Source organism: Bacillus sp. SJZ110 (genome assembly GCF_006715455.1).
In the GTDB taxonomy this organism is placed as follows: domain Bacteria; phylum Bacillota; class Bacilli; order Bacillales; family Bacillaceae; genus Bacillus; species Bacillus subtilis.
Genome location: NZ_VFNF01000003.1, coordinates 344,835 through 402,505, shown reverse-complemented (window position 1 = coordinate 402,505; position 57,671 = coordinate 344,835). Strand labels below are relative to the sequence as shown.

Here is a 57,671-nt window from a genome sequence, read left to right as displayed (position 1 = left end):
AATGGCAAGCTGCTCAGCGGTGTTTTGCTTATATTTGGAATTGCCAGTTTGGTTGGATCGAAGTTTGGGGGATATAGCACCGATAAATGGGGAGTGTCCTTTACACTCGTTGGCGGGATGACGTTGCATATCGTCACACTGATTCTGCTGTCATTTGTTACTCATTCCTATATCGGAGTGTTGGTGATTCTTATATTATGGTCGTTTGCCGCATGGTCTACAGGTCCGACACAGCAATTTCACCTGGCTACCATAGAACCGGAAATGTCAGGTGTTTTGCTTAGCATGAATCAGTCAATGATGCAATTCGCCATGGCGGTCGGCGCAGGTATAGGAGGGGTTTTTGTGGAAAACGTATCATTGGCCTCGATTACCTGGGTTGGTGCGTTAGGGGTTATGATTGCCATTATTGCATCATTGCTGATTTTCAATTCGCAACCGAAACAAGCGCTAAAAGATATCAATCAATAATTTCGAAAGATCTAACATCCGCTCGTTATACAAGCGGGTGTTTTTTTAAAAAGCTCAAGTAGAAGGCACACTGAAGCTGAAAGGGATTTTTGCCGACGGAGAGCTGAAGCACAGCAAGTTATAATATACTAGGAAGGGAAATAACGGTATGGCGGAAGGGTTCTAGCGCTTCTCGCCTGTAAGATCATTACTTTGAGGATGTGTCATCGTGAATCAAAAGACGTACATTGAAATGAGCAGGACATCGCAGTACATCAACAAAATGAGAGAGTATTCAGTGCTAATTGATGGGGCTGAGATGGGAACTATCAAAGATGGAGGAAGGCTGCGAATTGATTTACTGCCTGGTGAGCATGTTATTCAAGTGAAGATTGCTTGGTGTACAAGCCCAACTTTGAGGTTTACTTTAGCGGAAGGAGAAGTGTTGAAGTTTAGATGCGGAAGTCCGCTTCGAGGTTGGAAGTTGCTTTTGGCACTTTTTTCTGTTTTGGCCCGTCCTGAAAATTATCTGTTTATCGAGCAGGAAGAAGAGAAAAAAGCTTTGTGGTGACTTTGTTGTGTGAATAAATAGGAATAAATAGATTAAATACCCCTGAATTATGTTTTGTGAAAGATTGATATAAGCGGTAGCCTTCTCAATGTCGTTCTCGGTTGGAGAAGGCTGCGTATAAGAAATTCTCGGACTTTGCGGATAGACCTTCCGATTTCAGGATTAATGTCTTCTGGGTGGATGAGTCCGATTTCATCATGGTATCGCAATGTTTTTGTTGATACTTTGCATATCTTCGAAAATTCACCGATCGATAGCAAGCGATCACCTCCATGCTCCAAATGTACACCTTTCCGTAAGGGCAAAGTCAAATGTGAAAATAAAACTGTGCCAAAGTTAATCAGAAATTTATTTTCATATTGTATCCTTTCAGTATCAAGTGAAAGGAGCATCATATGAAAACATTATGGAAAGTCCTAAAAATTGTTTTTGTCAGCTTGGCTGCTTTGGTTTTGCTTGTATCCGTCTCGGTCTTTATCTACCACCATTACCAACTAAATAAGGAAGCAGCACTCCTTAAAGAAAAAGGCACATTAGTCGATGTTGACGGTAAAAAGATGAATGTGTATCAAGAGGGAAGCGGGAAGGATACGTTTGTGTTTATGTCCGGTTCGGGGATTGCTGCGCCTGCTTATGAAATGAAGGGGCTGTACAGCAAGTTTTCAAAAGAAAATAAGATTGCTGTTGTAGATCGGGCAGGTTATGGATACAGTGAAGTGTCTCACGATGACAGAGATATTGATACGGTATTGGAACAGACGAGGAAAGCGCTTATGAAAAGCGGAAATAAGCCTCCTTATATTTTAATGCCTCATTCGATATCCGGGATTGAAGCGATGTATTGGGCACAGAAATATCCTAAGGAAATCAAGGCCATTATTGCGATGGATATTGGATTGCCCCAGCAGTACATCACGTATAAATTGAGCGGAGTTGACAGATTGAAAGTGAGAGGGTTCCACCTGTTAACCTCGATTGGTTTTCATCGGTTTATGCCTTCCGCTGTATATAATCCTGAGGTGATTCGGCAGTCGTTTTTAACTGATGAAGAAAAAGAAATCTATAAAGCCATTAACTTTAAGCAATTTTTTAATGCAGATATGGAGCATGAGCTTTTACAGTCTTACCAAAACGGCAGCAAATCTGTGAATCTGCCGGCGCCAAAGGAAACTCCCGTCTTGATTTTAGATGCGGTCTCAGACCAAAATAGACATTCAAAGTATGCTATACAAAACCGAAAAGACTATGAAGCGTTTGCGGCTCAATTCAATACTGCCGATATAAAGGAACTGAGGGGAACACACAGTATTTATTTATATCAGCCTGATCAAATATATAAACTGTCCATGGAGTTTATGAGAAAGGTTCGCTAGGATGAAGGGTTATCATATTTTAATCGTTGAAGACGATGTGATGATTGGTGATTTGCTGCAAAAGATTTTGCAGCGTGAGGGATATCGTGTGATATGGAAAACAGATGGAGCGGATGTGCTTTCGGTGATTCAGAAGGTGGATTTGGTCATTATGGATGTGATGCTGCCGGGTGAAGACGGGTATCAAATGTCTGCAAAAATCAAAAAGCTGGGGCTGGGCATTCCGGTTATTTTTCTCTCGGCCCGTAATGATATGGACAGCAAGCTTCAAGGTTTGCAGATCGGCGAGGATTATATGGTAAAGCCCTTTGATCCGAGAGAGCTGCTATTAAGAATGCGGAATATGCTTGAGCATCATTATGGCACCTTTACGCAAATCAAACATTTGTATATTGATGCGGTAACGAAAAAAGTGTTCAATGAAAGCCTGCATGATGAGGTATTGTTTACTGCGATTGAGCGGAAAATTTTCTTTTATTTATATGAAAATAGAGATAGTATCCTGACAAAAGAACATTTCTTTGAATATCTATGGCAGCTCGAAGATAGAAACCCGAATATTGTCAATGTGCATATTAAAAAAATCAGAGCTAAAATCAATGATCAAGCGGGTGAGATGATTGAAAATATATATGGAGAAGGGTATCGGCTGAATACCGTTGTGAAGAGATGAAGCTCAAGACAAAATATCAGTTGTTATTGTTTACGGCCGTCATTAGTGTTCCGATGCTATTGCTGGCGGTCAGTGTTTTGATGTCTGTGATTTATGACAGCATGTTTAAAACGATGAATCATGGTATGCCCTTTCACAGGTCGTTTGCGTACCCGGCAATGATCGTTGTATTTTTGATATCGCTCTTATTGTTAGCTTTTTTATTTTCAAAGTCGATTCATTCTCTGTTGCATAAAATCAATCTATTAAATCAAACCATTCGGCATTTGGCGAGTGATCAAAGGGTGCCCGATAAAATTGAAGTGAAGCGTGCTGATGAAATCGGGGAACTGATCAAGTCGGTCAATTTGTTAATTGAACGGACGACATATCGTGAACTGGAGCTGAGACAGCAAGAGGAAATCAAAAAGGAGCTTTTGCAAAAACTGCGGCATGACATTAATACACCTTTAACGGCTCTCAGGCTGCAGTTATTTTATTTGGAAGACCAATGTCATGGTCAGGCTGTATTCGAATCATTGTATCAGCAAATCGAATATATCTCGGAATTAACCAATGAATTCAATCTATATTCCGCTGAGACGCTGGAAAGCTCTTATATTGTAAATGAAGAAGTGCGTCTAAACGAGCTATTAGAAACAGCGGTAAAAAAGTGGGATTATTTATACAGTATGAGTGGGATTGAGCTGCACTATAAGCCGGCAGATCAAGATGTGATATGGATGAGCAACGCGTTATGGATGCAAAGGCTGTTTGATAATATTTTTCAAAATACGTTAAAGCATTCAAAAGCTGAAAAGATGGAAGTCACGATTGAACATGGCGATGTTTTTATTCGTGATGACGGTATTGGATTTGATCGGAATGAGAGCAGTGAGGGACTTGGGTTAAAGATTATTGAGGATACATGCAGGCTGCTTGCGATTACTTATGAGCTGCATACAAATGATAACGGAACGGGGTTCTTGTTTTCAAAAGAGTGACCCCGCTGATGTTTTTCTTTCTCCTATAAAATTTATATAATAGGGAGAAAGAAATGGGGTGAACATCATATGTTTAAAAAAATCATCAAAACGATTAAGTACCTCTCAAGCAGTTCTAGTGACCGATATCGCAGACATCGGCATTACAGCAGCAGCCGGCGCAGACATTATCGCAGCTACAGCAGCAGCTCGGGCAAAAGAAGACACTACGACCGTTATGGCGGCAGTCATCGTTACAAACGCCGGAGCTACAGCAGCAGTTAATCCAAAAAAGTTCTTGTTCCGCTTTTGGGACAAGGGTTTTTTTATGTGACCGATTGAATGGCCCGGTTTAGATCCTCGCGAATGGAAGCGGTGTGCTGATACTCTTCCTCAATGCCCAATAATCTTTTCAGCAGCAAGGTTACTTCCTTTGTCAGTGTTAATTCCTCCAGCCAAGTGCCGTTTTTCTTCTTTTTTCCTTTATATTGAGAGTACAGCAGGAATAACAGCGTTTCTCCGAGATCGAAGAAGTCATCCTGTTTTCGTACCTTTATTTCCTCCATTTCTTCAGGAGTCAATTGTTTGGCAAGGCCGAAATCGATGAGGCAGAGCCTGCCGTCATTGATGATGATATTAGGCGTTCTGATGTCGCTGTGGAAGATAAGGCGATCATGCAGGTATTCTATAATCTCAAGCAGGTGCGAAATCAGTTGTAACGCCATAAGCTCTGTGAACGGCTGTTTTCGAAAAAATAATAATTCTTCTATATTTTCTCCCTCAATGAACTGCATGACATAATAAGCCTGTCCGTCTATGATGAACTCATCTATGAAGCCCGGAATTTGCGGGTGGTGAATGCTTTTGAGCAGTTTTATTTCCTGCTGGAACCGGACTCTCTCTTTTTCCTTTTTCGCTTTTGTCGGCCGAAGCTGTTTTAAGACATAAGGTGTTTGAGTTAGGATATCGGTGCACAAATAAACCAAACCGTAGCCTCCCATACCGAGACACTCTTCGATTTTGTATTGATGATTTAAGATAACGCCGTTCTTTAGAGGGCGGTCAAATAGCAGTTTTTTTAGAAGTTTTAATGCCATGTCTGCACTTCCCTTGGTTGTACTGACTATAGTTTACCTTCTAGACTGAGAATAAAAAAGAGCCGGATAACCGGCTCGGTATAAGTTAAAACTGCTTTGTCACGTCGTATTCATAGTCTATTTTTGCTTTTACGTTGCTCATCGTCGATCTGGCTGTCGCTAATGTATTATATTTAAAACTCCATACCTTTGCCACACTGAGTTGATCTGACAAAGAGATATCATAAGACCCTGAAGTCGAGCTGTTTACAAGAGCACGGCGCCATTCGTTGTTTTCGCTCGTCATGATCAGGTGGCGTGTATTTCCCTGGCTTGGTGTTTGAGTGGCGGTTGTCTGAACTCTGGTTACAATGGCATCACGCGGTATCCCGGATTGGTTTGTTAAATCAACCTTGATCACGCTGGAATCAGAACCTGAGGGGCTAAGGCTTGTATTTCCTTTATTTTCAGCAACGCCGCTGAATTGGAATGTTCCGCTGCCTGATTTGATTCGTTCTTCAATTGAAAGTGTAAAATACATGTTTCCGGTATAGGTGCCTCGTGACACTTTCACATAAAAGGTATCTGTCGTGTTTTGGGCGTCTGCATTTGCATAAATAAAAGAAGAAAACGTATTAGGGTTAATGACTTCTGTCCCTTGAGAAACAGGTATTCTATTCTTATCATAAATTTCAATTTTCATCCCTGTATACGCGCTCTGGTATGTACTCCTCACGTATACTTTTTCTCCCTTATTAGCCGTAAAAGTGAAATAGGCTTCATCTTGTCCAGCTTCCAGTATTGTTGTATCGATATTTTTATATTTCCAATAACCGATCGGCATTGCGGTATCAAATGAATTGTTTTCTGTGATAGCAGTGACTCCGACAGCTGATGCCGAATACGTAAAGGTGAATAAGACAGACAGCATAACAGCGAATGGAATAAGCCATTTTTTCACCACGCAAACAACCTCCTTTTATTTCCATCATACATAATAACGATTTAGGTGTAAATAAATGTTTTTTGAGGTTAATATATACATTATATTTGCCGATAAAAAAGAATAAGAGAGAATACTCGGGAGGGAATTCAATGCGTCTGAATCGGCAATTTATCCGCACTCAGCTGATGGCACAGAACATATTGAGCAAGAATGCGCCTGCCAAACGGGAGAATGCGACTGAAAATCCAGCGGCAGTTCTGGAAAAGGCATACAGCAGGCTTAAGTCACAATCTTCAACTGGGGGAATCAATCAGTTCAATTATTCTAAAACCAGCGTGTCGGGAAACAGCGGGACGTTCAGCAAAGTGTATCAATCAGCGAATGATCGAACAGTGACAGACACAGGGGAAGAAACAGTGATTCAATGCCAAAACCCCTATGAATCTGAGAGTGATATCAGAATCAAAATACTAGATGAAAAATACAGCAGGATGAATGCGATTAACAAATCAAAGCCTGATCCCTTAGGCTATATTAAGGATAAGTACCAAAATTCAAAGTCTCCTTATTTCAGAAGTGATCTGTCAGCTGCAGAAAGACAGGCCGCATACGATAATGAAACAGAATGGCTATTCAAAGGCAAGGCCCAAAACTATAACCTCCAGGATGCTGCGTTTCGGAATGTCACATTTCATGGGGAAGTGGAAGCTGAGAATGAAAAGGTGTATCAGCGGGGACAGGTTAACCAGCAGCTGCAAGTGCTGTTGAATCGAAACCATATTCATATTCCAGAGGGGACAGAGCTGACGTTTACAATCACACCGATTGACTATCAGGTGCGGGTGAGCGGGACAGACGATCAGGATCTGATCAAGCAAATTGAGCAAGTGCTGCAATCTGGAGACAACAGCAAAGAGCTATTTTTGCACATCATGAAAAGCCAAAGCAGTGATTCAACACAATTTTCCGAAGAGGCCTATCAAAAGTATCAGGCTGCTCGTGAGATGTATGAAGTTACAGGCTACCATTTGAAGGATTTAGAAGTGATTGATGGGCGGTATGTCACGCCTGATGGACGTGACTTATTAGACGTCTATAAAGAAGAACTTGAAAAAGATCCAGTGCAGAAACAAACGGCTTCTTATGCTATATCTTACTATCGTTCAGAGCTCAGTAAAATCGCGGAAGCCGGGTATAATGCCATTCCGGATTTCATCCTATCAATTGATTACAGCAATGGATCTCTGAGAGATGTGGGACAAAGCAAGAGCTATGGGACCGGAGATACCGGGTGGCTTGAAGCATTAAAGCGTCAAACGGGTGTGAATTATTAGGTAAGCTGTTCATGTAGAACAGCTTATTTTTTATGAGAATCTAAGGGGTGTATTAATTTAAATATTCAAATAATTTTATTATTTTTATATAAAAGATTTTAAAAGAAGTGAACGATTCAAAACTCTGAACAAAGGTGTTTACCTGAAAAAAACAATTGTATTTTCCAGAGAAATTTATTATGATGAAATAAGTAATTTAGGAGATTATATAACAATTTTAAGTTTGAATTTTCTGATTGTTATCACTGATTCATGTGAAGGCAAGCAGGTCTGCTGTTTTCTCATTTATGAGTATTTTGTTAGGAGGAGGAAGAGGAGTGGCAAATAAAGAATTAAAGAGGGGCCTGGGCGCGCGCCATATTCAGATGATCGCCTTGGGCGGTACAATCGGTGTTGGCTTGTTTATGGGTTCTGCCAGCACGATTTCATGGACTGGCCCATCTGTCCTTCTGGCTTATGCAATATGCGGAATTTTTATCTTTTTTATTATGCGTGCGATGGGTGAAATGCTGTATGTCGAGCCGAGCACAGGCTCTTTTGCGACGTTCGGCCATCAATATATTCATCCGATGGCAGGTTATATAACAGCATGGAGCAACTGGTTCCAGTGGATTATCGTCGGCATGTCAGAAATTATCGCTGTCGGTTCTTATATGAAGTATTGGTTCCCGGATTTGCCTGCTTGGATACCTGGTATCGTGGCAATGGTGATTCTTGGTGCGGCGAATTTAATTTCTGTTAAGTCGTTTGGGGAATTTGAGTTTTGGTTTGCGATGATTAAAATCGTGACGATTATCTTGATGATTATTGCGGGAATCGGAATTATTTTCTTCGGTTTTGGCAATGGCGGAGATGCGATCGGTTTGTCGAACCTGTGGTCTCACGGGGGCTTCTTTGCAGGAGGTTTCTCAGGTTTCTTCTTTGCACTGTCTCTTGTCATTGCGGCCTATCAAGGAGTTGAGCTGATCGGGATTACAGCGGGTGAAGCAAAGGATCCGCAAAACACGCTAAGAAATGCGATTCAAAGTATTATCTGGCGTATTTTGATTTTCTACATTGGCGCTATTTTTGTGATCGTGACGGTGTATCCTTGGGATGAGCTCAACTCACTCGGAAGTCCGTTTGTGTCTACGTTCTCGAAAATCGGGATTACGGCAGCGGCCGGCATTATTAACTTTGTCGTGATTACTGCGGCAATGTCCGGCTGTAACAGCGGTATTTTCAGCGCGGGCCGCATGCTGTATACACTGGGTGTCAATGGACAAGCACCGAAATTCTTTAAGAAGATTTCACGCAATGGTGTGCCGCTGTATGGCACAATTGCGGTGCTGATCGGTTTGGCTGTCGGTGTTGTACTGAACTATATCGCGCCGCCGAAGATCTTTGTCTATGTATACAGCGCAAGCGTGCTCCCAGGGATGATTCCTTGGTTTATCATTTTGATCAGCCATATCGGATTCAGAAAAGCGAAGGGTGCTGCATTAGATAAACATCCATTCAAAATGCCGTTTGCTCCTTTTACTAACTATTTGACGATTGCTTTCTTGCTGATGGTTCTGGTTGGCATGTGGTTTAACGATGATACTCGTATCTCTCTGATTGTAGGCGTAATTTTCTTAGCGCTTGTGGTCATTAGTTATTATGTGTTTGGGATTGGCAAACGCACGCAGGCCAATTTGACAAAAAGCGAACAAGCAGCTGAATAACGATAAAAAAGAGACATTCACGGATGTCTCTTTTTTTATTTTTCGCGTATGGATTTTCCCTATTTTAGCAAGCTATAGGGTAAAGATAGCAGAAGGAAAGGTGTTCATGAAATGGATGTTACACTCGGTTATTTGCGCGAATCACTCTCGAATCATCTAGAAAATGAAGTCTGCCAGCGTATTTGCAAGAAGATGCTGGCGAAGCGTTATGCAAATGAAGAGGAATTTGTAAAAGACTTAGATGATAATGAAATGTCTTTTTTGAACCATGTATTAGAAAAAGAAATTAAGTATGCCCAGAATGAACAGGATCAAAAACGGGCCAAGGAATTAAACGAGGTGTATGAATTACTGCTTTGAGAAAGGCGGGTAAGAAATGGGAGCAATTGAACGAAGCGGATATACATTTCAGCCGGAGTTTAGCGTTGTCCGTCAAAACGGAGCCATCCATGTGTACCATCAAGGAGAGTTTGTGGAAGAAATCGAATTTGAATTTAACGGGGAATATCCCGATCATGATTTGATTGAAGAGCTTGTGAATCATTATTGTTTTGAGCATGAGATTTAGAGCCCTGCCGTGCAGGGCTCTTTTATTTAGGATGTGATCAGGCCATACTTTTTCAGGATATCCACGGTGATGTTTTTGGCTTTTGTGCCGGAATCATCGACATTGGTGACAAAGACATAAGAGCCATGCTCTGTTTTGATGAATCCGACAAACCATCCTAATCCCATATCAGTCAGGCGAGTTCCGGTTTTCCCGTAGAGCGTGAAATGATCGCCTTCCTCTTGAATCATCATGCGCTTGACGATTTTCATCACCGGCTTGTCAAATGGAAGCTCCTCTTTAGCCAGTTTCTCCAAAAAAGTTTCTTGTTCCAGCGGAGATATTGTGAGCGAGCTTTGCAGCCAAAACTGGTCGATTCCCCCGCTGATATCCTCGTTGCCGTAAGATAGTGTATGAAGCCATGATTTCATCCTTTCCTCGCCGATATCTCTCGCTAATGCCTGATAATACCAGATTGCGGATTCGCGCATGGCCGAGCCAAGCGTATGGTCGCGGTTCCATGATTCGAATTCACGCTTGACCCCGTCCCATCGTTTAACATCGTATTCATCTCTTACAGCTTTGACCTGCAAACCGATTAAAGCGTTCACGACTTTAAAGGTGGATTGCGGAGTTTGTCTTTGATTTGCCCGTTTTCTGTTATAGACAAATGTCTGCTCCTTTTGTAAATCGTGAAGAATGAAGGTTCCATCCGTATCCTTGAATTCATCATCGACATTCATTCTGCTGACATTCAAGTGTTTTTCATGAGCAGATGACGCTGCGTGGACGGAGAAGCCGCCGATTCCTGCAATACTCAGCACAGCACAACATATATCCATTTTTTCATTTTGTTCTCCCCTTTGTTTTGATTAACTACCTTTTCTCTCTTTCGTTTGTTCTTCCTTTAAAAAATAATCAAAAAGCGCTTAAATTTGGTTTTGCAAACAAATACTGTTACTGGGTTTATAGTCGGAAGATAACGTGAAAATAGAGGGTAAAAAGGAAGGCAGGGTAAGCGGATGAATGAGCAGATTCCACATGACAAAAGTCTCGATAACAGTCTGACACTGCTGAAGGAAGGGTATTTATTTATTAAAAACAGAACAGAGCGCTACAATTCAGATCTGTTTCAGGCCCGTTTGTTGGGAAAAAACTTTATTTGCATGACTGGCGCTGAGGCGGCGAAGGTGTTTTATGATACGGATCGATTCCAGCGGCAGAACGCTTTGCCTAAGAGGGTGCAGAAATCGCTGTTTGGTGTTAATGCGATTCAGGGAATGGATGGCAGCGCGCATATCCATCGGAAGATGCTTTTTCTGTCATTGATGACACCGCCGCATCAAAAACGTTTGGCTGAGTTGATGACAGAGGAGTGGAAAGCAGCAGTCACAAGATGGGAGAAGGCAGATGAGGTTGTGTTATTTGAAGAAGCAAAAGAAATCCTGTGCCGGGTAGCGTGCTATTGGGCAGGTGTTCCGTTGAAGGAAACGGAAGTCAAAGAGAGAGCGGATGACTTCATTGACATGGTCGACGCGTTCGGTGCTGTGGGACCGCGGCATTGGAAGGGAAGAAGAGCAAGGCCACGTGCGGAAGAGTGGATTGAAGTCATGATTGAAGATGCTCGTGCCGGCTTGCTGAAAACGACTCCCGGAACAGCGCTGCATGAAATGGCTTTTCACACACAAGAAGATGGAAGCCAGCTGGATTCCCGCATGGCAGCCATTGAGCTGATTAATGTACTCCGGCCTATTGTCGCAATTTCTTACTTTCTTGTGTTTTCAGCTTTGGCGCTTCATGAGCATCCGAAGTACAAGGAATGGCTGCGGTCTGGAAACAGCCGGGAAAGAGAAATGTTTGTGCAGGAGGTCCGCAGATATTATCCGTTCGGCCCGTTTTTAGGGGCGCTTGTCAAAAAAGATTTTGTATGGAATAACTGTGAGTTTAAGAAGGGCACATCGGTGCTGCTTGATGTATATGGAACGAACCACGACCCTCGTCTATGGGATCATCCCGATGAATTCCGGCCGGAACGATTTGCGGAGCGGGAAGAAAATCCGTTTGATATGATTCCTCAAGGCGGGGGACACGCCGAAAAAGGCCACCGCTGTCCAGGGGAAGGCATTACAATTGAAGTCATGAAAGCGAGCCTGGATTTCCTCGTCCATCAGATTGAATACGATGTTCCGGAACAATCACTGCATTACAGTCTCGCCAGAATGCCGTCATTGCCTGAAAGCGGCTTCGTAATGAGTGGAATCAGACGAAAAAGTTAAATCAAAAAGCTCTCTTCCTTTATCGAAGAGAGCTTTTTGATTACTTCTTTTTTTCATCGTAGTATTGGACGGGATACATGGAGCCTTCTGATACCATTTTGTTATCCTCGATATCTTGCGGGTCCGGGTGGCCGGCTTTATCAACTGGGAACGTTTCCATATCGGGCTGTTTTGTTATTTTCATCTTCATGCTGTGAATGAATTCTCTTGCCTTTTGGCGATTTGACGGGTCTTTTAATAGATAAGAAGTGATGCCGACAGTTGAAACAGCGAGACCTGAAAGTAACAGCTTTTGTTTCATGGTGATACTCCTTTCTATTTTAAGAATAGTGTTTCCTGTATCATTCCCGTTTTGGAAATTGCTAAACCTGTTGTGTTTTTATCATTGTTATTAACAGTAAATTCCATTTAAGAAGAAACTAGTGACTTCATTCCTGTATTGGAAGGTAATATACATTGACTTATTATAGATTTCAGTCAAAATTCGATAAATATTGACAAAGTAAAGTAATCAGAATAATAATATAATTAGCAAGAGAATGTCATCATACATGAAAGGTGTTTACGATATGAATCAATTGCATCGAAGAATGGGAACGTTTTCCCTCATGATGGTCGGGCTCGGGTCGATGATCGGTTCAGGCTGGCTGTTCGGGGCTTGGCGTGCGGCTCAAATAGCAGGACCAGCTGCTATTATTTCATGGGTTATTGGAATGGTCGTCATTTTATTTATTGCTCTTTCTTATAGTGAACTAGGTTCTATGTTCCCTGAAGCGGGGGGAATGGTCAAATACACGCAATATTCACACGGTTCGTTTATCGGTTTTATTGCGGGCTGGGCCAACTGGATTGCGATTGTGTCCGTCATTCCGGTTGAAGCGGTGGCCTCCGTTCAATATATGAGTTCTTGGCCTTGGGAATGGGCGAAATGGACAAGCGGTTTGGTGAAGAATGGAACGCTGACTGGGGAAGGACTAGCGTTTGCCTCTGTATTGCTTCTCATTTATTTTCTGCTGAACTACTGGACAGTCAATCTATTTTCGAAAGCGAATTCATTAATTACGATTTTTAAAATTATTATTCCGGGTCTTACGATTGGAGCTTTGCTGTTTGTCGGATTCCACGGAGAAAACTTTACTGGCGGTCAAAGCATTGCGCCGAATGGCTGGGCAAGTGTGCTGACGGCGGTTGCCACTTCAGGTATCGTTTTTGCGTTTAATGGTTTCCAAAGCCCGATTAATATGGCGGGTGAAGCAAAAAACCCGGGGAAATCAATCCCGATTGCGGTTGTTGGCTCTCTTTTCGTTGCGACAGTGATTTATGTCCTGCTGCAGATCGCCTTCATTGGAGCTGTGAATCCTTCTGATATTGCTCACGGCTGGAGCCATCTGAATTTTAATTCTCCTTTTGCTGATCTGGCGATTGCGCTGAATATTAACTGGCTAGTTATTGTGTTATATGCGGATGCATTTGTATCACCGTCTGGAACAGGGATTACGTATACGGCGACAACGTCCCGAATGATTTACGGAATGGAAAAAAACAAATATATGCCAAGTATATTCGGGAAGCTTCATCCGATTTACGGCGTTCCGCGACAAGCAATGTTCTTTAACTTGATTGTTTCGTTCATCTTTTTGTTCCTGTTCAGAGGGTGGGGCGTATTAGCGGAAATTATTTCCGTTGCTACGTTAATTTCTTATATCACCGGCCCGATCACAGTCATGACATTGAGACGGACGGGGAAAGACCTGTACAGGCCTCTTCGTTTAAAAGGCTTGAACGTGATTGCCCCGCTTGGATTTATCTTTGCGTCACTGGTGCTGTATTGGGCGCGCTGGCCGTTAACAGGACAGGTTCTGTTTATTATCCTGATCGGTCTTCCGATTTATTTCTATTATCAGGCGAAGGCGAAATGGAAAGGGTTTGGCCGAAACTTCAAAGCCGGCGTCTGGATGGTGTTTTATCTGCTGGCCATGATGGTCATTTCTTATTTGGGCAGTGATAAATTCGGCGGCCTGAATGTCATTCATTATGGCTGGGATATGGTTCTGATTGCGATGGTATCACTTGTATTCTATGTGTGGGCGCTGAAGAGCGGCTACCAGACAGAATACTTAAAGGATGCGAAAGAGATAAATTCTCAGCTGCTTAATGGACAGTCAGAAGCTGCTGCCGGAAAAGAATAAAATATGAAGAAAACCTTGCGATAGTTGTCGCAAGGTTTTTTGCTTTTAATAACCCTTTTTTACTTTGTGGAAAAGACCAGGATAGTTGGTGAACACTCCTGTTACGCCCCAATCAAGCAGGCGATGCATATCAGCTTCATTATTGACTGTGTAAGGATGAAGCAAGAGGCCGTGGCTGCGGATCATACGGACGTTTTCTTGATTTAAAGCTTTATAATCCGGGCCCGCACCGACAGCGTATGTTTTGATTTCTTCCAGGGCAGCATCTGTCATTGACGCCATTTGTTTGGCTTCCAGCAATTGAACGGTCGGCAGGTTTGGCTGTAATTGATGGATTTTTACCAGGCTTTCTTTGCTGAACGATTGAATGATCACCTGACCTGGCTTAGAATGCTTCCCCAGTAATTTATGTTTCTGCAAAGAAGCGATCAGTTTTTCTTCCATACCTGGGTAGGTGTCAGGCGATTTTGTTTCAATGTAGTAGTTCGCGTGCTTTCCGAAACGGTCTAATACCTCTTCTAATGTAGGAACTTTAAGGCCGACGTACTGCGGCTTTGCTTTTTCCGGATAGGCTTCATTAAACCAAGAACCGGCGTCAAGCTTCTTAATGTCTGCGAGCGTATGGTCTTTCACCCAGCCCGTTCCGTTTGTGGTGCGGTCCAGTTTTTCGTCATGCATGACAATCAATTTCCCGTCTTTTGTCATTTGCAGATCCAATTCAATATAATCAGTTTTCATTTTCTGAGCGGTTTCGTAAGACAGAATCGTGTGCTCAGGCACATATCCAGAAGCCCCTCTGTGCGCGACGGTCAGGATACGGTCAGGTGACAGCAGGTTTCCTTTTGACGCTGCCGACACTGGCGTTACCATAAATGAGAGTAAGCCCAGCGACAGAACAAACAAGGCCAGTATTCTATTTTTTCTCATGATTTCTCCTCCTTATAGATAAGCAATACCTGTCTTTCATATTAAAAAACGGATGTAAACGGCGTGTTGGAAAACTATTAATCTTTTATGTGTCTTTCTTAAACATGCTCTGCCCGTTTTCCTGTATTCCACGTCAAAGCCAAGAAGACGATGGCAAGAATGCAGGAAGAGATCAGCATGATAAAGCCGCCGTTCCAGTTAAAACGGTCCACGATAAAGCCCATAATGGCGTTTGCGAAGGCGGATCCGCCGATGTATCCGAAAAATCCGGTCAAACCGGCTGCAGTTCCGGCTGCTTTTTTCGGTGCTAGATCAATTGCTTGAAGGCCGATCAGCATAACAGGTCCGTAGATTAAGAAGCCAATGCTGATCAGGGCGATATTGTCCACGAGCGGATTGCCGGCCGGATTCAGCCAGTACACCAATACGGCAATGAAAACACCCGCCATAAACAAAACGCCTGCAGGTGCCCGGCGGCTTTTGAAGAATCGGTCACTGATCCAGCCGCACAAGATTGTTCCCGGTATGCCTGCGTATTCGTAAAGAAAATACGACCAGCGCGAGTCTTCAGGAGAAAAGCCTTTGGCTTCTGTTAAGTAAGTAGGCGCCCAGTCAACCACGCCGTATCGCACGAAATAAACAAATACATTGGCAAAAGCGATGTACCAAAGAAATTTGTTGTTCAGCACATATTGAAAAAGAATTTCTTTTGTTGTTAATTCTTTTTCCTGATTTTTAAAAGCGTGTTTTGGATAGTCATTCCGATACTCTTCAATTGGCGGGAGTCCGCAGGATTGAGGCGTATCACGAACCAATAAAACAATTAAAAATGAAATGATAATGGCGATGATGGCAGGGAAGAAAAACACGCTTTTCCAAGTGACGAACATCGCGATCCCAAGAGTGACAAGCGGAGCAAGAATACCGCCGCCTATGTTATGGGCGACATTCCAGATCGACATTTTTGTGCCGCGTTCACTTATGGAGAACCAATGGGCCATTGTCCTGCCGCATGGCGGCCAGCCCATTCCTTGAAACCATCCGTTGATAAACATAAAAATAAACATGATGGTGACGCTCGAAGTCACCCAAGGCATTGAAACGAATAGAATATTAACGATTGCTGATAAAAATAGGCCTGTCGCCAGAAAATATCTCGGATTACAGCGGTCAGACACCATCCCCATGATGAATTTGCTGAAGCCGTACGCAATGGACACAGCGGCCAGCACCAAACCCAGTTCTGTTTTCGAAAATCCCTGTTCCTGCAGATAAGGAATGGCAAAGGCAAAGTTTTTCCGTAGCAGGTAGTAGCCTGCGTAGCCAATGAAAATACCAATGAATACTTGCAGTCTGAGCCGTTTGTATGCCGCATCCATCTTTGAATCATCCAGTCTCTCAATATGAGGAGCCGGTTTAAATATATTAAGCATTAATAATTATCCCCCTTTGCTGTTTGTGCTGGATGTGTGGCGTGCCTCCTTTCCCGAAAAACAAAAAGAGCCAGAAAACACCCCTTGTCAAAAGGGGTTGGATTCCTGGCTCTCCTCATCTCCATCCAAGATATTAACTTATCATGATAGCGCTTTCTTAAATTATCATAGTCCGGAGCGAATGTAAACGGGTAATTTTCAAATTGGGCCTTAGGGAAGTAAATATTATCCTTTTACTAAATGCAATTATATTTTTTTACTAGTAACATAAAAATCTGGAGGGAGGCTGTTTAAAGGTGGATGAATTAGATATCGCATTCTTTATTTTACCGTTAGGAATTATGCTGCTATCAATTGTCGGGACCTGTATTTGTAAAAACCCGTATCTGATGCCAATGCTTAGTTTGGTGATTTCTCTTGTGCTCACCTTTACCATTTTTAATGAATCATTTTTGGGATGGGCTGTTGTCTATAGCTTGGTTTCTCTGGCTTTATCCTATATCACATTGATTGTGGTAAGGAAAAGGAAGGAATCAGGAAATTAAAAAGACCTCACTTTCTAACATATCGTTGACTAAAGCAACTATATATGATTATAATTGCCTTAGTCAACAATATTAGAAAGTGGGTATTGATTTGAAAACAAGAGAATCATCTGTCGGGTTAAAATTCAGAAAGTTCAATCGATTTTATACAAACGTCCTTGGTTTCCTTAATGAGCACATTTACGACAGCCCGTTTTCCTTAACAGAAACACGGATTTTATTTGAGATTTATAATACGCCTAATTGTACGGCAAAAGCTCTTCAGGATAAACTGGGGCTTGACCGGGGATATATCAGCAGGATTGTGAAGCAGTTTGAAAAAGAAGATTTGATCTATAAACAGAGGAGCAAAGATGACGCTCGCCACCATTATATTTTTGTCACAGAAACAGGAAAAACGATTTATAAAAAGCTGGAGGAGAAAGCCAACGAACAAGTAGAACTGATGCTGAAGGAAATCAACCAAAAGGAGCAGCACAGGCTTGCCGAGGCGATGGCAGAGATTGAAGCGATCCTTTCACAGTCGCTTTCTGCCAGAACATCAGAGATATCGATTAGAGATTATTTTCTTTCGGAGGATCTTCAACTCCTTATTGAGAAACAAAGACAATTTTACGCGGAGGCTCACGGTTGGGATGACACGTTTTTAGCTTATCTTCAGGAGACATTTGACGCTGACATCGAAAAAATATGGATTGCGGAAAGCGGCGGGAAATTTGCTGGCTCTGTCGGGTTGGTCAAGCATGATGAAAAGACAGTCCAGCTCAGATGGTTTCTGGTTGATGCGGATTTTCGGGGCAGGGGGCTCGGCACGCAATTGCTGGAGCATCTGGTTGCATACTGCCAAGACATGAAGTTTGACCGCATTTTCCTTTGGACGGTGAGCAACATGGCTGAGGCTCGTCCGCTCTATAAAAAATTTGGATTCAAGATAAGTGAAGTGAAACAAGAAGCGCCATTATGGGGACAGCAGCTGACAGAAGAACGGTGGGATTTGGAGCTGTCATGAAAAGACTGCATTATGCTTGGATCATCGTCTCCGTCACCTTTTTGATCTTATTGGCGGTTCAGGGGGTGCGGCTGTCATTTGGTGCGTTTGTGGAGCCGTGGGAACGGCAGTTTTCAATGGATAGAAGCACCATCTCGCTGATTTCGACGGTGAGTTTTATTGTTTATGGCATATCACAGCCTGTGATCGGTCGGCTTGTGGACAAATGGGGTGCCCGGGCTGTTTTGGCATGGAGTGCGTTACTGACAGGAGTCAGCATTTTCTTAACATACCTTGTGACTTCGCCTTGGCAGCTGTTTTTGCTTTATGGGCTGGGTGTCTCGCTTGGAGTGGGCGGAGCATCGAATGTGGCGGCAAGTGTATTGGTCGTCAATTGGTTCAGCAAAAAGCGGGGACTAGCCTTTGGGATCATGGAAGCAGGCTTTGGCGCGGGGCAAATGCTTCTCGTTCCCGGCTCACTCATGTTGATCCATTGGTTTAGCTGGAAGCTGACGGTTGTGGTGTTGGGACTGCTGTTAATCTTGATTGTCTTTCCGGCTGCGCTGCTGATGCTGCGGAACAATCCTTCAGAAAAGAATACAGAGCCGATAGGCGGACTGGCTGCATCAGAAAAAGAAACAGCACCCAAAACAACAGCTCTTTCAGTGGCCGGGATGTTTCGTATGAGGCAATTCTGGTTCTTGATTTTTCCGTTTTTGATCTGTGGATTTACGACCGTGGGGCTGATGGATACCCATTTGATTCCGTTTTCTCATGATCATGGCTTTTCAACGACAGTCACGAGTGCTGCTGTCAGTCTGCTGGCAGGCTTTAATATTGCTGGCATCTTGCTGTCCGGAATTGTAGCGGACCGGTGGAGCAGCCGGAAAATCCTGTGCTTTTTATATGCGGTGCGGGCGCTGTCGATCGTGATTCTTATTTACAGCCACGAGCCCTACTTGCTTTTAGCCTTTGCGATTCTGTTTGGATTAGTGGACTTTGCAACGGTAGCACCGACTCAAATCCTCGCCACCCAGTACTTTCAAAACTACTCGATCGGCCTCATGATTGGCTGGCTGTCACTCGCCCATCAGATCGGATCGGCACTAGGTGCGTATGTGCCCGGCGTCATCTATACGGTAACGGGTGAGTATACACTGGCTTTTTATTTGTCGATTGGAATGCTCGTGCTTGCGAGCGTAATGAATGTGATGCTGAGGGAGCCAGCTGCGGTCACGCGTGACAGTGCGGCTGTGGTAGACAAGTGATGAGGACAAAGGGAAAGCATCTCTGATTTCGAGATTATTCAGAGATGCTTTTTTTGTATTTTTGTTCTAATACGAAGTCGATCATACCGACTATGCGGGCGTTTTCGGATTTTTGTTTGAAGCGTTCAGAAATTTGAACTTTTCTTGAAAATGGGGAAACACCAAATACCCATATTAGGCCAATTAACACAAAAAACATTTGTACACCCATTTCTATTAAATCATTATAATGAGAACTGAAAAAATAAATATATAACGTTATTAATGTTACTGTAAATACGATTTTGACAGTGTGTTTGAATGTGAGCTGTGGTTCAATTAAACACACTTTCATTTGGTTGAGTGTGAAAGAGTCTTGTTTCATTAGGTACAAAAGTAAATCATTATCGTTTTGACTGATAGGGTACAAGTCAGTTTCTATTTTTTTTGTGATCTCCTGATATTTATGTATATTACTTTTCATATAGAATCCTCCCTTAAGAATAACTCCATGAGTCCTCTAAAAGGACCCATGGAGATCAAGACTATTAATAATGTACGGAAGAGTACTGCAACTGCTCCTGCTTCAGGGCCTTTTTTAAATGTAATCGAAGTTTTAAGTCCAGAAGTAGCGTTGTTATATATTGTAACGTCAAAAAGGTACAAATTAAGTATTCAATGTTTGAGTTATTGAATTACATAAAGTTCAGTCGGTAAGCAAAGACTGTTAGATAGATTTTGATAAACTCGATTTGGAACACAGTGAGCGCCGTTTGTGTCTGCCCATACACCCCGTGTATAGATGCCGTTAAACATCCATTTTACATCCATTCTCCATCAGCTTCGCTTTCGGTTTCATCTCCGAAATGTAGAGGCCTAAAAGCGTAAGGGCGCCTCCTAGAAGAGCGATCCATGTCATGTTTTCATGCAGGATCAGGACGGAAGCGGCGATTGTGATAACCGGGACCATGTATATATACGCACTGGATTTGACGGCTCCGAGCACGCCAACTGAATAATTCCAAGTGGCGAAGCACAGGGCCGAAGCGCCAATCCCTAAGAAAAGCATGTTGAGTATATTTGAAGCAGATGAAAATCGGCTTAGGTCAAAATGGAAGTCGAACAAAAATAAAGCGGGAACCATAAACAATAAACCATACAAAAATACTCTCTGTGTCAGCTCGATGATGTGGTATTCGTAAGCGCTTAATTTTTTCATGAATATCGAGTATCCGCCAAACACGAGAGCAGCCCCGGCTGCCATGATGTCTCCGAGCGGATTTAGACGAAGTACTACATTGCCGTTAAACGTAATCAATAAAAGCCCGATCAGTGCCGAGACAAATCCAATCAAAAAAGTCAGACGCAGTTTTTCGCCTTCGAGCAGAAAATGGGCCAAAACCGCAGTGATCATCGGTATAATGGACACGATCATGCCGACATTGGATGCGTATGTATAGGTGAGAGCTATATTTTCTAATAGAAAGTATAAGGTTACGCCAAATAAACCAGCCCCGGCAAACAACAGCTCCTGCCGCCAATTTCTGAACGGAATCATGTTGGGACGGACGAGGATAAGAGCGATAAAGCCCATCAAAAACCGATAAAATAATATTTCCATTGGAGAGAAGTCAGCCAGCAGAACTTTTGTCGAAATAAAGGTCGTCCCCCAAATCAGAATGGTCACAATGGCTGCGATATGCCCCGAAGTTTCTCTTTGTATGTTCATCTGTGAAGCTCCTTTTCAAAAATCTTCATGTATTGCTTCGGCGTCAGCCCCACCTGCCGTTTAAAAAACTTCGTCATATGACTCTGATCGCTGAATCCTGTCTGAAATGCCGCATCAATCGGTCTTACTCCTTGTTCAAGGAGTTTTTTGGCTTGATTAATCCTGATTGTTTCCATGTAGCTATTAGGGGTAATGCCTTTTTGTTTTGTAAATGAACGCAATAAATGATACTTGCTCCAGCCTGTTAATTCACTCAAATCATTGAGTGTGACATTTTCGGCATAATGCTCTTCTAAAAATTCACAAACCATTTTGACTTCGTCTGATGGTTCTGGAACGCTGCTAAGGAACGTGACATCTGAATAATGGCGGATCAGCTCCTCTAATAGATGAAGAAACAGCTCCTCCTTACGCAAAGCTTGTTTTTCCTCGGATATCAAAATATGCAATTCCTGCAGGCTGGCTGTCAGCTCATGGCGGAATAACACATGCTGGGAGAAATAAGGGAGATGCCCGGAGCCAGTAATCTCTTTCACCGCCTTCTCCATGATATCCGGCATGACATTGATACACCGATAATCAAGCGTCCGGCCGTCAATCTGTTCACAGCTATGCGTGTCACGAGGGTTAAAGAGGAGAAGATCACCTGGATTGATGATATATTCTTGATCCTGACAGGCCAGATACCGTTGCCCTTTTTCAATAAATCCAATCACATAATAATCGTGAAAGTGGTTCGGGAACTTTTGCATAATTCCCTTGAAACGGTAGGCTTCTATATGAAGGTGTGGGTCAAGCTGCAGTGTGCGGGTTTCATTTTGCATGGGATGCCTCCTGTCGGTGTGGTGGTCTTGGATTAAGTGTAGCATGATTTTGGGAGATTTCTTGTATGATGTTGCTGTTTAGGAATAGAGAAAGCAGACCGTTATTGGTCTGCTTTCGTTTAAGAATTTAAAAGATTTTAACCCCCAATAATAATTTTATCTTTTTTAATAAAAATTTATTTTTCAAATATTTCAGTTATAATGGTTTGGAACAGATAGGAGGGGCAAAGATGTATCAATCAAAGAAGGTTTTATTGTTAGGTTCAGGTGAATTAGGTAAAGAGGTAGTGATTGAAGCCCAGCGTCTTGGGGTACAGACGGTGGCAGTTGACAGTTACGAGCATGCTCCGGCGATGCAGGTCGCGCATAACAGTTATGTCGTTGATATGCTGGACCCAGAGCAGATCAGAACCATTATTGAGAAAGAAAAGCCGGATTTGATTGTGCCTGAGGTTGAGGCGATCGCGACGGATGAATTGCTGAAGCTTGAAGAGGAAGGATTTCACGTCATCCCGAATGCCCGTGCGGCCAAGCTGACGATGGATCGGGAAGGCATCAGACGGCTTGCGGCGGAAACGCTTGGACTTGCGACGGCTGGCTATGAATTTGCGAATACATATGATGAATTTATACAAGCGGCAGCACAGATCGGTTTTCCTTGTGTCGTTAAACCATTGATGAGTTCTTCTGGAAAAGGCCAAAGCATCTGCCGCTCTGAAGCGGATTTAGAGAGCTGCTGGGAGACGGCGATGGAAGGCGGACGGGTGAAAAACGGCCGCGTGATCGTTGAGGAGTTTATCCCATTCGAATCAGAAATCACACTCTTAACCGTACGTGCGGTTAACGGTACGGCATTTTGCGAGCCGATCGGTCATGTGCAAAAGGACGGGGATTATATCGAATCATGGCAGCCGCATGATATGACAGAGCAGCAAATAGAAGAAGCGAAGCATATTGCGAAAACGATCACGGATGAGCTTGGCGGATACGGCCTGTTTGGTGTTGAGCTGTTCCTTGCGAAAGATAGGGTATATTTCAGTGAGGTATCTCCTCGTCCGCATGATACGGGTCTTGTCACGCTGGTGACGCAAAATTTGTCAGAATTTGCGCTGCATGTCCGGGCGATTCTCGGCTTTCCGATTACAGAAATCACACAGCTTTCTCCTGGCGCCAGCAGGCCCCTCAAAGCGCCGGAAGAATTAGCGGATTACACTGTTGAAGGATTGGAAAACGCACTGGCAGTCCCAAAGACTCAAATGCGCGTCTTTGGAAAGCCGATAACGAAAGCCGGACGTCGTATGGCAGTTGCGCTCTCTGCTGCTGATTCAGTTGAAACGGCAAGAGAGAATGCAAAGAAAGCGTTGGAACAGCTAACGATAAAATAGAGTTTGAGCAGGTCTTGTCATGGTACAAGGCCTGTTTTTTTCTTTCTCCGTAAAAGTTTTATCATAAGAATCAGAAACCCGATTATAATGTAAAAGTCTTCCATCAATACGGGTGGTTGACACTAAAGGAGGGAGATGACAAAATGAAATTAGTTCCAAGATTCAGAAAACAATGGTTCGCTTACTTAACGGTTTTGTGTTTGGCTTTGGCAGCAGCGGTATCTTTTGGCGTACCGGCAAAAGCGGCAGAGAACCCGCAAACTTCTGTATCGAATACTGGTAAAGAAGCTGATGCTACGAAAAACCAAACGTCAAAAGCAGAACAGGTTTCTGCCCCTTATGAGGGAACCGGAAAAACAAGTAAATCGTTATACGGCGGCCAAACGGAACTGGAGAAAAATATTCAAACCTTACAGCCTTCGAGCATTATCGGAACTGATGAACGCACCAGAATCTCCAGCACGACATCTTTTCCATATAGAGCAACCGTTCAATTGTCAATCAAGTATCCCAACACTTCAAGCACTTATGGATGTACCGGATTTTTAGTCAATCCAAATACAGTCGTCACGGCTGGACATTGTGTGTACAGCCAGGATCATGGATGGGCTTCGACGATAACCGCCGCGCCGGGCCGCAATGGTTCGTCATATCCGTACGGTACTTATTCAGGCACGATGTTTTACTCCGTCAAAGGATGGACGGAAAGCAAAGACACCAATTATGATTACGGAGCTATTAAATTAAACGGTTCTCCTGGAAACACGGTTGGCTGGTACGGCTACCGGACTACAAACAGCAGCAGTCCCGTGGGCCTTTCCTCGTCAGTGACAGGATTCCCGTGTGACAAAACCTTTGGCACGATGTGGTCTGATACAAAGCCGATTCGCTCCGCTGAAACGTATAAGCTGACCTATACAACCGATACGTACGGCTGCCAAAGCGGCTCGCCTGTTTATCGAAACTACAGTGATACAGGGCAGACAGCTATTGCCATTCACACGAACGGAGGATCGTCATATAACTTGGGAACAAGGGTGACGAACGATGTATTCAACAATATTCAATATTGGGCAAATCAATAAATACAGCAAACTAGCCATATTCATGTCTATTTTGTTTTTATGCGGGTGCAGTTCGCAGACGCATTCTTCTCCAAAAGAAACGACTATTCCTGTCACTCTTCATGTGGAGGATGCTAAGGGGCTGCCGGTCGAAGGGGTTCAAGTGACGATTGTCAAAGCGCCCTCTTCAGATGAGGAGCCGAGTACAGAGATTGGCGAGATACTCGGTAAAACAGACAAAAACGGAGATATCAAATGGGATACCGGCAGAAAAGGCGATTACTCAGTCGCGTTGACGAAGGGTGAAACATCAGTAACCCATCACATCTCGTTAACAGAGGATAAAAAAGATCATGCCATTCCATTAGTCTTCAAAGAATAGCAGTTTCCTTGATTTTAAGGGAACTGCCTTTTTTATTTATTGCAGGAAACCAAACTATATACTGGAAATTTATTATGTGAGATAATAAGAAATAGGTATTTTTTCTTACGAGACAAAAGGGGCGTTATCCTTTATTTTATATTAATCAAACCCGGAGGAAAAAGAAGAAGATGATACAAGATTCAATGCAGTTTGCCGCGGTTGAAAGTGGTCTGCGCTTTTACCAGGCATATGATCAAAGCCTTTCTTTGTGGCCGATTGAGTCGGAAGCATTCTATGTTTCTACTCGTTTTGGAAAAACACATATCATTGCAAGTGGGCCAAAGGACGCACCTTCGCTCATTTTGCTTCACGGGGGCCTTTTCAGCTCTGCGATGTGGTATCCGAATATCGCAGCGTGGAGCAGTCAATTTCGTACATATGCGGTCGATATAATAGGAGACAAAAATAAAAGTATACCATCAGCAGCCATGGAAACGAGAGCTGATTTTGCAGAATGGATGAAAGATGTCTTTGATTCTCTTGGACTTGAGACGGCACACCTGGCCGGCCTTTCGCTTGGCGGGTCCCATATCGTGAATTTCTTACTCCGCGCGCCTGAAAGAGTAGAGCGGGCGGTTGTTATGAGTCCCGCTGAAGCGTTTATTTCATTTCATCCGGATGTCTATAAATACGCTGCAGAGCTTACAGGGGCAAGAGGAGCTGAATCATATATCAAGTGGATCACAGGCGACAGTTATGATCTGCATCCTTTACTGCAAAGACAAATTGTGGCGGGCGTGGAATGGCAGGATGAGCAAAGGAGCCTGAAGCCGACAGAAAACGGCTTTCCGTACGTGTTCACAGACCAGGAATTGAAATCAATACAAGTCCCGGTACTGCTGATGTTCGGTGAGCACGAGGTCATGTACCATCAGCAAATGGCCTTTGAGCGGGCTTCGGTATTGGTGCCGGGAATTCAGGCTGAAATCGTAAAGAACGCCGGACATCTGTTATCTCTGGAGCAGCAAGAGTACGTCAATCAACGCGTCTTGTCCTTTTTATGCGGGGGGATAAAATAGTAAGGAACATGAAAAGATTGGCATTCATTTTTCAAAAGGTAACAAATGTTGTATAATAATAGAATTTGAATGCTGCTTTTTTTGGGAGCATTCTATGTTATCATGCTTATTGGAGAAAAATTTTTCCTGTAACGCTATTCGATCACTATCGTCAAATAATATAGATGGTTTTACAATTGGAGGTTTGGTTACACTGTGAATTACATCCCCTGTATGATTACGATAGGAAACTTCATTTGCGGATTGCTGGCGATTCATTCCTTGCTATATCACAACATTCATTCAGCAGTGCTTTTTATTTTTACAGGCATGTTCCTTGATTTCTTTGACGGGATGGCTGCTCGTAAGCTGAATGCCGTTTCTGATATGGGGAGAGAACTGGATTCGTTTGCCGATCTGGTTACGTTTGGGGTGGCTCCTGCTATGCTTGCTTACAGTGTCGCGTTGTATACCCTGCCATTTATCGGGATCTTATGCGCATTGACGTACAGCATTTGCGGAATGCTTCGCCTCTCTAAATTTAACATTGAACAAAGCAAGCTCCCGACGTTTATCGGTATGCCGATTCCGTTTGCGGGCATGTGTCTCGTTATTTTAAGCTTTACCTATAACCCGATCCTTCTGGCAATCGGCACTTGCGGACTTTCATATTTGATGGTGAGTAAAATAAAATTCCCTCATTTTAAAAAACATGCGGCAGAAAACCTGGAGTCTGGGAGATGGAATTAGTTCAGCAGCTCATAGCGGATTACGGTTATCTCGCTATTTTTTTGATGCTGGTATTAGGAATTGTAGGATTGCCGATTCCAGATGAAGTGATGATGACCGTTGTTGGCTATTTCACGCATACCGATGTATTGAATTATGAGCTTTCGATATTGATTAGTTTTGTCGGGGCTTTGTTAGGTATGCTGATCAGCTACATGATTGGCAGAAAAGCCGGACGCCCGTTTATCGACAAGTACGGCAAGTGGGTCGGCTTAAAAGAAAAAAGAATGATGAAAGTGGAAAAATGGATGAAGAAATACGGTCCATATTCTCTTATTTTAGGTTATTTTATTCCCGGCGTCAGACATGTGACGTGCTACTTTTCGGGGATCGGCAAAATGGATCTGAAAACGTATGTTGCGTTTGCGGCAATCGGCGCCTTTTTATGGTGCTTTGTTTTTATTACAATCGGAAGGGTTATAGGGATTATTCATGTTTAATACGGCTGTAAAGATTCTGTATCGATCATTGATAGAGCTGACGAATCATCGTCTGTCATCCTATCTGATTAAAGGATTTTGCGAGTCAAAAATCAGCAAACCGGTCATTCCGCTTTTCTCAAAACATTTTCGGCTGAATTGGGATGATGTGGACGGTACGGCTGCTGATTACGGATCGCTGTCTGAATTGTTTATTCGACAAATAAATCTGGAGCGGCGCCCTGTGTCAAAAGAGGCGCATGCGGTGGTCAGCCCTGTTGACGGTGTGGTTCAGACGGTAGGAATCATCAACCCGAATCAAACCTTTACGGTGAAGGGAAAAGATTACTCATTCGCTGAACTCACCGGCTGTAAAAGCGCAGACCATCAATACAACGGCGGATACTTCGTCGTGCTGTATCTAAGCCCGAGGCATTATCACCGTTTCCATTCTCCGATCAGCTGCAGGTATCAAAAGCTGGCCGAGCTCGGAAATCGCTCATACCCGGTAAATCAACTAGGCTTAAAATACGGGAAAGATGTGCTGTCGAAAAATTATCGGTTTGTGTACGAGCTGAATAGCGGCAGCCGAAATGTCCTGATGATTCCTGTCGGCGCGATGAATATTAATTCTATCGTGCAGACGAGCACCCGTGCTGAATTGGAGATCGGCGAAGAGCTGGGATACTTTTCATTTGGCTCAACCGTCATTTTGATTTTTGAAAAAGACGCGTTCCAGCCGTCCGCCCATTTAGCAGAAGGCCAAGAAGTCCAAGTCGGAGAACTGATAGGTTACGAAGAGTAAGAAGAGGAGCTTGCATAAACGCAGCGCCTCTTTTTTTGAAGAAAGGTGAGATTCATGGAGAAACAAATCATCAGCTGGATTACAGATTATCAGAACACCGGAGATGAAGCCGTCCTGCGGCAAGTGCGAGAAGTATGCTGGCCGATCGTTGAAGCGGTTTTGCAAGAGAAGGCAATAGATGATGAACAAGCGAACAATTTGCGCGAAAAAGGAATCGAGCGGTTTCCATTCATCATCAGCAAATACCAAGCGGATGTGCAGCTTCCGGTTGAGACATTTTTACGAAATACGTATCGGTTTTACTTTCATCAGGTGATGAGAGAATCCAGCTAAAGCTTCTTTCAACAGAGAAGCTTTTTTTGTTGGCAGGAAAAGGAAACTTTTTCTATATCTATCTCGTAATGACTAGAGAACCTAGCAGAAAAGGAGAGATAGAATTGAAACGAATGATAGTGAGAATGACCCTGCCGCTGCTGATCGTTTGTCTGGCGTTTTCTTCTTTTTCAGCCTCTGCCCGTGCTGCTTCTGAAGAAAAATATTGGGGTTCATGGATTGAACGACATGCACAGCCGCTGGATGCTTCCAATGCTTCAAACAAAGACCTTCGCTTTCTGAAGAAGGTGCTGAAGGGAAAACGAATCGTTCAGTTAGGAGAAACCACACACGGCGCTGGTGAAATCAACGCCACAAAGGTCAGAATGATCAAATATCTCCACGAAGAGCTGGGATACGATGTATTGGCATTTGAGTCCGGTTTTCCTGATACAAATGCATCCTACCTTAATATGGACCAATTAACCCCTAAAAGCACGATGAAAAACTCCATTTACGCTGTATGGCACACAGAAGATGTCGTTGAATTGTTTGATTACATGAAAGAGCAAAAAGAGAAAGGCGATCCGCTGATCCTTACCGGTTTTGATATTCAAAGCATGAAGAATTCATTCAATGATGCTGTGACTCAATGGGTAAAAGCGGTGGACCCTGAGAAAGCAGAGTTGCTCTCCCAATCAGAAAATAATTTTTCAACATTAGTGACAGACAGCAATACGTTTGATGAATTTTCGCAAAAGAAGGAAAAGCTTGTGAAAAACTATCAGAAGCTGATCAAGTTCGCTGAAACACATGCTTCAGAGCTAAAAGAAAACCTTCCAAAAGAGCCGAAAGCTTATGAGATGTTTATGCATTCTCTTCAGCTGAGAATTGACGTAATGGAAACGTATATGCTGGAAGAAATGAAAGAAAAACTAGAGGAGTATCCGGAGAATATTGAGGATTTTTCATTCTTTATGAGAGACCGCATGATGGCTGAGCAATTTCAGTGGGTAGCCGACACCCTTTATCCGAAAAAGAAAATCATTGTCTGGGGCCACAATTACCATCTACGCAAACAGAATACGAAGATGATAAAGGACTGGGTACAGCTAAACGGCCCTAACATGGGTGATTATTTGCCGGAGCGGCTGAAAAAACAAACATATACGATTGGCATTTATGCTTACTCAGGTGCAAGTCTGGATAGTTCTGATAATAAGACGGTTATGCCGGTTACAAGCCCGCCGCCGTCTGGAAGTCTTGAAGCTTTGCTGAAAGCTGCGGATCATCCAGTTGTTTTTGTTGATTTTCTCCATACAAAAAACAAGAAAGGCACTTCGTGGATGTATACCCCGCGGACTGCGCTCTATTGGGGGTACATGGAAGAGCAGATGATCCTTAAGGAACAATATGACGGTGTCATTTGGCTGGAGCATATCACGCCCTCTGTCATTATCAAGTGAGCGGTGTCCCCTGTGCTATAACAGGTGGAGTGTACCTTTTGTTTGATAGTTTTCAGATAACTACATTGATTAGTAAATGAATGGAAAATACTTGTCTACTGTGAGAAACCCTTGTGCCGCTTAGGTTTGTAAGAGCTTGGATATTTTTATCAGTCTGGGCGGATCTGTTCATCTTTGCGGCATTTTCCTGTATGATATAGTAAGAGTGTGCATAGCAACTAACTATAATTGAACAGGGTGTTTAAAACATGGAAAAACAATACAGAGTATTACTTTACTATAAATATGTTCCGATTGAAGATCCAGAGGCGTTTAGAGAGCAGCATCTGGCTTTTTGTAAGGAGCTTGGTTTGTTAGGCCGTATCCTTGTTTCTTCTGAAGGAATTAACGGTACGGTATCAGGTACGGTTGAACAGACTGAAAAATATATGGAAACAATGAAAGCTGATCCTCGTTTTGCGGACATGGTATTTAAAATTGATGAAGCAGAAGGCCATGCCTTCAAAAAAATCTTCGTCCGCCATAAAAAAGAGCTTGTAACGCTTCGTCTTGAAGATGATGTCGATCCGAACGAAACAACAGGCCAGCATTTGAAGCCTGCAGAATTTTATGAGAAGATGCAGGATCCAAACACAATTGTCATCGACGCGCGTAACGATTACGAGTATGACCTTGGCCATTTCAGAGGTGCGGTCCGTCCTGACATCGAAGCCTTCCGTGAATTACCTGAATGGATCGAAGAACACAAGGATATGCTTGAAGGCAAAAAGATTTTAACGTACTGTACAGGCGGCGTGCGCTGTGAAAAGTTCTCGGGATGGCTGGTGAAGCAAGGCTTTGAAGATGTAGCACAGCTTGACGGCGGAATCGTGACATACGGAAAAGATCCTGAGGTGCAAGGCAAGCTTTGGGACGGCCAGTGCTACGTATTTGATGAAAGAATCAGCGTGCCTGTCAACCGTGTCGAGCACGTGATTGTCGGTAAGGACTACTTTACAGGAGAACCGTGTGAGCGTTATGTGAACTGCGCAAATCCATCTTGCAATAAAAAAATGATATGCACACCGGAAAATGAGTATAAATATATGCGCAGCTGCAGCCACGAATGCCGCACGAACCCAAGAAACCTGTATGTGAAAGAGCATAATATGACAGAAGAAGAAGTAAACGCAAGACTGGCAGCGATTGAAACAGAAGATCACGCTGCTGCTGAATAAAAAAAGAACACCTCGGATTGAGGTGTTCTTTTTTCTATATGCTTTCGGTTTGGCTGTTTGCGGAAACCCATTCTTTTTGGCGGAAGGCCTTTTCCCATTTTGATACCACGATACAGGCGATCGCATGTCCCGGTACGTTCACGCCTGTTCTCGCCATGTCCATGACGCGGTCAACACCCGCGATAATGGCAACGCCTTCAGCCGGCAGTCCTACAGCATTGGCAGTCGCCAGAAGAACTACAAGCGATCCTGAGGGTACAGCTGCAATGCCTTTACTGGTCATCACAAGCACAAGCATCATGAGCAGCTGCTGGGACAATGTCATGTCTACTTGAAAGGCCTGTGCGAGAAAGATACAAGAAACCGATAAATATAAGCTGGAGCCGTCACAGTTCAATGACAAGCCGGAGGGAACGACAAATGATACCACTCGTTTGGGACAGCCGTATTTCTCCATTCTATCCATCAGCTGAGGGAGAATGGTTTCAGTGCTGGTGGTGGAAAATGCAATTAAAAACAGATCCCATATCATTTTCAATACTTCGAAATACTTAATCTGAAAGATGAGACCGACAAGCGGAAAGAGGACAAAGAGGATCAGGAACAGGCCAAGGAATACGGTGCCAACCAGCTTAAACATAGGGAGGAGGAGTTCAATGCCATATTGGCCTACAGAAGCAGCCATCAGGGCTAACACGCCGATAGGAGCAGTGACCATGACGATTTGCGTGAGCTTGAACATAATCTGAGCTGTAGATTCAAAAAACTTCATTACTGGTTCAGAAGCTTTGCCGATACCAGCTGCGGCGACACCAAATAAAATGGCGAAGAAAATAACGGCAAGCAAATCATTTCTGGCCATGACATCAATAATGTTTGTAGGGATAATATCCAGGACCATTTGCTTGAAATCAACAACTTTGTCTGTGTAGCCGGAAAGTTCATGAATATCTTTTTTTGCCAAATGGGAGAGGTCAAGCCCGACACCTGGTTTTAAGACATTCGCTAATAAAAGTCCAAGCCCTAATACCAACGTTGTAATCACTTCGAACCAAATGATCGTCTTGATGCCGAGACTGCCCATTTTTTTCATGCTTCCGCTTCCTGCGGCTCCAATGACAATGGTAGAAAACACAATCGGCACAACAATCATTTTAATCAGGCGGATAAATCCATCTCCGACAGGCCTCAGTGCCATCCCGAAATCAGGAAAAAAGTGGCCGATCACCGCGCCGACAGCCAAAGCGATTAAAATTTGAAACGCGATTAATTTTTTCAAATGAATCCCCCTTTAGAACGATAGAATGTAGGCATATTCATATCATTCGTGATTCAAATGCAAACACCTTTTTTCAAGTTATTTTATTTTGACAGCGCTTTCATTATGTTGGCGAAAAAGTCCCCCGCAGCAGGGGGGACTTTTTTACTTCATTTGAATGTGCTTTAGATCTTCTTCAGAGGTATTTGTGAAAATAACCGGTGTTATGGCTGAAGCGGCATGCTGCTTGATGTAATTGAGATCAAAGGTGAGAAGCAGTTCGCCTTGTTTGACGGCTTGTCCGCTTGTGACATGTGCTTCAAAGCCTTCCCCATTCAGTTTGACGGTATCAACGCCGACATGAATCAGGATTTCAGTGCCGCCGGCGCTCATAAAGCCGATGGCGTGTTTTGTCGGAAAAATCGAGACGATCTCGCCGTCCGCAGGTGCAACGACTTTTCCTTCTGATGGTATAATCGCAAATCCCTCGCCCATCATTTTTTCTGAAAAGACTTGATCAGGCACATCCCCTAAAGAGACTGTTTCTCCTTTAATCGGATAAATAAAGGTCTCACCGGAATCGGGCTTCAGCGGTTTGTCAGTTACCGTGTCCAGCGCGGCGGCGGTGGCAGGGACGTCTCCGGCCATGATTGTTTTGATGTCGTCTTTTAAGGCATCGGACTTGGTTCCGAATATTGCCTGGAAGTTGTTGTTGACCTCCAGCACACCTACTGCACCAAGCCGTTTTAATTCATCCTTGCTGACTTGGCTTGGCTGATGAACGGTCACACGAAGCCTTGTGATACATGCATCCAGGTTAGCGATATTTTGCTGTCCGCCCAAGGCCTGCAGCACGTGAAAGGCAAGCTGGTCTTTTGCAACTGGAGCTTTCTCCTCATTCTGACCGTCTTCATCTGTCTCACGGCCGGGCGTTTTCAAATTCCATTTCAGAATCGCAAATCGGAACAAATAATAATAAATGAAAGCAAACACGATCCCGACAGGAATGACAACCCAGCCATTTGTAGACAGTCCGTAGTTCAAGACGTAGTCAATTCCCCCGCCTGAGAACGTATAGCCGTGGCGGACATGGAATAAATCACAAACGACAAAGATGACGCCGGCAAGAATAGAGTTAATCAAATAGAGCACGGGCGCAACGAACAAGAAAGAAAACTCAACCGGTTCTGTAATTCCGGTCAGCATAGATGTGAGCGCCGCAGAAATCATCACGCCGGAGATCATTTTTTTCTTTTCCGGACGCGCGGTATGGATAATGGCAAGAGCAACGGCCGGCAGACAGAAAATCATGTAAGGGAAATCCCCCATCATAAAGCGCCCGGCTGTCGGGTCTCCCGCGAAAAACCTTGTCAGGTCGCCGGTTACGGTGTTGCCTGTTGATGGGTCTGTGTATTCTCCCATCATAAAATAGAAAGGCGTATAAAAAATATGATGCAGGCCAAAAGGAATCAGCAAACGATAGATCGTTGCATAAAAGAACAGGCCGACTGTTGAATCGGCAATTAAACTGCTGGCTGCGTTAATTCCGTTTTGGATCAGCGGCCAAACGAATGAGAAAATGACACCGATCACCAATGAACTGACGGAAGTAATAATCGGGACAAAGCGTTTTCCAGAGAAAAATCCAAGGACCGGATGCAGCTCGATTGATGAAAATCGCTTATATAAATAGGCGGCGAGAAGCCCGATAATGATTCCTCCGAAAACCCCCATATCAATCAGGTGCTCGGCTCCTTCATACGGAGGCTGAAGGCCGAGTAATTTTCCCATATTGTCGAGGGTGACGGTTAAAATTAAGTATCCGATGACAGCGGCAAGTCCGGCTACACCTTCTCCGCCGGCTAATCCGATCGCGACCCCCACGGCGAAAATCAGCGGGAGATTATCGAATACAACGCCGCCCGCATCCTTTATAATAGGGATGTTCAGTAAGTCCTTGTCTCCGAAACGGAGCAAAAGACCGGCTGCCGGCAGGACGGCAACCGGAGTCATCAACGCGCGGCCAAGCTGCTGCAGAATTTGAAATGCCTTTTTAAACATGACAGTCTCCTTTTATTGTTTTATGAGCATGGTGCAATCTTTAATTTTTGAGCTGCTTTATAATCGGCGATAACGGTTACATGATTGTGTATTTGAAGAATAGAGGCTGGTACATCTGTCGTGACAGGACCTTCAGCCATCTTTTGAATAGCGTCTGCTTTTTCCTCGCCGCTTGCTAAAAGCACAATATGTTTGCTGAATTCCATGATGGTTTTAATGCCCATTGAAATCGCGAGTCTCGGCACCAGCACTGGATCGCCGCCGAAGAATCTGGCATTTGCCTGTATCGTGCTTTCCGAGAGCTTCACAACACGTGTCCGGTCTTCAAAATCAGATCCCGGTTCATTAAAACCGATATGGCCATTGGCGCCGATGCCGAGAATTTGGACATCAATGCCTCCCGCTTGGCGGATGAGATCCTCGTATACTTTGCATTCCGCCTCAAGCTGCGGGTTGTCTCCTTGCGGGATATGAATATGATCAGGTTGCATATTGATATGCTGAAATAGATGCTCATGCATAAAGTGGTTATAACTTTGCGGATGAGATGGAGAGAGACCAGCGTATTCATCCAAATTAAATGTAGTAACCTTTGAAAAATCAATTTCGCCTGCCTGATAGCCTGAAATCAACTGCTTATACAAGCCGACCGGTGTGCTTCCTGTTGCCAGGCCGAGAACGGCATCTCTCTTAGCTTGTATTTGTTCTTTAATAATGGCAGCGCTTAACTTACAGAGTTCTTCGTAGTGCTCGGCGATCAGAATCTTCATGTGACACCCCCTCAAAGAGATAGACAAGCACCATATTTGTTATGACCAATTTATAATACTTGTCATTACGAATTTAGCACCAACATTATTAAACTGTCAATATTAATTTCTGAAAATTTGTTATAAAAGAAGGATACAAATCTTTCATATTGGGATGGCAAATGGTATTATGGTCTCAATGAAAAAGAACGGATTGCATACAGAATGGGGAGAATGAAATGACAGCTTTATATTCTGTTATCAAGTTTAAAATCATTGAGTTAATTAAATCGGGCAAATATCAGGCGAATGATCAGCTGCCGACAGAGAGTGAGTTTTGCGAACAATATGATGTCAGCAGAACAACTGTGAGACTGGCTCTGCAGCAGCTAGAGCTTGAGGGATATATTAAAAGAATTCAAGGAAAAGGGACATTTGTATCGGCGGCAAAAATACAAACGCCGATTCCGCATAAGATTACGAGCTTTGCAGAACAAATGAGAGGCCTTCGTTCTGAATCAAAAGTGCTTGAGCTTGTTGTGATTCCTGCCGATCACTCCATTGCCGAGCTTTTGAAAATGAAAGAGAATGAACCTGTCAACAAGCTTGTCAGAGTCAGATACGCCGAGGGGGAACCTTTGCAGTATCATACCTCATATATTCCCTGGAAGGCGGCACCGGGGCTGGTGCAGGAGGAATGCACCGGCTCGCTGTTTGAATTGTTAAGGACAAAATACAATATTGAAATCAGCAGGGGCACGGAATCGATCGAACCGATTTTAACGGATGAAACGATCAGCGGCCACTTATTAACCAATGTCGGAGCGCCTGCGTTTTTATCAGAATCCCTTACCTATGATAAAAATGAAGAAGTGGTGGAATATGCGCAAATTATTACCCGGGGAGACCGAACGAAATTCACCATAGAACAGTCATATCATTCATAAAGCAATGTGTTTTAAGAAGGGAATGGTGGTTCTATGTTTTTATTGACGAATGGAAAAGTGCTGTGGGGAGCAGTGATTGCTGCATTCATCTTTTCAATTGTATTTTACCCTTCTCTGCCGACGCAGATGCCGATTCATTATGATGTTGCGAACAGTCCGAATCTGACGGTTAACAAGCTGGCGGGGACTGTGATGCTGCCTGTTTTGATGGTGATGTTTGCATGGGCGCGGAAGATCAATTGGCAATTTGTATTCGCAGTGTATATTTTGCTGATTTGCCACATTGTCGTCCTTTGTTTAGCGCTCTAAATCAAACAGCCAGAATAAAACTGGCTGTTTTCTTTAATTTCAGCTTCATCTGACAATGAATGTGGTGTATAATAGCTGATGATCCTAAAGAATATTCTGAAATTTATAGGTGTGAAGCGGCGTATTATTAAAGGAAAGGCTGTATACTTTTTGCAGCTTTAAAAAGACTGAATATTTAAACAATTATGTGAAAGGTGTGCTGATTAGATTGAATAAGCTTATTGAACGAGAAAAAACTGTATATTATAAGGAAAAGCCCGACCCGTCTTCCTTGGGGTTTGGACAATATTTTACCGATTATATGTTTGTGATGGACTACGAAGAGGGGATTGGATGGCATCATCCGAGAATTGCGCCGTACGCACCGCTTACGCTTGATCCGTCTTCATCTGTTTTTCATTACGGCCAGGCTGTTTTTGAAGGGTTAAAAGCATACAGAACAGAGGATGGCAGGGTGCTCCTGTTCCGTCCGGATCAAAATATCAAACGGCTGAACAGATCGTGTGAGCGCATGAGCATGCCCCCTTTAGACGAAGAGCTGGTGCTTGAGGCATTGACGCAATTAGTTGAACTTGAGAAAGATTGGGTTCCAAAGAAAAAAGGAACGTCACTGTATATTCGTCCTTTTGTCATTGCCACAGAACCGAGTCTCGGTGTGAAGGCATCCAGGAGCTATACATTTATGATCGTGCTTTCGCCTGTCGGCTCCTATTATGGCGACGATCAGCTGAAGCCGGTTAGAATCTATGTCGAAGATGAGTATGTGCGGGCGGTCAACGGAGGAGTCGGGTTTGCAAAAACGGCTGGAAACTATGCCGCCAGTCTTCAGGCACAGCGGAAAGCGAATGAACTGGGCTATGACCAGGTACTGTGGCTGGACGCCATCGAAAAGAAATATGTGGAAGAAGTAGGGAGCATGAACATCTTTTTCGTCATAAACGGGGAAGCTGTCACACCTGCTTTAAGCGGAAGCATTTTAAGCGGGGTTACACGTGCGTCTGCGATTGAATTGATTCGAAGCTGGGGCATTCCGGTTCGTGAAGAGAGAATATCGATTGATGAGGTGTATGCGGCCTCTGCACGCGGAGAATTGACAGAGGTCTTTGGCACAGGCACGGCAGCCGTCGTTACGCCTGTCGGTGAACTCAATATTCATGGAAAAACGGTAATTGTAGGCGACGGGCAAATCGGGGACCTCTCGAAAAAGCTGTATGAAACGATAACAGATATTCAGCTTGGCAAGGTGAAGGGCCCGTTTAACTGGACAGTGGTAGTGTGAAAACTGAAAAAGAACCTGCCTGGAGGCAGGTTCTTTTTATTTTGAATGAGTCATATCAGCAGCCGGCTGGCTTTTGTGGTTTTTTACATAATATATTGCATAGCAAATGGCCATAAATGGAACGCCGCAATAGAGTGCGATTCTTTGATTCGGATCAAAGGCAATGCCAACAACGGAAGCCAGGCATAACAGGAACGCAGCAATCGGCACGAACGGATACAAAGGGGTTCTGTATTTCAAATCAGTAACCTTGTTTCCCGCTTCGATATAACGTTTTCTGAACATGAATTGAGAAGCAGCGATACCCATCCACACGACAACGACGGCAAAACCGGAAATCGACACGAGCACAACGTATACAGTGTCTGGCGCAAATACGCTGGACAGCAACGACAGAATGCCGCCGATCATGCTGAACACCAGCGCGTTAAAAGGGGTTCCTTTTGACGTCAGCTTTGCAAATGTCGAATGAAGCGTTTTTTCTTTTGATAAAGACCACAGCATCCGGGAAGAAGCGTAGAGTCCGGAATTAGCCGCTGACAGGATCGCTGTCAGGATAACAAAGTTCATGATATCGGCTGCGTATGGTACACCGACTCTGTCAAAGACAGCGACAAACGGGCTTTTGATAACACCTGCATCTTGAATCGGAATCAGCCCTGACAGCACAAAAATTGTTCCGACAAAGAAGAGTGAGAGACGCCAGACCGTTGTTTTTATCGCTTTTGGTATTGTCTTGTCAGGATCAACGCTTTCACCGGCTGCGATTCCGATTAGTTCCGTTCCCGAAAAGGCAAAATTAACGGACAGCATCGTCATCAAAATCGGGACAAATCCATTTGGAAAAAGCCCGCCTTCCGCCATGAAGTTGGACAGCATCGGAGCGGCTTCTCCGCCTTTGATCGGGATGATGCCGAACATGGCAGAGCCGCCTAAAAGAATAAATAATACAATGGCTAATACTTTGATGCTGGAAAACCAAAATTCTGATTCAGCGAAAAACTTGACCGAAAATGCGTTAAGCAAGAAAATGAACAGCGCAAAGACGGCACTCCACATCCAAACCGATGTATGGGGGAACCAACGCTGCATTAACAGGCCGGCTGCTGTGAATTCTGATCCCAATGCCACGGTCCATGTCAGCCAGTACAGCCAAGCGACCGTAAATCCGGTGCCCGGCCCTATGTATTTGGCTGCATAGGTGTGAAAGGCGCCGGTCACAGGCATGGCGACTGACAGCTCACCGAGGCATAGCATGACCAGATAGACGATGCCGGCCCCGACTAAGTAGGCGAGTATCGTTCCGGCCGGGCCTGCTTGCTGAATGGTATAACCTGAGCTTAAAAACAGCCCGGTTCCGATGACACCTCCCAAGGAAAGCATAAAGAGGTGCCGGCTTTTCATACTTCTCTGAAAGGTTGTCTCATTCTTGTTGTGGGCAGAGTTCATCTTTTTCCAACTTTCTATCAGCGATTTATTTCCTCCTAATAAAAAATCTCATGTCAGAAAGTGACACGAGACTCCGGCGAACCGGCTTTAAGTTAGAATATACAAACTATTCCGATAAGTCAAGTTGTTTTTAAAGAGCGGGCCCAAGCCGCAATTTCTTGAATATTTTCGGGTTTTGTCCGGCAGCAGCCGCCAATTAGCCTCGCTCCTTTTTCATGCCAGGTGCGGGCGCTCGCCCCGTAAGATTCTGCGCATGCTGCGCCGTTCCATGTTTTTGTTTCCGGATCATATTGCTCACCTGAATTCGGGTAGACAATGATCGGTTTTGACGTGTTCTTTTTTAACTCCTCTATCAAGGAAGGGATATGCTGAAGCGGCGTGCAGTTGATGCCGAGTGCTGCAATTTGGCGGTGTTCATCAAGCCATGATGCGCAGTCAGCTGCAGGTGTTCCGTCACTGATATGCAGGCCGTCTTTAGCACTGAAGCTGATCCATGCATACGTTTCAGGAAATTCCTTCAACAGCCGAACAATCGCTTTGGCTTCAGTCAGACACGGAATCGTTTCGCATGCCAAAACATCAGCTCCGGCTTCAATCAGCGCCTTCATCCGGGGGCGATGAAATTCAATCAGTTCATCTTCTGATATTGCGTAGTTGCCGCGATACTCAGACCCGTCTGCAAGATAAGCGCCATAAGGGCCTATAGAAGCCGCAATGATCGGTTTTGGCCGATTCAAACGGTTCTCTTCAAGCGACCAAAATTCATCACGTGCTTCAGCTGCGATGCTGACGGACAACTCGATGAGCCGGCGTGCTTCCGCTTCGCTCAGCCCGCGTGCGGCAAAGCCTTCAAATGTAGACTGATAGCTGGCAGTGATTGCACAATCGGCGCCTGCCGCGAAATAATCAGTATGTACTTGTTTAATCAGATTTGGCTCTTCCATCAGGATTTTTGCCGACCACAGACTGTCATTCAAATTACAGCCCTTGCGTTCAAGCTCGGTCGCCATGGCGCCGTCTAGCACAATAAGCGGGTATGTATCTAGTATGTGTTGGATAGGATTCATAGAATGTACCGATGCCTTCTTTCAGATTTTTTTGAAAAAGATATGAAAATCGTAATGGAGGCTTACGTGTTTGTCAATAAACGCAAAAAGAGAAAGGTGTTCAGCCCATATGTCTGAACACCTTTTCTTATGATATTTGTTTGTTGTGCGTGTCAGTCTTTGTGTCTGAAACCGGCCAGCACTCAATGCCATTGTGGTTTTTGAGCACATTTTTATAAAAGACCGGATCTTTGCCTGCTTTTTTCTGGCGTGTATAGTCTTTCAGCGCCGTAAAAACAACTTTTGATAGTAAGAAAATCGCGATTAAATTCACGACGACCATCAAACCCATGAACAAATCAGCAAGATCCCAGACGAGCTGGACTTTGGCAACACAGCCAAACACGATCATTGCCAGCACGCCGATACGGTAGACAAAAATCAGTTTTTTGCTTTTGTTCAAAAAGCCGATATTGGTTTCGCCATAATAATAGTTTCCGATTAAAGCACAGAATCCGAATAACAAAATCAGAATGGCGAGAAAGCCTGATGCCCATGATCCGACATGGGAGCTGAGAGAGGCTTGTGTCAAGGCGATTCCGCTCAGACCCGGAGTATGATAGGCATCCGAAAACAGGATGATAAAGGCGGTGCTTGTACAAATGACCAGTGTATCTGTCAGTACACCAAAAGCTTGGATCAGCCCCTGTTTGACGGGATGGCTTGTTGTGGCGGTGGCAGCGGCATTCGGTGCGCTTCCCATTCCCGCTTCGTTTGAAAAGATTCCCCGTCTGACGCCTTGCATGAGTGCCGCGCCCAAAGCCCCGCCGGCGGCCTGGTCAAAACCAAACGCATTTTTCACGATTAGCGCAAGCACACCTGGCAGCTGCGTAATGTTGGAGAAAATGACGAAAAACGCAACTCCGATATACAGGACAGCCAATACGACGACAATGGATTCAGCCAGCTTTGCAATGCGCTTGACTCCGCCAAAAATAATCGTGCCGAATACAGCAATTAAAATGAGTCCCAATGTCAGGCGGTTTGTGCCAAACGCGTTTTCAAAGGCAAGGCTGACTGTATTGGATTGAACCGAGTTGAAGACGATACCGAACGATAAGGTGATTAACACAGCGAACAGCGCGCCCATCCACCTTTTGTTCAGCCCTTTTTCCATGTAATACGCCGGCCCGCCGCGGAAGCCGTTTACATCTTTTACTTTATAAATCTGAGCCAGTGTGCTTTCCACAAAGCTGGATGCTGATCCGATAATAGCGATAATCCACATCCAGAAGATTGCACCGGGCCCGCCGAGTGCAATGGCGATGGCAATACCCGTAATATTTCCCGTTCCGACACGGGCCGCCATGCTGATGCAAAAGGCTTGAAACGGAGAAATGCTGTTTTTTGACCGGGAAGCAGCACCTTCTCTTAATACCCTGACCATTTCTTTCAGCATGCGAACCTGTAAAAACTTAAGCCTGAACGTAAAATAGATTCCCAGAGAAAGGAGCAAAACAATTAATAGCTTTGACCACAAAAGATCATTTGCAATACCGACGATATGTTCCAGGATTTGCTGCATACAATCACCTCTTTTTTCATGTTTAAAAAATGCTGAGCTCCCACTCCTGCGCCATATGCTTCAGCAGCATACCGCCAGTGAGGCTGTTGCCGTATTCATCAATGGCAGGCCCGTAAATGCCGATGCCGCATCCGGATTGAAAAGGCTGTTCTCTTCTGGCACTTGGAGGCACCAGCGCCATGATGCCGCCGGAGACGCCGCTTTTGGCCGGCACGCCGACAAACGCCGCATATTTGCCTGAAGCGTTGTACATGCCGCACGTCAGCATTAATGCCTTGGCCAATTTTGCCACATCTTTTGGAATCACCTGCTCGCGTCGAATCGGATGATACCCGTCATGAGCAAGGATCAGGCCGATCAACGCAATGTCTTCTGTGGTGCTCTCCATAGCGCATTGCTTCAAGTACACCTCAAGTGTTTCTTCTACGTCAGCTTCTAAAAAGTTTGTTTCTTTTAAATAGTAGGCCAGCGCTCTGTTGCGGTGGGCGGTTTCCCATTCAGAACGGAATACTTCCTCATGAATTCTCGGCCGTTTTCCTATCAAAGTTTCCATCACCGAGTAAAGAAACTCGAGCTTTTCGTATGCCGATTCTCCGGGAAGGATCGAAGCGATGGTGAGGGCACCCGCGTTGATCATGGGATTGAAGGGCTTTCCCGGCTTGTTGATTTCGAGCCGAATAATTGAATTAAAGGCGTCACCTGTCGGCTCGACATCTACGCGGTCAAGCACATAGGGAATGCCGCGGCTCATGCAGGCGGCAATAAAGCTAATCACTTTTGAAATGCTTTGCAGGGTAAAAGAGACGTTCCAGTCGCCGGCGTGTATCATCGTTCCATCAGGCTCCAATACACAGATGCCGAGCTGTGAATCATTGACTTTTCCTAAAGCGGGGATATAGTTTGCGCTTTGTCCATTGGCGGCAAAAGGGCGATAGTATTCAACCCAATCATGAAGCTGTAACGCCGGGTTTATGTCTTTCTGGTGCTCTTTTATCAATTCTTTCATCGAATTCCTCCTCACTGATTTTTTCTTAAAGGACTGAGGTGTATCAAAACGAAGGCTAAGGGGGCGTTAAACGCTTTCATAATAGCGGAAGGTATAATTACTGTATAATGGAGACTACAGAATCATACAAAATACGACAAAAACATTTTGAAAATAAGCAGTAAGATTTATAAAAACCTCATGTTCTGGGTCAAAAGCAATTTGCAGGTTTTCTCCCGATTCCCCAAAATTAAAAGCGAGGATGTGATCAACATAAAACTGGAACGGTTTATTGAAAAAGACGGATATATATTGGCCCTCATGCTGATTACGGTGCCGCTGGCCGGTGAACTGAAATTTTATCCCCTCAATGAAGAATTCCGGGTCAGCTTTGGGGCACCGGTTTTTTTCTTCTTTTTATCATTGTTGCGGCATGTGCCCGCTGTGCTGCCGGGTTTTCTGACTGGAGCGGCTGTTTTCATCTTTCGCGTCTTTCTGGAATTATGGGGCGGAGGACACAATGGACTGACTCCGATTCTGTATGATCAAGCGTCTGGCTTTTTCTTTTATATGACTTATGCCTGTCTGTTTTCCATATTAAAGGCCAATCGTTTCCGTGAACGGCCGATTATGCTCGGTTTCATTGGGTTTATGATTGAAGTTGTGTCAGATTGTGTCGAGCTGGCTGTGCAATTTCTCATTTTTCATACGGTTGTCACGCCTGAGAAAATCACTGACATTGCGGTGATTGCGATTTCTCACACATTTATTGTGATGAGCTTTTATAGTGTGCTGAAGCTATATGAAACACAATCGAGAGAAAAACAGACAAGGCAGCAGCACGAGCACATGCTGATGATCGTTTCCAATTTATATGAAGAAACGGTGCACCTAAAAAAGACATTGAAAACGACAGAGAAAGTGACAAACGATTCGTATCAGCTCTATCGGGAAATGAAGGGCAAGGATGTTCAGCTGAGCGGCAGAATCCTGAGACTGGCCGGAGAAATTCATGAAGTGAAAAAGGACAACCAGCGGATATTCGCAGGGCTTTCAAAACTGATTTCGAATGAGAGTTTGAGAGATTATATGAGGGCTTCTGATTTGCTGCAGCTCGTGATTCGAATGAATGAAAAGTACGCTGAAGCACTAGGGAAGCAGATTGATTTTTACTGCTCGATCGAGGGAGAGCATGACGAATATCACGTATTTATCGTGCTTTCGATCATTAATAATCTAACAGCAAATGCGGTAGAGGCTATGGATGAAGAGGGAATGGTCAGCCTGAGGCTCCGTAAGCCAAATGAGAGTATGGTAGAATTCCAGGTGGAAGACAATGGCCCAGGGATTTCCGAGAAAATCGGAGACATTGTGTTTGACCCGGGCTTTACTTCAAAATATGACGAATTTGGCACGCCTTCTACAGGTATCGGACTTTCCTACGTAAAGGAAATCGTGACAGAGCTAGAAGGGGATATCACGTTTGATAATCAGCAGCGGGGAGTGGTGTTTGCCATCAGGCTGCCTGTCCGGCATTTGATTCAGAAAGGGTGAACCGAAAGCTATGCGTTTTTTTATTGCAGATGATGACCGTGCGGTGCGGTCAATTTTAAGGCAGATCATTGAGGACGAAGATCTCGGGGAAGCTGCTGGTGAAGCTGACGACGGAAGCCAAGTGGAAGGGCATATGCTGCAATTTAAGCAGATTGATATTTTATTAATCGATCTGTTAATGCCCGGAAGAGACGGCATTGAGACGATTCGTCAGATCCAGAATACGTACTCCGGCAAAATCGTAATGATCTCTCAAGTGGAGGCGAAGGAAATGGTCGGGGAAGCGTACTCGCTCGGCATCGAATATTTTATCCATAAGCCGATTAACCGCATTGAAATTGTCACGGTTCTCCAAAAGGTGAAGGAGCGGATCGAGCTTGAACACTCGATTGGAGCCATCCAGCATTCTCTAAGCCGGCTTGTCAATCGGACTGAACGGAAAGCGCGTCCCCAGCAGAAGAGTGACAGCGGTTTAAAAGAGGCAGGAACATTCCTGTTGTCCGAGCTGGGCATGATGGGAGAAGGCGGCGCACATGATCTCATGGCGGTCCTGCAGTATTTAGCAGAACACGAGCAATCCGAGCCGCACGAAAAACAAAGCCCTTCGTTAAAACAAATATTCACCCAAGTAGCGGTACGGAAGCTGGGGACAGGGGCCTCACAAACGGACGTCAATCGCGAAATGAAAGCCTCGGAGCAGCGTATCCGCAGAGCGATTATTCATTCGCTGCACCATTTTGCTTCACTGGGCACAACTGATTTTTCGAATCCAAAATTTGAAACCTATGCATCGAAATTCTTTGATTTTCCGGTTGTCAGCCAGAAAATGAAAGAACTCCAATCCAAGGATGCAAAACCCCTTGCACCTGCTAGAATAAATATGAAAAAATTCATCCACGTGTTTTTTTTGGAAGCAAAGCTTTTGCATGAGACGATGAAACAAAGAAGGATATAAACCAAACAGCCGGCTGACCAGGCTGTTTTTTTGCTGCGCAGAATCCCGGCCGGACAGTGATTTACCGCTTTTTTATAAAATATCAGAAAATAAAGATATTGACTTATTGTTTATTTGTCTTACAATTAAACAAAAGGATATATGGGGAAGGAGCGGATGTGAAAGAAAAATTAATAAAAGCGCTTACAGATAGAGGCTGTATACACAAATAACAGGAGGTTATGTTGATGAGCCGTATCAGAAAAGCACCCGCTGGAATTTTAGGTTTTCCGGTTGCTCCTTTTAACACACAAGGAAAACTGGAGGAAGAAGCTCTTTTTCAAAACATTGAGTTTTTGCTGAATGAGGGCTTGGAAGCGATATTTATCGCTTGCGGGTCTGGTGAATTCCAATCTCTCAGCCAGAAGGAATATGAGCAAATGGTGGAAGTCGCAGTCTCGGCAGCCGGAGGAAAGGTGCCGGTCTACACGGGGGTGGGCGGCAACCTCAGCACAGCGCTTGATTGGGCGCAGCTGTCGGAGAAAAAAGGCGCCGATGGCTACTTGATTCTGCCTCCGTATTTGGTGCATGGCGAACAGGAGGGGCTGTACCAGTATGCGAAAACGATTATTGAAAGCACTGACTTGAACGCGATTCTTTATCAGCGCGATAACGCAGTTCTCTCTGTTGAACAGATCAAACGTCTGACCGAATGTGAACAGCTTGTCGGTGTCAAAGACGGGGTAGGAAATATGGATTTGAATATCAACCTCGTCTATACGATCGGCGACCGCTTGGGATGGCTCAACGGAATGCCGATGGCTGAAGTGACGATGCCGGCATATCTGCCGATCGGGTTCCACTCTTACTCTTCAGCGATTTCAAATTATATCCCGCATATTTCGCGAATGTTCTATGATGCATTGAAAAACGGAAATGACGAGCTTGTGAAGGAACTCTATCGGCATGTGATTCTGCCGATCAACGACATTCGCAAACAACGAAAAGGCTACGCCGTATCCTTGATTAAAGCCGGTATGGAAATCATGGGTTTGAATGTAAGGAATACAGCCAGACCGCCTGTCGGCCCGGTTGAAAAAGATCATTATCAGCAATTGGAAGCAATTTTGAAGCAGGCGGCTGACCGTTTTCCGAAAAAAGCCGCGACGGTTTGACCAGAAAAAACACGAAAGGGGCAATGGGCATGTCTGTGATCACGGAACAAAACACGTACCTCAACTTTATTAAAGGAGAGTGGGTTAAGTCTCAATCAGGCGATATGGTCAAGGTCGAAAACCCTGCCGATGTGAATGATATTGTCGGATATGTACAGAATTCAACGGCTGAAGATGTGGAACGTGCCGTCGCCGCCGCCAATGAAGCCAAAACGGCTTGGAGAAAGCTGACGGGTGCCGAGCGCGGCCAATACTTATACAAAACAGCGGATATCATGGAGCAGCGCTTGGAGGAAATCGCCGCCTGTGCAACGCGTGAAATGGGTAAAACATTGCCGGAAGCGAAGGGAGAAACAGCCCGGGGGATTGCCATTCTGCGCTATTACGCCGGAGAGGGCATGCGAAAAACGGGTGACGTCATTCCGTCTACTGACAAAGACGCGCTCATGTTTACCACCCGTGTTCCGCTCGGTGTGGTCGGCGTGATTTCTCCGTGGAACTTCCCAGTGGCGATTCCGATTTGGAAAATGGCGCCGGCATTGGTATACGGCAATACCGTTGTCATCAAACCGGCGACAGAAACAGCTGTGACATGCGCGAAGATCATTGCCTGCTTTGAGGAAGCGGGGCTCCCGGCAGGGGTCATCAATTTGGTGACAGGCCCGGGTTCTGTTGTCGGGCAGGGGCTTGCTGAGCATGACGGTGTAAACGCCGTTACGTTTACCGGTTCAAATCAAGTCGGAAAAATCATCGGGCAAGCCGCTTTAGCGAGGGGAGCTAAGTACCAGCTTGAGATGGGCGGCAAAAACCCTGTCATCGTAGCTGATGACGCTGACCTTGAAGCTGCGGCTGAAGCTGTCATAACGGGGGCCTTCCGTTCAACCGGCCAGAAATGCACCGCGACAAGCCGTGTCATTGTACAAAGCGGAATTTATGAGCGCTTTAAAGAAAAACTGCTCCAGCGCACAAAAGATATTACAATCGGAGACAGCTTAAAAGAGGATGTCTGGATGGGACCGATTGCCAGCAAGAATCAGTTAGATAACTGCCTGTCATACATTGAGAAAGGCAAACAGGAGGGGGCTTCCCTTTTAATAGGAGGAGAAAAGCTGGAGAACGGAAAGTATCAAAACGGCTATTATGTTCAGCCTGCCATCTTTGACAATGTGACATCTGAGATGACAATTGCCCAGGAGGAAATTTTCGGTCCGGTGATCGCCTTGATCAAGGTGGACTCGATGGAGGAGGCGCTGAACATTGCCAATGATGTAAAGTTCGGTTTAAGTGCATCCATCTTCACGGAAAACATCGGCCGAATGCTTTCTTTCATTGATGAAATCGATGCCGGGCTGGTTCGGATCAATGCAGAAAGCGCAGGTGTTGAGCTGCAGGCGCCTTTTGGCGGCATGAAGCAGTCGAGCTCCCACTCCCGAGAACAGGGTGAGGCAGCGAAGGACTTTTTCACAGCGATCAAAACCGTTTTTGTGAAGCCGTAATGGTGCTGGAAAGAGGCATGCGTCTCTTTCCCAGCTTTATCACAGCCAGCATATGATTCTCTACTTTGAAAAGGAGAAGATACTATGAAAAAAGACTTTGCGAATGTTACACCGGCGGGCAAAAAAACGTCCGTGCGCTGGTTTATCGTGTTTATGCTGTTTCTTGTGACCTCTATTAACTACGCGGATCGAGCGACGCTTTCCATCACCGGAGATTCCGTCCAGCACGATTTGGGATTGGACTCGGTCGCCATGGGATATGTCTTTTCTGCCTTTGGCTGGGCCTATGTCATCGGACAGCTTCCGGGCGGCTGGCTGCTGGACCGTTTTGGTTCAAAGACTATCATTGCGTTAAGCATCTTTTTCTGGTCGTTTTTTACGCTGCTGCAAGGGGCGATTGGCTTTTTCTCCGCCGGCACAGCGATTATCCTGCTGTTTGCACTGCGTTTTCTGGTTGGTTTATCAGAAGCGCCTTCATTTCCCGGAAACGGCAGAGTTGTTGCCTCATGGTTTCCAAGCTCCGAGCGCGGGACAGCTTCAGCCTTTTTTAATTCAGCACAATACTTCGCAATCGTCATTTTTTCTCCTTTAATGGGCTGGCTTACCCACTCTTTCGGCTGGCATTCCGTTTTCGTTGTCATGGGTATTGCAGGCATTCTTCTGGCTGTCATCTGGCTAAAAACGGTGTATGAACCGAAAAAACATCCGAAGGTTAATGAAGCTGAACTTGCGTACATCGAACAGGGCGGCGGGCTGATTTCCATGGATGACAGTAAAAGCAAACAAGAAACAGAATCGAAATGGCCGTATATCAAACAGCTGTTAACGAACCGCATGCTGATTGGCGTGTACATCGCGCAATACTGTATTACGACTCTCACCTATTTCTTTCTCACATGGTTTCCGGTATATTTGGTTCAGGCCCGCGGCATGTCTATTCTTGAAGCTGGGTTTGTCGCTTCCCTGCCGGCGCTGTGCGGATTTGCCGGCGGCGTCCTTGGGGGCATTGTGTCAGACATCTTACTAAAAAAAGGCCGTTCACTGACCTTTGCAAGAAAAGTGCCAATCATTGCCGGCATGCTGCTGTCTTGCAGTATGATTGTCTGCAACTATACAGATTCAGCGTGGCTTGTCGTTGTTATTATGTCGCTCGCGTTTTTCGGAAAAGGCTTCGGCGCATTGGGTTGGGCTGTCGTGTCGGACACGTCTCCGAAAGAATGTGCAGGATTAAGCGGCGGTTTGTTCAACACTTTCGGCAATATTGCCTCGATTACAACACCGATTATTATCGGATACATTGTTAATGCCACTGGATCTTTTAATGGCGCGCTTGTGTTTGTCGGCGCTAACGCGATTGCGGCGATCCTAAGCTATTTGCTGCTGGTCGGGCCGATCAAACGGGTCGTGTTAAAGAAACAAGAACAAGACCCCGATCAATCGTTGCCTGTCTAATACTTATGAAAGCGCTTTATAAAGGGAGGAAAATGCATGAGTTCACCGATACAAGAGCAGGTTCAAAAAGAGAAAAGATCGAATATTCCCTCAATTTATGAAATGAAGGTGATTCCTGTTGCGGGACACGACAGCATGCTGCTGAATCTAAGCGGAGCACACAGCCCGTTTTTTACCAGGAATATCGTAATCTTAACGGACAGCAGCGGAAATCAGGGAGTCGGCGAGGTGCCTGGCGGAGAGCATATTCGCCGCACACTGGAGCTGTCAGAGCCGCTTGTTGTCGGAAAATCTATCGGTGCGTACCAAGCGATATTGCAAACGGTCAGAAAGCAGTTTGGCGATCAGGACAGGGGAGGGCGAGGAAACCAGACGTTTGATTTGCGCACCACTGTGCACGCCGTCACCGCACTGGAAGCGGCTTTGTTAGATTTGCTTGGAAAGTTTCTTCAGGAACCGGTCGCGGCTTTATTGGGCGAAGGGAAGCAGCGTGATGAAGTAAAAATGCTCGGCTACCTCTTTTATATCGGCGACCGAAAGCGGACGACCTTGCCGTATCAAAGCGATGAGCAGTCAGATTGTGCGTGGTTCCGTCTGCGCCATGAGGAAGCGCTGACGCCGGAGGCCATTGTGCGTCTTGCCGAATCCGCACAGGAGCGCTATGGCTTTCAGGATTTCAAGTTGAAAGGCGGGGTGCTGCGGGGAGAAGAGGAAATCGAAGCTGTTACCGCATTATCGAAACGTTTTCCAGAGGCAAGGATCACTCTTGATCCGAACGGGGCATGGTCATTAGAGGAAGCTATTGCATTATGCAAAGGAAAGCAAGATGTGCTCGCGTATGCGGAAGATCCGTGCGGGGATGAGAATGGCTACTCCGCTCGTGAAGTAATGGCTGAATTCCGCCGCGCGACAGGGCTTCCGACTGCGACAAATATGATTGCGACTGACTGGCGGGAAATGGGTCACGCGATTCAGCTCCATGCGGTCGATATACCGCTGGCTGATCCACATTTTTGGACGATGCAAGGGTCGGTGCGGGTTGCGCAAATGTGCCATGATTGGGGTTTGACATGGGGCTCGCACTCCAACAACCACTTTGATATTTCCCTTGCGATGTTTACCCATGTGGCAGCAGCGGCTCCGGGGCGGATCACGGCGATTGATACCCATTGGATCTGGCAGGACGGGCAGCGATTAACGAAACAGCCTTTTGAGATTTCTTCTGGCTGTGTCAAGGTGCCGGATAAGCCTGGACTAGGCGTCGATATTGATATGGAACAAGTGGAAAAAGCGCATGAGATCTATCGGAAAATGAATTTAGGCGCACGGAATGACGCGATCCCAATGCAGTTCCTGATCAGCAACTGGGAATTTGACCGGAAGCGCCCGTGTCTTGTGCGATAAGTTTGATTGAAAATATTGTCATATCCGCTATTTTGTCTTACAATTGAACAACTGAAGGGAGAGTTGTTCGTGTACGAAGGTTTAGAGGATTTGAAAGTCGATACAGTCAATCGGAAAACATTAGCCAAGCAGGTCATCGAACGGATTGTACATTTATTATCGAGCGGACAGTTGAGGGCCGGAGACAAATTGCCGACAGAAATGGAACTGATGGACATTTTGCATGTCAGCAGGCCTGTGCTTCGGGAGGCACTCAGTTCACTTGAAACGCTGGGCGTCATTACGAGAAAAACACGAGGGGGCACATATTTCAACGATAAAATCGGCATGCAGCCGTTTTCCGTCATGCTTGCCTTGGCCACTGATAATCTTCCGGCTATCATTGAAGCGCGGATGGCGCTAGAACTCGGACTCGTGACAATTGCCGCGGAAAAAATCAATGAGGAAGAGCTTCAGCGTTTGCAGAAGACGATCGACGATATTGCCAACAGCACTGACAATCTTTATGGTGAAGCGGATAAAGAGTTCCATCGAATTATTGCGTTAAGCGCCAATAACCCCGTCGTTGAAGGGATGATTCAGTCCCTGCTGATCACCCATGCGAAAATTGACAGCCAAATTCCGTACAGGGAGAGAGATGTAACGGTCGAATATCACAAAAAAATCTACGACGCCCTTGCCAAAAGAGATCCGTACAAAGCACATTACCACATGTATGAGCATCTGAAATTTGTCCGTGACAAAATTCTAAAAGGAATGGATGAAAAATAATGGTGAGCAACCGCAGTTGAAACGTAAGAGCTGCGGTTTTTTTAAACCAATTTAGAAAACGCTTACTAAAATATGAGGAGTGATTTTCATATGGCGATGAACCTCAGGAAGAACCAAGCCCCCCTTTACATCAAAGTGCATGAAATAGATAACACCGCGATTATTGTAAATGATGGAGGACTGCCAAAGGGCACTGTTTTCTCATGCGGGCTCGTACTTGAAGAGGATGTTCCTCAAGGCCATAAGGTGGCCCTCACCGATCTCAATCAAGGGGACGAGATCGTGCGTTACGGAGAGGTGATCGGATTTGCTGATGAGACGATCAAACGCGGGAGCTGGATACGGGAAGCCCTCGTGAGAATGCCCGCTCCTCCGGCGTTAGACGATCTTCCTCTCGCAAACAGGGTGCCGCAGCCGCGGCCGTCTCTTGAAGGCTATACGTTTGAAGGATATCGAAATGCGGATGGCAGTGCGGGGACAAAAAATATTCTCGGCATCACGACAAGTGTTCAATGTGTTGTTGGCGTTTTGGATTATGCAGTCAAACGAATAAAAGAAGAGCTGCTGCCGAAATACCCAAATGTCGATGACGTTGTGCCGCTGCATCATCAATACGGATGCGGCGTGGCGATCAATGCGCCCGACGCTGTCATTCCGATCCGCACAATTCAAAATCTCGCGAAGCATCCGAACTTCGGCGGAGAAGTAATGGTAATCGGATTGGGATGTGAAAAGCTCCTCCCGGAAAGAATTGCCTCCGAAAATGATAATGACATTCTATCGCTCCAGGATCATCGAGGTTTTGCGGCGATGATCCAATCCATTTTGGAAATGGCGGAGGAACGGTTAATCAGGCTGAACAGCAGAACCCGGGTGTCATGCCCTGTTTCGGATCTGGTTATCGGCCTGCAATGCGGCGGCAGTGATGCGTTTTCCGGCGTGACGGCGAACCCTGCCGTGGGGTATGCGGCTGATTTATTGGTTCGCGCAGGTGCAACGGTTTTGTTTTCTGAAGTGACAGAGGTGCGGGATGCCATTCATTTATTAACGCCGCGGGCTGTCAGTGAAGAGGTCGGACAATCACTGATCAAAGAGATGAAGTGGTATGACAGCTATCTTCGGCGGGGAGACGCAGACCGTAGCGCAAACCCGTCACCAGGCAATAAAAAAGGCGGATTATCCAATGTGGTGGAAAAAGCGTTAGGCTCGGTAGCGAAATCAGGCACAAGCCCCATCTCCGGCGTGCTCGGCCCTGGTGAAAGAGCAGAGCAAAAAGGCCTGCTGTTCGCGGCGACACCGGCAAGCGATTTTGTGTGCGGCACCCTGCAGCTGGCTGCGGGCATGAATCTGCAGGTGTTTACGACAGGGAGAGGAACACCATATGGCCTGGCTGCTGCGCCGGTTCTGAAAGTATCGACTCGGCATTCCTTATCAGAGCATTGGGCTGATTTAATCGATATCAATGCCGGCCGAATCGCGACAGGAGAGGCCAGTATCGAAGACGTAGGCTGGGAAATCTTCAGGACGATTTTGGATGTGGCAAGCGGCCGCAAACAAACGTGGGCAGACCGTTGGGGTCTTCATAATGATTTGTGCTTGTTTAATCCTGCTCCAGTGACTTGATTCATGTTTTTATAGCGGAAAGATGGAATATGCTGTAAAATGAAAATCAGCGTATAGGAAACGGAGGGGTTACAGCATGGCATTCATTAGATTCCGAGTGACACGAATTCAATAGTGAACAACTCTCGCCTGAATGCGAGAGAATCGGGATGAATCCGCCTATGTATGAGCCCTTACATGATTATCAAAAAAGAGGGTGGCGTGCCTGCCCTTTTTTGTGCCTTCAAGCATCCCTTCTCTCTACTGCAGGCCGGAGCATGAGAAAGGGGAAATGGGATGACAAACCTTAACGAAAAACCGCTTATCACTGAGATTGTCGGGCTTGCACGCAGCCAAGGTTTGACGGTTCATTCTGAGAACGCGCAATTGAATGAAACCGGAATGGACTTTCAAGTTGTATTTGCCAAGGACGACACAGGTATGCCATGGGTGCTGCGAAAACCGCGGCGAAGTGATGTTGTGGAAAGAGCATCTGCAGAAGGCATAACGCTTGCCTTTCTCCGCGCGAATCTGACTGCTGATGTGCCGGATTGGAGAATTCATACACCGGAATTGATCGCTTACCCAATGTTAAAAGGAACGCCGGCTGCTGGAATTGACTTGGAACAAAAGCAATATGTATGGAATATGGATCATCAGCCGCCGTCAGACGACTTTGTCCGCACACTTGCCGACATACTGGCTGAATTACATGGCACGGATCAAATATCTGCTGGGCAATCCGGAATAGAAGTGATAAGGCCAGAAGATTTCAGGCAAATGACAGCAGACTCTATGGTTGATGTGAAGAATAAGCTTGGCGTATCTACGACGCTTTGGGAAAGATGGCAAAAGTGGATAAATGATGATGCATACTGGCCGGGTTTCTCTTCTTTGATACACGGCGATCTCCACCCGCCGCATATCCTTATCGATCAAAATGGACGTGTCACAGGACTTCTGGATTGGACAGAAGCGAAGGTTGCTGACCCAGCCAAGGATTTTGTTCTTTATCAAACCATTTTCGGAGAAAAAGAAACTGCCCGTTTGCTTGAATACTATGATCAAGCAGGCGGCCGGAAATGGGCAAAAATGCAGGAACACATTTCAGAGATGCAGGCGGCGTATCCGGTGGAAATCGCCAAGCTAGCTCTGCAAACACAGCAGGAGGGACACATCAATATGGCGCTGGAAGCACTCGGTGTAACATCGGATTAAGAATTGACTTCGTTTCATGAACCGAGTATTATAAACTCTACAAATAATAGAACGGATCAACAATCGTGAGGAAGAGCAAGTACGTGTCAGAATGGAGGTTCAGAGAGTCGGTGGCAGGTGTGAACCGATCCTCCCCTGATGCCGAATGGGCTTCTGAATTGCTTTGCTGAACGGATAGTAGGCGATGCCGGGTTTCTCTCCCCGTTACCAAGAGAGGAGTATCGAAACATAGATTTTCTGTACTTAGAGTGAACGGCTGTATAGCTGTTAATAAAGGTGGTACCGCGAGACCCTCGTCCTTTGCATAGGACGGGGGTTTTTTGTGTTTCTTAAAGGAGGTGACGGCCAATGGACGATGGCTGGTGGTGGCATAGCAGATGAGTTAGAAAGGAGGATATCAAATGGTCATTGCAACTGATGATCTTGAGGTCGCATGTCCTAAATGTGAAAGAGCGGGAGAAATCGAAGGAACACCTTGCCCGGCCTGCAGCGGAAAAGGTGTTATTCTGACTGCTCAAGGATATACGCTTCTGGATTTTATCCAAAAGCATTTGAATAAGTAAAGGAGAAAAGCTGAGCTGAGATGAGAGCAGAAGAGCAGAGTAAGATTTGTGAGACCGCAGCAGGAACGATTTTTTTGCTGATCGGAACAGTTTGTTTTGCGTCTAAATCGATTTGGATAAAATGGGCATACCAAATGGGTGCTGAGCCAGATGCCGTGCTGCTATACAGGCAGCTGCTGGCTGTTCCGCTGTTTTGGCTGATTTTTTTAATATACCGACCTCCAATGCCAGACGGTAAGAAAAAAGGAGACCTATGGAAGGCTTGTGGCGCGGGAGTGTTTTGTTTTTTTCTGTCTCCCTTGCTTGATTTTATCGGGCTGAACCATGTATCCGCAATGGTTGAACGTATATTGCTGATGAGCTATCCGTTGTTTGTGTTTGGATTCGCCGCGTGTCGTGACCGGAAAATGTCCTCAATTCAGGACCTTTTCGCAGTTCTGGCGGTCATGTTTGGGCTTTTCTTGGCGCTGGGCGGCTGGAATGCTGAGCTTTTCCAGGCGAATATGATTGGAGCTGTATTCATTTTGTTATCTTCGGCCGTCTATGCTGGTTATCTTGTCCTTTCCGGGCATCTCGTCCATCAAATCGGGGGGATCCGTCTCAATGCATACGGGATGACAGCTGCTGGAGCTGCCATGATGCTTTACACAGGGATAAAATCGGCGGCTGGCATGAATACGCCAATGGCAGCATATCCGCTTTCTATGTATGGTTTGTTCGCGGTAATTGCAGTCGTAACCACTGTGATTCCATTTGTGCTAATGCTTGAGGGCATAAAACGAATCGGGGCACAGCGAGCCGCCGCCATTTCAATGGCAGGGCCTGTCCTGACGATTTTCTATGGAGCTTTATTTCTCGGTGAACGGCTCGGGCTTATTCAAGTCATTGGATGCGCTGCCGTATTCTTTGTCATTACGGGCATGGAATACAGGAAGCTGAAAACAGGAAAAAAAGAATAATTTTTATAAAACACACACGTTTTTCAATTACAATAAGTGTAATTACGTGTGTGTTTTTTGATTTTGTAAAGGTTAGGTGAGAAGATGCAGCGCATATTGCTTGTAGAAGACGACCACTCAATCAGTGAAATGGTGGATCATTATTTAACAAAAGAAGGCTTTGGAATTGTGCATGCTTTCGACGGAGAAGAGGGCATCCGGCTGTTTCAGCAGGGTTCATACGATTTGGTCCTCCTTGATATCATGCTCCCGAAGCTGAACGGCATGGATTTTCTGAAAATCATCCGGGAAAAAAGCAATATACCGGTCTTAATGATTTCGGCAAAAGATGGAGATGTGGACAAGGCATTGGGACTGGGCTTTGGGGCGGACGATTATATCGCCAAACCGTTTTCGATGATTGAGCTGACAGCCAGAGTAAAAGCCGCGATACGGCGGGCGACGCAATATTCGGCAGAGGAGCCGGCTGGGAATAAGGTGATCCGGATTCACCAGCTTGCGATAGACGTAGACAATGTTTCCGTTTTGAAAAACGGAGAACCGCTCCAGCTGACGTCAACAGAATGGCAGCTGCTGTGCTTATTCGCATCAAATCCTAAAAAAGTGTTTACGAAAGAACAAATCTACCGTTCCGTTTGGAATGAAGAGTACTTTGATGATCAGAACATCATTAACGTACATATGCGGCGGCTCAGAGAAAAGATTGAGGATGACCCCTCCTCCCCTCAATATATTAAAACGCTATGGGGCATCGGTTATAAATTAGGAGAGTTTTAGAATGACAGTGCTATGGGTGGCCGCTGTCATCGCTCTGGCGTGTCTGAATGTGATTCAATTCATAATGAAAAAGAAGCGGGACGGGAATCTGGCTTACACGGCTGACCAGCTTAGCTACATGCTCAGCCGGGATTCGGCAGGACAAATTTTGCTTCCTACAGACGATCATGCGCTCAAAGGCTTGCTTGTTAACATCAATCTTATCGTTGAGAATCGTCAGCAGATCAGCGCCCAATTTGCCAAAACAGAGCAATCCATGAAGCGGATGCTGACCAATATGTCGCACGACCTGAAAACGCCGTTAACGGTCATTCTCGGTTATATCGAAGCCATTCAAAGTGACCCGAACATGCCGGACGAAGAGCGGGAAAGATTGCTGGGGAAGCTCCGCCAGAAAACGAATGAACTCATTCAGATGATCAACTCCTTTTTTGATTTAGCGAAATTAGAATCTGAAGATAAAGAGATCCCGATCACCAAAGTACATATGAACGACATATGCAAACGAAATATCCTGCACTATTATGACGCTGTTCAGTCAAAAGGCTTTCAAGCAGCCATCGATATACCGGATACGCCGGTGTATGCGCAGGCGAATGAAGAGGCACTGGACAGAATCCTGCAAAACCTATTATCCAATGCGATTCAATATGGCGCGGCCGGCAAGTTAATCGGCATGACGCTGTCTTATGATGAGAGGAACATCGCCATCACCGTATGGGATCGCGGAAAAGGGATTAGTGAAACCGATCAGCAGCGGGTGTTTGAGAGGCTGTACACACTGGAAGAATCCAGAAATAAAGCATTTCAAGGAAGCGGCCTGGGTTTAACCATCACAAAACGGCTTACAGAAAAAATGGGAGGCACCATATCCGTCCAAAGCAAGCCGTACGAACGGACTGCATTTACGATCACATTGAAACGCATGACATATTAATCGTAAGAATTTCTTAAGGTTTGAGAAATAAAAATGACAGGGCTCGCCGCTACAATAGAAAACAGGAAAAGAGAGGGAAGGAGAAACAAAGTTGACTTATATCGTACAAACAAACGGGCTGACCAAAACGTATCAGGGCATAGAGGTCGTATCCAATGTCAGCATGCATATTAAAAAAGGTGAAATCTATGGCTTTCTCGGCCCGAACGGCGCGGGGAAAACAACCATCATGAAAATGCTGACGAGCCTTGTCAAACCGACAAGCGGTGAAATCATCATCCTTGGGAACAAGTTCACCCACACGTCATATGAGGTGCTGGGGAACATCGGCAGTATGATTGAATATCCGATTTTTTATGAAAACCTGACAGCTGAAGAAAATTTAGATCTGCATTGTGAATATATGGGATACCACAATAAAAAAGCCATACAAGAAGTGCTGGATATGGTGAATTTAAAACAAATCGACAAAAAACCCGTCAAAAC

Annotated in this window: 56 protein-coding genes, 3 pseudogenes and 1 other annotated feature (2 of these 60 cut by a window edge); of the genes and pseudogenes, 42 read left to right on the top strand and 17 right to left on the bottom strand. The window is 45.1% G+C overall.

Translation table 11 applies throughout. From position 1 onward, the window contains the following. Positions 1-471, top strand: the 3' end of a protein-coding gene (locus tag FB592_RS12055; RefSeq protein ID WP_141949539.1) for an MFS transporter. 702 nt of this gene lie to the left of the window's left edge; only the last 471 of its 1,173 coding nucleotides appear in the window; its start codon lies beyond the left edge, outside the window; it ends in the stop codon at positions 469-471. Positions 472-679: 208 nt separating this feature from the next. Then, positions 680-1,021 carry a hypothetical protein gene (locus FB592_RS12050; RefSeq protein WP_038827944.1) on the top strand — a complete coding sequence of 114 codons (342 nt, stop codon included), beginning with the start codon at positions 680-682 and terminating at the stop codon, positions 1,019-1,021. 116 nt (positions 1,022-1,137) lie between these two features. Here FB592_RS12050 and FB592_RS12045 read toward each other — a convergent pair. Then, positions 1,138-1,281, bottom strand: a pseudogene (locus FB592_RS12045) (MerR family DNA-binding transcriptional regulator); the annotation flags it as partial. 135 nt (positions 1,282-1,416) lie between these two features. On the opposite strand from FB592_RS12045, the gene FB592_RS12040 reads away from it, so the two are divergent. The 4 genes and pseudogenes from FB592_RS12040 to FB592_RS12025 all read left to right on the top strand — a co-directional run bounded on the left by FB592_RS12040 (position 1,417) and on the right by FB592_RS12025 (position 4,371). After that, positions 1,417-2,394, top strand: a complete 978-nt coding sequence (locus FB592_RS12040; protein ID WP_038827941.1) for an alpha/beta hydrolase — start codon at positions 1,417-1,419, stop codon at positions 2,392-2,394. A 1-nt stretch (position 2,395) separates the two neighbouring features. Continuing rightward, positions 2,396-3,067 carry a two-component system response regulator YbdJ gene (gene ybdJ, locus FB592_RS12035; RefSeq protein ID WP_141949538.1) on the top strand — a complete coding sequence of 224 codons (672 nt, stop codon included), beginning with the start codon at positions 2,396-2,398 and terminating at the stop codon, positions 3,065-3,067. Continuing rightward, on the top strand, positions 3,064-4,050 hold the full coding sequence (gene ybdK, locus FB592_RS12030) for a two-component system sensor histidine kinase YbdK (RefSeq protein WP_167553953.1): 987 nt from the start codon (positions 3,064-3,066) through the stop codon (positions 4,048-4,050). The genes ybdJ and ybdK overlap by 4 nt, the downstream gene beginning before the upstream one ends. Positions 4,051-4,108: 58 nt before the next feature. Next, a pseudogene (locus FB592_RS12025) lies at positions 4,109-4,371 on the top strand (hypothetical protein). Here the strand turns inward: FB592_RS12025 and FB592_RS12020 are convergent. After that, complete coding sequence (locus tag FB592_RS12020; protein ID WP_041850639.1) at positions 4,356-5,126, bottom strand: serine/threonine protein kinase; 771 nt, start codon at positions 5,124-5,126, stop codon at positions 4,356-4,358. The pseudogene FB592_RS12025 and the gene FB592_RS12020 sit on opposite strands and share 16 nt — an antisense overlap. Positions 5,127-5,211: 85 nt before the next feature. Continuing rightward, positions 5,212-6,069, bottom strand: a complete 858-nt coding sequence (locus FB592_RS12015; RefSeq protein WP_041850640.1) for a hypothetical protein — start codon at positions 6,067-6,069, stop codon at positions 5,212-5,214. Positions 6,070-6,200: 131 nt separating this feature from the next. Between FB592_RS12015 and FB592_RS12010 the strand changes: the two genes are divergently transcribed. The 4 genes from FB592_RS12010 (at position 6,201) to FB592_RS11995 (ending at position 9,659) form a co-directional block, all read left to right on the top strand. Further along, positions 6,201-7,385 (top strand): DUF4885 domain-containing protein, encoded by a 1,185-nt coding sequence (locus tag FB592_RS12010; RefSeq protein ID WP_141949536.1) that lies wholly within the window; start codon positions 6,201-6,203, stop codon positions 7,383-7,385. Positions 7,386-7,702: 317 nt separating this feature from the next. Then, on the top strand, positions 7,703-9,091 hold the full coding sequence (locus FB592_RS12005; RefSeq protein WP_015252942.1) for an amino acid permease: 1,389 nt from the start codon (positions 7,703-7,705) through the stop codon (positions 9,089-9,091). A 111-nt stretch (positions 9,092-9,202) separates the two neighbouring features. Beyond that, positions 9,203-9,451, top strand: a complete 249-nt coding sequence (csgA, locus tag FB592_RS12000) for a sigma-G-dependent sporulation-specific acid-soluble spore protein CsgA (RefSeq protein ID WP_003234887.1) — start codon at positions 9,203-9,205, stop codon at positions 9,449-9,451. 16 nt (positions 9,452-9,467) lie between these two features. After that, complete coding sequence (locus tag FB592_RS11995; RefSeq protein WP_003234886.1) at positions 9,468-9,659, top strand: DUF5370 family protein; 192 nt, start codon at positions 9,468-9,470, stop codon at positions 9,657-9,659. 26 nt (positions 9,660-9,685) lie between these two features. On the opposite strand, the pseudogene blaOXA reads toward FB592_RS11995, so the two are convergent. Then, positions 9,686-10,488, bottom strand: a pseudogene (gene blaOXA / locus FB592_RS11990) (class D beta-lactamase). A 172-nt stretch (positions 10,489-10,660) separates the two neighbouring features. Between blaOXA and cypC the strand changes: the two are divergent. Continuing rightward, complete coding sequence (gene cypC / locus FB592_RS11985; protein ID WP_021481914.1) at positions 10,661-11,914, top strand: CYP152 family fatty-acid peroxygenase CypC; 1,254 nt, start codon at positions 10,661-10,663, stop codon at positions 11,912-11,914. Between the two features lie 40 nt (positions 11,915-11,954). On the opposite strand, the gene FB592_RS11980 is transcribed toward cypC, so the two are convergent. Further along, entirely contained in the window at positions 11,955-12,215 is a 261-nt protein-coding gene (locus tag FB592_RS11980; protein WP_003234883.1) for a hypothetical protein, read from the bottom strand. A 268-nt stretch (positions 12,216-12,483) separates the two neighbouring features. On the opposite strand from FB592_RS11980, the gene FB592_RS11975 reads away from it, so the two are divergent. Next, the gene (locus FB592_RS11975; RefSeq protein WP_003246447.1) at positions 12,484-14,103 is read left to right on the top strand and encodes a glutamate/serine transporter AimA; all 1,620 of its coding nucleotides are present in this window, start codon (positions 12,484-12,486) and stop codon (positions 14,101-14,103) included. Positions 14,104-14,148: 45 nt separating this feature from the next. On the opposite strand, the gene FB592_RS11970 is transcribed toward FB592_RS11975, so the two are convergent. Beyond that, a complete protein-coding gene (locus tag FB592_RS11970) occupies positions 14,149-15,030 on the bottom strand; it encodes a glycerophosphodiester phosphodiesterase (protein ID WP_141949535.1) in 882 nt (293 codons plus the stop codon). A gap of 98 nt (positions 15,031-15,128) precedes the next feature. Further along, a complete protein-coding gene (gene glpT / locus FB592_RS11965; RefSeq protein ID WP_141949534.1) occupies positions 15,129-16,463 on the bottom strand; it encodes a glycerol-3-phosphate transporter in 1,335 nt (444 codons plus the stop codon). A gap of 296 nt (positions 16,464-16,759) precedes the next feature. On the opposite strand from glpT, the gene FB592_RS11955 reads away from it, so the two are divergent. The 3 genes from FB592_RS11955 to FB592_RS11945 all read left to right on the top strand — a co-directional run bounded on the left by FB592_RS11955 (position 16,760) and on the right by FB592_RS11945 (position 19,264). After that, entirely contained in the window at positions 16,760-17,008 is a 249-nt protein-coding gene (locus FB592_RS11955) for a YbeF family protein (RefSeq protein WP_015715167.1), read from the top strand. 91 nt (positions 17,009-17,099) lie between these two features. Continuing rightward, positions 17,100-18,017 carry a bifunctional helix-turn-helix transcriptional regulator/GNAT family N-acetyltransferase gene (locus FB592_RS11950; protein WP_141949533.1) on the top strand — a complete coding sequence of 306 codons (918 nt, stop codon included), beginning with the start codon at positions 17,100-17,102 and terminating at the stop codon, positions 18,015-18,017. Beyond that, positions 18,014-19,264 (top strand): MFS transporter, encoded by a 1,251-nt coding sequence (locus FB592_RS11945; protein ID WP_141949552.1) that lies wholly within the window; start codon positions 18,014-18,016, stop codon positions 19,262-19,264. Before FB592_RS11950 ends, FB592_RS11945 begins: the two co-directional genes overlap by 4 nt. A 34-nt stretch (positions 19,265-19,298) precedes the next feature. On the opposite strand, the gene FB592_RS11940 is transcribed toward FB592_RS11945, so the two are convergent. The 3 genes from FB592_RS11940 to FB592_RS11930 all read right to left on the bottom strand — a co-directional run bounded on the left by FB592_RS11940 (position 19,299) and on the right by FB592_RS11930 (position 21,796). Beyond that, a complete protein-coding gene (locus FB592_RS11940; RefSeq protein WP_120027737.1) occupies positions 19,299-19,727 on the bottom strand; it encodes a hypothetical protein in 429 nt (142 codons plus the stop codon). 324 nt (positions 19,728-20,051) lie between these two features. After that, the gene (locus FB592_RS11935; RefSeq protein WP_141949532.1) at positions 20,052-20,972 is read right to left on the bottom strand and encodes a DMT family transporter; all 921 of its coding nucleotides are present in this window, start codon (positions 20,970-20,972) and stop codon (positions 20,052-20,054) included. After that, entirely contained in the window at positions 20,969-21,796 is an 828-nt protein-coding gene (locus tag FB592_RS11930; RefSeq protein ID WP_003246321.1) for an AraC family ligand binding domain-containing protein, read from the bottom strand. Before FB592_RS11930 ends, FB592_RS11935 begins: the two co-directional genes overlap by 4 nt. Positions 21,797-22,011: 215 nt before the next feature. Here FB592_RS11930 and purT point away from each other — a divergent pair, with 215 nt between their 5' ends. The 10 genes from purT to trhO all read left to right on the top strand — a co-directional run bounded on the left by purT (position 22,012) and on the right by trhO (position 30,675). Next, positions 22,012-23,181, top strand: coding sequence for a phosphoribosylglycinamide formyltransferase 2 (gene purT / locus FB592_RS11925; RefSeq protein WP_260438894.1), 1,170 nt, complete (start codon positions 22,012-22,014; stop codon positions 23,179-23,181). A gap of 143 nt (positions 23,182-23,324) precedes the next feature. Next, positions 23,325-24,266 carry an extracellular metalloprotease Mpr gene (gene mpr, locus FB592_RS11920; protein WP_015252930.1) on the top strand — a complete coding sequence of 314 codons (942 nt, stop codon included), beginning with the start codon at positions 23,325-23,327 and terminating at the stop codon, positions 24,264-24,266. Then, positions 24,229-24,627 (top strand): YbfJ family protein, encoded by a 399-nt coding sequence (locus FB592_RS11915; protein ID WP_015715171.1) that lies wholly within the window; start codon positions 24,229-24,231, stop codon positions 24,625-24,627. Before mpr ends, FB592_RS11915 begins: the two co-directional genes overlap by 38 nt. A gap of 170 nt (positions 24,628-24,797) precedes the next feature. Then, positions 24,798-25,688: an enantioselective carboxylesterase CesB gene (cesB, locus tag FB592_RS11910; RefSeq protein WP_038827916.1), complete on the top strand. Its 891-nt coding sequence runs from the start codon at positions 24,798-24,800 to the stop codon at positions 25,686-25,688. 195 nt (positions 25,689-25,883) lie between these two features. Next, complete coding sequence (gene pssA, locus FB592_RS11905; RefSeq protein WP_038827915.1) at positions 25,884-26,417, top strand: CDP-diacylglycerol--serine O-phosphatidyltransferase; 534 nt, start codon at positions 25,884-25,886, stop codon at positions 26,415-26,417. Beyond that, entirely contained in the window at positions 26,408-26,896 is a 489-nt protein-coding gene (locus tag FB592_RS11900; RefSeq protein WP_003234861.1) for a DedA family protein, read from the top strand. Before pssA ends, FB592_RS11900 begins: the two co-directional genes overlap by 10 nt. Then, complete coding sequence (locus FB592_RS11895; RefSeq protein WP_003234858.1) at positions 26,889-27,680, top strand: phosphatidylserine decarboxylase; 792 nt, start codon at positions 26,889-26,891, stop codon at positions 27,678-27,680. Before FB592_RS11900 ends, FB592_RS11895 begins: the two co-directional genes overlap by 8 nt. A gap of 54 nt (positions 27,681-27,734) precedes the next feature. Continuing rightward, on the top strand, positions 27,735-28,013 hold the full coding sequence (locus tag FB592_RS11890) for a hypothetical protein (protein ID WP_021481898.1): 279 nt from the start codon (positions 27,735-27,737) through the stop codon (positions 28,011-28,013). A gap of 104 nt (positions 28,014-28,117) precedes the next feature. Further along, positions 28,118-29,458 carry an erythromycin esterase family protein gene (locus FB592_RS11885; protein WP_103803532.1) on the top strand — a complete coding sequence of 447 codons (1,341 nt, stop codon included), beginning with the start codon at positions 28,118-28,120 and terminating at the stop codon, positions 29,456-29,458. 248 nt (positions 29,459-29,706) lie between these two features. Further along, positions 29,707-30,675, top strand: coding sequence for an oxygen-dependent tRNA uridine(34) hydroxylase TrhO (trhO, locus tag FB592_RS11880; RefSeq protein ID WP_003246287.1), 969 nt, complete (start codon positions 29,707-29,709; stop codon positions 30,673-30,675). A 34-nt stretch (positions 30,676-30,709) separates the two neighbouring features. Here the strand turns inward: trhO and gltP are convergent, their stop codons facing one another. The 3 genes from gltP to nagB form a co-directional block, all read right to left on the bottom strand. Further along, entirely contained in the window at positions 30,710-31,954 is a 1,245-nt protein-coding gene (gltP, locus tag FB592_RS11875) for a glutamate-aspartate/proton symporter GltP (RefSeq protein WP_014478694.1), read from the bottom strand. Positions 31,955-32,098: 144 nt separating this feature from the next. Then, on the bottom strand, positions 32,099-33,994 hold the full coding sequence (gene ptsG, locus FB592_RS11870; RefSeq protein WP_032724820.1) for a glucose-specific PTS transporter subunit IIBC: 1,896 nt from the start codon (positions 33,992-33,994) through the stop codon (positions 32,099-32,101). 20 nt (positions 33,995-34,014) lie between these two features. Beyond that, complete coding sequence (gene nagB / locus FB592_RS11865) at positions 34,015-34,764, bottom strand: glucosamine-6-phosphate deaminase (protein ID WP_032724821.1); 750 nt, start codon at positions 34,762-34,764, stop codon at positions 34,015-34,017. A 218-nt stretch (positions 34,765-34,982) separates the two neighbouring features. On the opposite strand from nagB, the gene gamR reads away from it, so the two are divergent. The 3 genes from gamR to FB592_RS11850 all read left to right on the top strand — a co-directional run bounded on the left by gamR (position 34,983) and on the right by FB592_RS11850 (position 37,278). Continuing rightward, on the top strand, positions 34,983-35,690 hold the full coding sequence (gene gamR, locus FB592_RS11860) for a transcriptional regulator GamR (RefSeq protein ID WP_041850654.1): 708 nt from the start codon (positions 34,983-34,985) through the stop codon (positions 35,688-35,690). A 33-nt stretch (positions 35,691-35,723) separates the two neighbouring features. Next, on the top strand, positions 35,724-35,999 hold the full coding sequence (locus FB592_RS11855) for a DUF1648 domain-containing protein (protein WP_141949531.1): 276 nt from the start codon (positions 35,724-35,726) through the stop codon (positions 35,997-35,999). A gap of 208 nt (positions 36,000-36,207) precedes the next feature. Then, positions 36,208-37,278 carry a branched-chain amino acid aminotransferase gene (locus FB592_RS11850; protein WP_141949530.1) on the top strand — a complete coding sequence of 357 codons (1,071 nt, stop codon included), beginning with the start codon at positions 36,208-36,210 and terminating at the stop codon, positions 37,276-37,278. 36 nt (positions 37,279-37,314) lie between these two features. Here the strand turns inward: FB592_RS11850 and mmuP are convergent, their stop codons facing one another. The 4 genes from mmuP to FB592_RS11825 all read right to left on the bottom strand — a co-directional run bounded on the left by mmuP (position 37,315) and on the right by FB592_RS11825 (position 42,364). Beyond that, positions 37,315-38,727 carry an S-methylmethionine permease gene (gene mmuP, locus FB592_RS11845; protein WP_141949529.1) on the bottom strand — a complete coding sequence of 471 codons (1,413 nt, stop codon included), beginning with the start codon at positions 38,725-38,727 and terminating at the stop codon, positions 37,315-37,317. Between the two features lie 119 nt (positions 38,728-38,846). Further along, positions 38,847-39,794 (bottom strand): homocysteine S-methyltransferase, encoded by a 948-nt coding sequence (mmuM, locus tag FB592_RS11840; RefSeq protein ID WP_021481888.1) that lies wholly within the window; start codon positions 39,792-39,794, stop codon positions 38,847-38,849. A gap of 127 nt (positions 39,795-39,921) precedes the next feature. After that, positions 39,922-41,358, bottom strand: coding sequence for an alanine/glycine:cation symporter family protein (locus tag FB592_RS11830; protein WP_049140302.1), 1,437 nt, complete (start codon positions 41,356-41,358; stop codon positions 39,922-39,924). A gap of 22 nt (positions 41,359-41,380) precedes the next feature. Beyond that, the gene (locus tag FB592_RS11825; RefSeq protein WP_032724836.1) at positions 41,381-42,364 is read right to left on the bottom strand and encodes a glutaminase; all 984 of its coding nucleotides are present in this window, start codon (positions 42,362-42,364) and stop codon (positions 41,381-41,383) included. Between the two features lie 300 nt (positions 42,365-42,664). On the opposite strand from FB592_RS11825, the gene glnK reads away from it, so the two are divergent. The 14 genes from glnK to FB592_RS11750 all read left to right on the top strand — a co-directional run. Beyond that, the gene (glnK, locus tag FB592_RS11820) at positions 42,665-43,897 is read left to right on the top strand and encodes a two-component system sensor histidine kinase GlnK (RefSeq protein WP_072692859.1); all 1,233 of its coding nucleotides are present in this window, start codon (positions 42,665-42,667) and stop codon (positions 43,895-43,897) included. Between the two features lie 10 nt (positions 43,898-43,907). Then, complete coding sequence (glnL, locus tag FB592_RS11815; protein ID WP_041850656.1) at positions 43,908-44,852, top strand: glutamine utilization two-component system response regulator GlnL; 945 nt, start codon at positions 43,908-43,910, stop codon at positions 44,850-44,852. Positions 44,853-45,079: 227 nt separating this feature from the next. Further along, a complete protein-coding gene (gene kdgD, locus FB592_RS11805) occupies positions 45,080-46,006 on the top strand; it encodes a 5-dehydro-4-deoxyglucarate dehydratase (protein WP_003246372.1) in 927 nt (308 codons plus the stop codon). A gap of 29 nt (positions 46,007-46,035) precedes the next feature. Next, entirely contained in the window at positions 46,036-47,502 is a 1,467-nt protein-coding gene (gene gucD / locus FB592_RS11800) for an alpha-ketoglutaric semialdehyde dehydrogenase GucD (RefSeq protein WP_041850657.1), read from the top strand. Between the two features lie 84 nt (positions 47,503-47,586). Beyond that, a complete protein-coding gene (gene gudP / locus FB592_RS11795; RefSeq protein WP_014475680.1) occupies positions 47,587-48,954 on the top strand; it encodes a glucarate transporter GudP in 1,368 nt (455 codons plus the stop codon). 36 nt (positions 48,955-48,990) lie between these two features. Further along, positions 48,991-50,358: a glucarate dehydratase gene (gene gudD / locus FB592_RS11790; protein WP_103803528.1), complete on the top strand. Its 1,368-nt coding sequence runs from the start codon at positions 48,991-48,993 to the stop codon at positions 50,356-50,358. 69 nt (positions 50,359-50,427) lie between these two features. Continuing rightward, positions 50,428-51,129: a FadR/GntR family transcriptional regulator gene (locus FB592_RS11785; RefSeq protein WP_003234813.1), complete on the top strand. Its 702-nt coding sequence runs from the start codon at positions 50,428-50,430 to the stop codon at positions 51,127-51,129. A gap of 90 nt (positions 51,130-51,219) precedes the next feature. Next, on the top strand, positions 51,220-52,752 hold the full coding sequence (gene garD, locus FB592_RS11780; RefSeq protein WP_021481880.1) for a galactarate dehydratase: 1,533 nt from the start codon (positions 51,220-51,222) through the stop codon (positions 52,750-52,752). A gap of 276 nt (positions 52,753-53,028) precedes the next feature. After that, on the top strand, positions 53,029-53,949 hold the full coding sequence (gene mphK / locus FB592_RS11775; protein ID WP_103803527.1) for a macrolide 2'-phosphotransferase MphK: 921 nt from the start codon (positions 53,029-53,031) through the stop codon (positions 53,947-53,949). Between the two features lie 56 nt (positions 53,950-54,005). Next, positions 54,006-54,253 (top strand) — a binding site (T-box leader). Between the two features lie 97 nt (positions 54,254-54,350). Then, the gene (rtpA, locus tag FB592_RS11770) at positions 54,351-54,512 is read left to right on the top strand and encodes an anti-TRAP regulator (protein ID WP_003234807.1); all 162 of its coding nucleotides are present in this window, start codon (positions 54,351-54,353) and stop codon (positions 54,510-54,512) included. A 20-nt stretch (positions 54,513-54,532) separates the two neighbouring features. Beyond that, a complete protein-coding gene (locus FB592_RS11765) occupies positions 54,533-55,471 on the top strand; it encodes a DMT family transporter (protein ID WP_103803526.1) in 939 nt (312 codons plus the stop codon). Between the two features lie 96 nt (positions 55,472-55,567). Beyond that, positions 55,568-56,248 (top strand): two-component system response regulator YcbL, encoded by a 681-nt coding sequence (ycbL, locus tag FB592_RS11760; protein WP_080375507.1) that lies wholly within the window; start codon positions 55,568-55,570, stop codon positions 56,246-56,248. Between the two features lies 1 nt (position 56,249). Next, positions 56,250-57,185: a two-component system sensor histidine kinase YcbM gene (gene ycbM / locus FB592_RS11755; protein ID WP_064672049.1), complete on the top strand. Its 936-nt coding sequence runs from the start codon at positions 56,250-56,252 to the stop codon at positions 57,183-57,185. Positions 57,186-57,276: 91 nt separating this feature from the next. Beyond that, positions 57,277-57,671, top strand: partial view of an ABC transporter ATP-binding protein gene (locus FB592_RS11750; protein WP_103803525.1) — the beginning only. It continues 529 nt past the right edge of the window; 395 of the gene's 924 nt are visible here — the first part of the coding sequence; its start codon is at positions 57,277-57,279; its stop codon lies off the right edge, out of view.

Coding starts and splice junctions, on each gene's coding strand:
- FB592_RS12040 (WP_038827941.1), top strand. CDS start 1,417: ATGAAAACATTATGGAAAGTCCTAAAAATTGTTTTTGTCAGCTTGGCT.
- ybdJ (WP_141949538.1), top strand. CDS start 2,396: ATGAAGGGTTATCATATTTTAATCGTTGAAGACGATGTGATGATTGGT.
- ybdK (WP_167553953.1), top strand. CDS start 3,064: ATGAAGCTCAAGACAAAATATCAGTTGTTATTGTTTACGGCCGTCATT.
- FB592_RS12020 (WP_041850639.1), bottom strand. CDS start 5,126: ATGGCATTAAAACTTCTAAAAAAACTGCTATTTGACCGCCCTCTAAAG.
- FB592_RS12010 (WP_141949536.1), top strand. CDS start 6,201: ATGCGTCTGAATCGGCAATTTATCCGCACTCAGCTGATGGCACAGAAC.
- csgA (WP_003234887.1), top strand. CDS start 9,203: ATGGATGTTACACTCGGTTATTTGCGCGAATCACTCTCGAATCATCTA.
- FB592_RS11995 (WP_003234886.1), top strand. CDS start 9,468: ATGGGAGCAATTGAACGAAGCGGATATACATTTCAGCCGGAGTTTAGC.
- cypC (WP_021481914.1), top strand. CDS start 10,661: ATGAATGAGCAGATTCCACATGACAAAAGTCTCGATAACAGTCTGACA.
- FB592_RS11980 (WP_003234883.1), bottom strand. CDS start 12,215: ATGAAACAAAAGCTGTTACTTTCAGGTCTCGCTGTTTCAACTGTCGGC.
- FB592_RS11975 (WP_003246447.1), top strand. CDS start 12,484: ATGAATCAATTGCATCGAAGAATGGGAACGTTTTCCCTCATGATGGTC.
- FB592_RS11970 (WP_141949535.1), bottom strand. CDS start 15,030: ATGAGAAAAAATAGAATACTGGCCTTGTTTGTTCTGTCGCTGGGCTTA.
- glpT (WP_141949534.1), bottom strand. CDS start 16,463: ATGCTTAATATATTTAAACCGGCTCCTCATATTGAGAGACTGGATGAT.
- FB592_RS11945 (WP_141949552.1), top strand. CDS start 18,014: ATGAAAAGACTGCATTATGCTTGGATCATCGTCTCCGTCACCTTTTTG.
- FB592_RS11940 (WP_120027737.1), bottom strand. CDS start 19,727: ATGAAAAGTAATATACATAAATATCAGGAGATCACAAAAAAAATAGAA.
- FB592_RS11935 (WP_141949532.1), bottom strand. CDS start 20,972: ATGAACATACAAAGAGAAACTTCGGGGCATATCGCAGCCATTGTGACC.
- FB592_RS11930 (WP_003246321.1), bottom strand. CDS start 21,796: ATGCAAAATGAAACCCGCACACTGCAGCTTGACCCACACCTTCATATA.
- mpr (WP_015252930.1), top strand. CDS start 23,325: ATGAAATTAGTTCCAAGATTCAGAAAACAATGGTTCGCTTACTTAACG.
- FB592_RS11915 (WP_015715171.1), top strand. CDS start 24,229: ATGTATTCAACAATATTCAATATTGGGCAAATCAATAAATACAGCAAA.
- cesB (WP_038827916.1), top strand. CDS start 24,798: ATGATACAAGATTCAATGCAGTTTGCCGCGGTTGAAAGTGGTCTGCGC.
- FB592_RS11900 (WP_003234861.1), top strand. CDS start 26,408: ATGGAATTAGTTCAGCAGCTCATAGCGGATTACGGTTATCTCGCTATT.
- FB592_RS11895 (WP_003234858.1), top strand. CDS start 26,889: ATGTTTAATACGGCTGTAAAGATTCTGTATCGATCATTGATAGAGCTG.
- FB592_RS11890 (WP_021481898.1), top strand. CDS start 27,735: ATGGAGAAACAAATCATCAGCTGGATTACAGATTATCAGAACACCGGA.
- trhO (WP_003246287.1), top strand. CDS start 29,707: ATGGAAAAACAATACAGAGTATTACTTTACTATAAATATGTTCCGATT.
- ptsG (WP_032724820.1), bottom strand. CDS start 33,994: ATGTTTAAAAAGGCATTTCAAATTCTGCAGCAGCTTGGCCGCGCGTTG.
- nagB (WP_032724821.1), bottom strand. CDS start 34,764: ATGAAGATTCTGATCGCCGAGCACTACGAAGAACTCTGTAAGTTAAGC.
- gamR (WP_041850654.1), top strand. CDS start 34,983: ATGACAGCTTTATATTCTGTTATCAAGTTTAAAATCATTGAGTTAATT.
- FB592_RS11855 (WP_141949531.1), top strand. CDS start 35,724: ATGTTTTTATTGACGAATGGAAAAGTGCTGTGGGGAGCAGTGATTGCT.
- mmuP (WP_141949529.1), bottom strand. CDS start 38,727: ATGAACTCTGCCCACAACAAGAATGAGACAACCTTTCAGAGAAGTATG.
- mmuM (WP_021481888.1), bottom strand. CDS start 39,794: ATGAATCCTATCCAACACATACTAGATACATACCCGCTTATTGTGCTA.
- FB592_RS11830 (WP_049140302.1), bottom strand. CDS start 41,358: ATGCAGCAAATCCTGGAACATATCGTCGGTATTGCAAATGATCTTTTG.
- FB592_RS11825 (WP_032724836.1), bottom strand. CDS start 42,364: ATGAAAGAATTGATAAAAGAGCACCAGAAAGACATAAACCCGGCGTTA.
- glnK (WP_072692859.1), top strand. CDS start 42,665: ATGCTGATTACGGTGCCGCTGGCCGGTGAACTGAAATTTTATCCCCTC.
- glnL (WP_041850656.1), top strand. CDS start 43,908: ATGCGTTTTTTTATTGCAGATGATGACCGTGCGGTGCGGTCAATTTTA.
- kdgD (WP_003246372.1), top strand. CDS start 45,080: ATGAGCCGTATCAGAAAAGCACCCGCTGGAATTTTAGGTTTTCCGGTT.
- gucD (WP_041850657.1), top strand. CDS start 46,036: ATGTCTGTGATCACGGAACAAAACACGTACCTCAACTTTATTAAAGGA.
- gudP (WP_014475680.1), top strand. CDS start 47,587: ATGAAAAAAGACTTTGCGAATGTTACACCGGCGGGCAAAAAAACGTCC.
- gudD (WP_103803528.1), top strand. CDS start 48,991: ATGAGTTCACCGATACAAGAGCAGGTTCAAAAAGAGAAAAGATCGAAT.
- garD (WP_021481880.1), top strand. CDS start 51,220: ATGGCGATGAACCTCAGGAAGAACCAAGCCCCCCTTTACATCAAAGTG.
- mphK (WP_103803527.1), top strand. CDS start 53,029: ATGACAAACCTTAACGAAAAACCGCTTATCACTGAGATTGTCGGGCTT.
- rtpA (WP_003234807.1), top strand. CDS start 54,351: ATGGTCATTGCAACTGATGATCTTGAGGTCGCATGTCCTAAATGTGAA.
- FB592_RS11765 (WP_103803526.1), top strand. CDS start 54,533: ATGAGAGCAGAAGAGCAGAGTAAGATTTGTGAGACCGCAGCAGGAACG.
- ycbM (WP_064672049.1), top strand. CDS start 56,250: ATGACAGTGCTATGGGTGGCCGCTGTCATCGCTCTGGCGTGTCTGAAT.